The organism is Sphingomonas sp. PSPC2-2, assembly GCF_049897725.1.
GTDB lineage: Bacteria > Pseudomonadota > Alphaproteobacteria > Sphingomonadales > Sphingomonadaceae > Sphingomonas.
In genome coordinates this window covers 1-55,203 of record NZ_JAFCWU010000007.1, presented here as the reverse complement: position 1 = coordinate 55,203, position 55,203 = coordinate 1, and the positions used below count along the sequence as shown (strand labels likewise).

The following is a 55,203-nucleotide window of genomic DNA, read 5'->3' as shown; positions in this document are numbered from 1 at the left end:
CACTTCGGCCTGGCTGGGGGAGGGGCGTCCGGCGCGTTTGCCGACATCGATCAAGGTCGTACCGGCGCGGACGTGGTCGAGCATCGCACCGGAGGCGAGATCGTCGAACAGCACGGCATCGGCCTGTTGCAGCCGCGACAGGCCCTTCAGCGTCAGCAATTCGGGATCGCCGGGGCCGGCGCCGACAAAGGAAACAAAGCCGGTCATTGTGCGGTAGCGATCATATGAAAATAGCTGCCGGTGACGCGGCCGCGCCGCGAGCCGGTTTCGGCGACCGCTGCGCCGTCAGCGTCGGTGACATAAGCGAGCGGTGCGTCGGTCTGTTCGACGACCGTCGAGTAATGAAATTCATGGCCGCGCAGCCGCGTGCCCGCCGCCAGCGCTCCCACCGGCGCGACCAGTTCGGCAAGGCGATAGCCCAGATGCATGCGGCGCTGGGCATGGCTGGTGACCAGCCCGAGCAGACCGGCCATGCGATGCGCTGCGCCGTCTTTGTCGATCAGCGCCGCGCCCAGCACCATATAGCCGCCGCATTCGCCGTGGACCGGGCGCGTCTCCGCATGGTGGCGAAGGCCACCCAGAAAGGTTGTGGCGGCGGCGATCGGCCCTGCGTGGAGTTCGGGATAGCCGCCGGGCAACCACACCATGTCGGCGGTGGCATCCGGTGCTTGATTGGCGAGCGGCGAGAAAGGCAGGATTTCCGCGCCGCCGCGTCGCCACCCCTCCAGCACGTGCGGATAGACGAAGGAGAAGGCGGCATCGCGCGCGATCGCGATGCGTTGGGCTGGCGGCGCGGGCAGGAGCGAACGGTCGGGCGTGTGCGCCCGTTTCTGCGCGGCGGCGGCGCAAATCGCGTCGAGATCGGCATGGTCGCGCAGGAAGGCGGCATAATCGGCGATCGCGGCATCGAGCGCGGGATGTTCGATCGCCTGGACGAGCCCCAGATGCCGCTCGGGCAAGGTCAAGTCGCCACGGCGCGGCAAGGCCCCCAGCACCGCAATTCCCACCGCTTCCAGTCCGCGCCGTACCAGCCGTTCGTGGCGCGGGCTGGCGACGCGGTTGAGGATGACCCCGGCGAGCGGGACAGTGGGGTCGAGCAGCTTGAAACCAAGCGCGATCGCTGCCGCAGACTGCGCCTGGCCCGACACATCAATCACCAGCACGACGGGCCAGCCCATGCGGCGCGCAATGTCGGCGCTTGCCCCGTTGCCAGTGGCACCGGGTTGGGCGACGCCATCATAAAGCCCCATCGAGCCTTCGGCGAGGACGAGATCCGCGCCCGCTGCTTCGCCTGCGATCGTATCGAGCAAACCACCCGTCATCGCCCAACTGTCGAGGTTGAACGACGCGCGCCCGCACGCCGCGCGGTGAAAGGCCGGATCGATATAATCGGGTCCGCTCTTGAACGGCTGCACCACCAGCCCGCGTGCGCTGAGCGCGCGGAGCAGCCCGAGCATGACCGTTGTCTTGCCCGTGCCCGATGCCGGGGCGGCGATCATGAGGCCCGGCACGCTCATTCGGCAGACTCCGCAAAACGCGAGGCTGCATCCTGCGGCCGGAAGCGCCGGTCATAGCCTTGGGCGTAAAGGCTGCTTTCGGCGAAATCCTCGGCTGCCAGCACGCGGCCGACCAGAATCAGCGCGGTGCGCTCCATGCTGCCCGCGACCGCATCCGTGATCGTCGCCAGCGTGGCGTGCACGATACGCTGATCGGGCCAGCTCGCCCGCCAGACCACTGCCACCGGACAATCCGCGCCGTAGGCCGGGGTAAGATCGGCGACGACGCGATCGAGCGCGTGGATCGACAGATGGATCGCCAGTGTTGCCCCGGTGACTGCGAAATGGGCGAGGCTTTCCGCAGGGGGCATCGTACTGGCGCGTCCCGGCGTGCGCGTCAGCACGACCGACTGGGCGAGCGCGGGCAAGGTCAGTTCCGCCTCCAGCGCGGCAGCGGCGGCGGCAAAGGCGGGCACGCCGGGGGTGACCGTGACGGGAATGCCCAGCGCGCGCAGGCGACGCAGTTGCTCGCCCATCGCCGACCATAGCGACAGATCCCCCGAATGCAGCCGCGCGACATCGTGCCCCAGCGCATGGGCGGTGGCGATTTCGGCGATGATCGCGTCCAGGTCCATCGGCGCGGTGTTGATGATCCGCGCCCCCGGCGGGCAGTGGCGCAGCACCGCTTCGGGGATAAGCGACCCTGCATACAGGCAGACCGGGCTGGCGGCGATCAGATCGCGGCCGCGCAGCGTCAACAGATCGGGCGCGCCGGGGCCAGCCCCGATGAAATGAACGGTCATGACTGGGGTCCTTCAGCGATCGCGCAGGTGGCCATGCGATCGGGCGAAACATGGCGCGGGCCGAGCAGGCGTGCACCGACACCAGCGGCACAGAGCGCACTCGCTTCGGCGACACTGCCGCAGGCGTGCGCGGCCAGGCTGGGGGTGGAGCGGGTGGGCGTGATGACGCCGGACAGGGCATCCGACGACACGGCTCGTAACGGCAAACCCAAGGCTTCGGCCAGCGGCGACAGCTCGGCGACCTTGCCCTGCGCCGTGGCAAGATGCGTTACCGCCGGATGGCCTTGTTGCGCCAGCGTGAGGGCGGCACGGAGCGATTCCAACGGTGCCCCGGCGCGAAAGCCGAACCCGGCGACGATCACAGGATGACACTCCATTGCACGACGGGATACTGCGACCGCCACCCGCGCCGACCGCCGAGCGGCGCTGCCTGAGCGAGCTCAATCCGCAGGAGGGCACCGCCTTTCACCTGCTGCCAGGTGGCGAGCAGTGCCTCCGATTCCAGCGTCACGGCATTGGCCACCAGCCGCGTGCCGACTGGCAGCTGTGCCCACAGCGCCTCCAGCAGCGTGTGTGAGAGGCCGCCACCGATGAACACCACATCGGGGCTCGCGCCTTCGGGCAGAGCAGACGGCGCGGTTCCGATCAGCACCTCCAGCCGATCGACACCCAGCGCCCAGGCATTGGCGCGGGCGCGTTCGGCGCGGGGCGCATCCGCCTCGATCGCCAGCGCGCGGTTGGCCGGGTGCGCCAGCAGCCATTCGATCGCGATCGAGCCCGATCCAGCCCCGATGTCCCAGAGCGTTTCCCCCGGGCGCGGGGCCAGCGCCGACAGCGTCAGCGCCCGGATCGGGCGCTTGGTGATTTGGCCATCATGATCGAACAGGGTGTCGGGCAGGCCCGATGCACGCGGCACGACGGCCCCCGAACCCGCGCATTCGACTGCGACTGCGACCGGATGGGCGATATCGACAACATCGAGCGTATCGGCTTGCGCCGGACGGATGCGCTCGTCCGGTCCACCCAGTCCCTCCAGTACGTGCAGCCGCGACGCGCCAAAGCCGAGATCCCGCAGATAGGTGGCGAGAGCCGCCACCGCTGCGCCATCGCGCACCAGCACCAGAAGCCGCGCACCGGGAGCGAGGTGCGGACGCGTCCTTTCCAATGGCGCGGCGTGGAGGCCGAGGCAGACAGTGTCCTGCAATGCCCAGCCCAGGCGCGCGGCGGCGAGGTTGAACGTGGAGGGCGTTGGATGCGCCACCCATTCATCGCGCGACAGGTGACGCGTGACGCTGCTGCCCGCCCCGAACCAAAACGGATCGCCCGACGCCAGCATCACCACCTTTCGACCGCGATGCGTCAGCAACAGCGCAATGCCGTCGGCAAAGGGCACTGGCCATTCGATCACGGGGCAGGTAATCGCCGGGAATAGCGACAGATGCCGAGCCGATCCGATGACCAGCTCGGCCTCGGCCAAAGCCGTCTGGCTGGCGGGCGAAAGGCTATCCGGGCCTGCCGCCCCGACGCCCACAATCGTCAACCACGGCTGTTGCCGAAGCTGCGGAGCCGTTTCAGCCATGCGCAAGGTCCTTTTGCTGGGCGGAACGACCGAGGCGAGCGCGCTCGCGGCGCTGCTGGCGGCCGGCGGCGTTGCGGCCACGCTCAGCTACGCTGGCCGGACGCAATCCCCCCGTCCGCAACCCGTGCCGGTCCGTATCGGCGGTTTTGGCGGGATTGGAGGGCTGGCGGGATATCTGCGCGAGCACCGGATAACGCATCTGGTCGATGGGACACATCCCTTCGCAGCGACGATGAGCACCAACGCCATCGCCGCTGCGCGTCTGGCGGGAGTTGCCCATATCGCCCTGACCCGGCCCGCCTGGGTGCCCACCGAAGAGGATCGCTGGAGCCACGTCGCCGATATTGCCGGTGCGGTGGCGGCGCTGACGGTGCCGCCGCGTCGCATCTTGCTGGCGCTGGGGCGGATGCATGTGGACGCCTTTGTCGCCCAGCCACAGCACCGTTATCTGCTGCGCTTCGTCGATGTCCCGGATCAGCCACCGCCGCTGCCGCACTACAGCTTGATCGTGGATCGAGGACCGTTCACCGTCGACGGCGACGTCGCTGTGCTGCGCGATCACGCGATCGATCTGGTGGTGTGCAAAAATGCAGGCGGAAGCGGGGCGGAGGCCAAGTTGATCGCCGCCCGGCGTCTCGGTGTGCCGGTGCTGATGATCGACCGCCCGGCCATGCCCGAGCGGCACCAAATGTGCGATCCCGCAGCGGTGCTGGATTGGCTGCTTCATGACACGTCTGCCGAACGCGGCGTGTAGAGAAACACGCCGCTGGAGCGTTGGATCGTCCGCGTCTGGCTCGATCCTACGATCACCATTGTCCGCATGTCGGCCATCTCGGCGCGCGCCTGCCCCAAGGGCACGATTTGCAGATGTTCCTCGGGGGTCGAGACGGCGCGGGCGAACAGGACCGGGCGATCGTCGCCACATGCCGCGCGCAACACCGCGAGGACGCGGGCAAACCCCTCGGGCCGCGCCTTTGAGCGCGGGTTGTAAAAGGCCATGGCGAAATCCGCCTCTGCCGCCAGCCGCAGGCGTTTCTCGATCATCGTCCACGGCTTGAGATTGTCCGACAGGTTGATCGCACAGAAATCGTGGCCGAGCGGGGCACCGGCACGCGCGCTGGCGGCGAGCATCGCGGTGATCCCCGGCAGCACCCGGATATCGAGGTCGCGCCATGCGGGCAGCCCCGCCTCGACCGCCTCGAACACGGCTGCTGCCATGGCGAACACGCCGGGGTCGCCCGACGAAACCACCACCACACGCCGACCCTGCGCCGTCAATGTCAACGCGTGCGCTGCCCGGTCCAGCTCGACGCGATTGTCGGAGGGGTGCAGCGTCAACCCCGCGCGCGGCGCGACCCGTGCGACATAGGGAACGTAGCCGATCACGTCGCTCGCGCTGGACAACGCGTCCGACACTTCCGGGGTGATCTGCGCCGCGTCGCCAGGGCCCAGGCCAGCGATGGCGAGCCAACCGGCGCTCATGGTCTGCGTCCCTGTCCGTGGATCAGCAGAATTGCGAAATAGGGCGTGACGCTGTCAGCCTCGACCAGTCGCGTTACTTTCTGTCCTGGCATAGCGGCATGTTCGACCAACCACGCCGCATCCTCGCGCTCCGCAGCGGCGACCGCGCGGCGCAGCTTGGCCAGATGGCGTCCGATTTTCATCACGACCAGCGCGTCGGTGTCGCGAATCCGGCGGACGAGTTCCGTTTCCGGCAAGGTGGCCATCGCGACCGTCAACACGTCGTCGCCCCAGGTGATCGGCATGGCGGTTGCGTTCCACGCCCCGGCCATACCGGTAATGCCCGGCACCACCTCCACCGGCACCACGCCCGACAGGCGCGCATGCAGGTGCATGAACGACCCGTAGAAAAACGGGTCGCCCTCGCACAGGACCACCACGTCCGCGCCCGTTTGCGCCAGCGCGGTCAGCCGCGCGCTGCAGTCGGCGTAGAAAGCGGCAAGGCAGGCATTGTAGCGCGGGTCGCTCAGCGGGATTTCGATCGTTACCGGATATTCCATCGCCAGCTCGATCGCGTCGGCGCGCAGCATTCCCTCGACGATGCGCCGCGCCTGTCCGGGGCGTCCGGCCTTGCGAAAATAGGCGATATGGGTGGCACCGCGCACCAGCCGATCGGCCCGCACGCTCAGCAAATCGGGCGCACCGGGGCCCAGCCCGACGCCGTAAATGGTGCCCACCCGCGCGCTCATTCGGCGCGGCTCGCGAGTGCGTTGACTGCGGCAACGGTGATCGCACTGCCGCCCAGCCGCCCTGCCACGACGCAGCATGGCACAGGCTGTACGTCCCACAAGGCCGCCTTGGATTCCACCGCGCCGACAAAGCCGACCGGGCCCCCGATGATCGCGGCGGGACGCGGACAGTCCGGGTCCTCCAGCATATTGAGCAAATGGAACAAGGCGGTCGGGGCATTGCCGATCGCCACCACCGCCCCCGCGAGATGCGGCCGCCACAACTCCAGCGCCGCCGCCGACCTCGTATTGCCCATCGCCCGCGCCAGATCCGGTACGTGCAGATCGTGCAGCGTACACAAGACCGGGTTGGAGGCGGGCAAGCGCACGCGCGTAATCCCCTCGCTCACCATGCGCGCGTCGCACAGGATCGGTGCGCCCTCCGCCAGCGCGGTGCGCGCTGCGGCGGCGAAGCTAACGGAAAACCGGATATGCGGGGCCAGTTCCACCAGGCCCGAGGCGTGGATCATACGCACCGCCACCGGTTCTTCCTCGGCGGTAAACCGGGCAAGGTCCGCCTCGGCGCGGATCGTGGCGAAGGACTGGCGATAGATTGCCGCGCCGTCGGTTTCATAGTGGTACGGCATCAATTGCTTCCGAATTGGGCGAGCAGCGCGGCGCGGCTGAGCGCCGTGCGCACCGCCGGAGCCCCGGCGCGCGCGTTGAGGGAAAGGTCGTAAAGGCCATCGCGCCCGGTCACTGTGACGTCGGCGGCGCGTTGTGATGCGCAGCCCTTGGCGCAGCCCGACACATGCAGTCGCCCGGCGATCGACGGCGCCAGGCGAGCGGCCAGACTGCGGGTTTCGACGCTTGCTTGCGGGCAATATGGCGCACCGGGACAGGCATCCGCGCGCAGCAGGAAGTCGGACGGGTCGGCCAGCATTCCGTGCGGCGGCGATGGCGTGCGGTCGCCCTCGACCAGAATCAGCCGCCACGGCGTGATCCGCACCGCGGCGACGGTCGACCCGGGCGTGACAAGATCGGCAAGCACCGCCGCTGCGATCTGGCCGAAGGGCAACGCCCATGCCATGCCGCGCTGCCACGTGCCCGGCTGAAGTGGAGCGAGCGATGACGAGGGGGGCAGTGCGCCCGTCGCCCAATCCGGCAGGGCCGCTTCGTGGCGGGCCATGCGTCCGGCGACCGCACCACCGCTGTCCATGAACCACCGCGCCAGCGCGATCAACGCGGTGGCCTCGTCCCCGCGTGCCACCGCAACCCCGGTCGCCCGGCCATCGGCGCGCAGGATCAACGCCCCGTCGGCTGCGCGCTCGACCCGGAAATCGCCGGTCTCCGTCCCCAGCACGCGCGTGGCTCCGGCATCGACGACGAAACCGACCTTGGCCGGCAGATCGGGTGCGGTGTGCAAATGTTCGACAAGGTCGCAGGCGATGCGGTGGGTGTCGTCGCCCTCCTGCCACTGAGGCGCGACGAGGATCATCCGCCGCTTCTCGCCTTCTGCATCGGCATCGACCAGATCCAGTGCGATCAACGCCTGCAAAAGCGGCTGCCAGCCATCCTCCGACACGCCGCGAAGCTGCAGATTGGCGCGCGATGTGAGGTCGATCACGCCGCTACCATAAGCGATCGCCGCCGCGCACAGCCCGCGCACCTGGTGGGCTGTCAACCGGCCAAGCCGGGGCTTCACCCGCACCAGCAGTCCATCGCCCGAGCGCATCGGTCGCCACGCATCGGGGCACCAGCCCTTTACGATGAAGGGGCTCATGCGACCCCCTGCAACTGCGCGAGGATCGAATTGCGGCGCGTCGGCCACAGCCCGGCGGCATGGAGCGCGGCAAAGCGCGCCTCCATCGCCGCCAGCGCGCCCGGATTGTCGCGCTCCAGAAACGCCCGCACCTCGGCTTGGCCGAGCGTGGCATCGTAATAGAGGTCGAACAGTTGTGGCGGCACGCTGGCGGAGAGGTGCGCGAACGTGCCCAGATGGTCCAGCGTCGCCGCCAATTCCGCCCCGCCGCGAAACCCGTGGCGCATCATCCCCGCCACCCAGCCCGGATGCGCCGCGCGCGCGCGGACCACCCGCGCCAGTTCCTCGGTCAGCGTGCGCGCTGCGGGCCGAGCCGGATCGCGATGGTCGAGATGGTAGAGCGCGACGGGTGCGGCCACGATCGCCCTTGCGGCGGCGAACCCCGCTTCATGCGCCGCATAGTCGGCGGCCAGCAGCAGGTCGGTTTCGGGCAAATCCTGGAGATGGACGAACGCATCCGTCTCCGCGACCCGATCGCGCAAGCCCTGGGCGTCGGGCCCCGCCTGTCCCTCCGGCAAATCGAGCGGATAGGCAGATGCCGCAAGCCAGGCTTCGCCAGCCGCGCGTCGCGCGTCGTCGGTATATAGATCGATCGTCTCGCCAAGCCCAACGCCATAAGCGCCGGGCCGCGGCCCATAGACTCGCGCCGTCGCGATCCGGCCTGCAAAGGGATTCCAGTCGGGGGGTTCTTCGCGTGCGGCGAGCGCGCGCACCGCTTGTCCGAAGAGCACCGGCAGCGTGGGGAAGGCATCGCGGAACAGCCCGGACACGCGCAAGGTCACGTCGATCCGTGGATGGTCGAGCAGCGCGAGCGGCAGGATTTCGATTCCGCTGACTCGCTCCGAGGCGGTGTCCCAGACCGGCTTTGCCCCAAGCAGATGCAGCGCCATCGCAAATTCTTCGCCTGCGGTGCGCATGGTTGCCGATCCCCACAGATCGACGATCAGGGCGCGCGGATAGTCGCCATGATCCTGCAAATGGCGGCGGATTAATTCCTCCGCCAGCACCACGCCCTGTTCGTGCGCCGAACGCGACGGGATTGCGCGCGGGTCGATCGTGTAGAGGTTGCGTCCGGTCGGCAGCACGTCGCTGCGCCCGCGATAGGGAGAGCCCGACGGCCCGGCCGCCACGCGCCGCCCGGCCAGCGCTGCGAGCAGGCCGGCGCTTTCCGCCGCCCCCTGCGCTCCACGGCCGAACACGTGCAGGCCATCGGTGAACTGGCTTTCCTTCACGTCGCAGACGAAGCGGTCGATGCGTGTGATCGCGTCGCTCAAGCGGGTCGCGCGATCCAGGCCAAGCTCGGCCTCCAGTCCCAGCGCTTCGGCCTCGGCGCGAATATCGGCCTGCAATCGGTCGCGGCGCGCCGGATCGAGCCCGTCGGCATTGGAAAATTCGTCGAGCAGCGCCTCGATCCGCCCAAGCCCGGCCCCCGTACCTGACGGGGCCAAGGGTGGCGGGACGTGGCCGATGGTGACGGCACCGATGCGGCGCTTGGCTTGTGCTGCCTCGCCGGGGTCGTTGACGATGAACGGGTAGATGAAGGGCAACGGCCCAAGCAGAGCTTCGGGCCAGCAGCCTTGCGACAGCGCGACCGATTTGCCCGGCAACCATTCCAGCGTGCCATGTGCCCCCACATGGACGATCGCGTCGGTGCCGATCGCGCGCAGCCATAGATAGAAAGCGACATAGCCATGGCGCGGGCATCGGGTGAGGTCGTGATATTCCTGATCGCGCCCGGTGCTGGCACCACGTTCTGGCTGCAGTGCCACCAGTGTGCGCCCGGCGCGCACCGCCGCAAACCGGAACATCCCGTCCAAGAGTGCTGGATCGTCTTCGGGTTCACCCCACGATGCGGCAAGATCGTGTCGCAAGGCCTCGGGCAATGCCGCCAGCGCGCGGCGATAGTCAGCCAGCGGCCAGGTCAAAGTGTCGGAGCGAAGCCCCTCGGCGAGGTCGTCGCGCGTCTCTGCGTCATATCCCGCGCTTGCCAGATCGGCCAAAATCGCCTCGGCCGATGCCAGCGCATCCAGTCCGACGGCATGGGCCATCTGATAGGTCTTGCCGGGATAGGTGGACAGGACCAGCGCCACTTGCCGTTCGCCGACGGCTTTGGCCGCCAACCTAGTCCAACCAGCGACCCGGTCCGCGATCGCGGTGATCCGCTCGGGCTCGGCCCGATGCGCGGTCCGGGCAAATTCGAGCAGCGGATCGCGCGTGCCCGCTTCCTTGAAACTGGCGACCCCGGCGAATAGCCGACCGTCAATCTCGGGCAATACGACATGCATGGCGAGATCGGCAGGTGACAGGCCGCGCGTGCCGTCTGCCCAGGCGGCGCGTCCCGAGGTTGCCAGCGCCACTTGAAACACCGGTACCCCCGCCGCGTCGAGCGGTGTTTCCCCAGCCTCGCCCCGCGCCGAAAATGCGGTCGCGTTGAGGATTGCGACGGGCGATAGTGTGCCGATCCACGCCGCGATCCGGTCGCGCGTTTGCGGGTGCTTCAGCGACGGTCCGAACAGCGACAGAGTCGCAAAACCGCGCTGCTCGAACGTGCCATGCAGCGCGGCAAAGGGGTCAAGGTCCTGCGCCGCGAGATAAGCGCGGTAGAAGACGAGCAAGATCAGCGGTCGATCGGGATCACGCGCAAAAGTGGCCGGATCGACCACCCCGCAATCGGGATGCCATCCGCCCGCCAGCGGCAACGATCGGGGCGTGACCGTATCGTCCCAACACAATCCTGCGGCGCGCGCCAGCAGCGTCAACGCGGCTCCGCTCGCTTCGGGCCCGCCTTCGTCGCACAAGCGCGCCAGCGCGCGCAGCGTCTGCGCGGACAGGGTGGAGACGGCGTCCAGCCGTGCGTCGGCGCGACCATCGGCGGGCAACACCGCCAGTGCAATCCCCCGTGCCCGCGCAAGCAGTTCGACCTGCTGCAACCCGTAACTCCAATAGGGCATGCCGCCGATGAGCCGGATGAGGATCGCTTTGGCACCGCTCAGCGTGCGCTCGACATAGGTGTCGACCGACAGCGGATGGCCGAGCGCTGCGAGATTGGCCAACCGGAGCGAAGGCAGCGTTTGCCCGGATCTTCGCGCGGAGTGCCATGCGCCCGCGAACGCACCAAGGTCGCTGTCCGAAAAGGACAGGATGACCAGGTCAGCCGGGGTCTGCCCCAGATCCTGCGGGATCGCGGCTTCCTCCAGACCGTGGCTTTCGCGGAAGAGGACGTGCACGGGCTGGCCTCAGCCGACCAGCGCCGTATGCAACGCCTCACCATCGATATGGTCGCGCTCGGCAATGACGACCAGCGTGGTGCGCCGCGCTTCACCCGGCCGCCACGGACGGTCATAATGGTAGCGCACGCGCGTGCCGACCGCCTGGACCAGCAGCCGCATCGGCTTGTCCGCCACCGCAGCATATCCCTTCACGCGCAAGATCTGGTGCTGCTGCGCGATGCGCACGATCCGGGCAGCCAGATCGGCGGGATCGGCGATTTCGCCGATGTCGAGCACGATGCTGTCGAAATCGTCATGCTCGTGATCGTCGTCGCCATCGTGATGCGACGGACGCGCCGCGATATCGTCTTCGGCGGCCGCGCCAAGCCCCAGAATTACGCGCGGATCGACCACGCCGTCGGTCAGCTCGAGGATCGGCACCGGTCGCGGTGCCTCGGCGGCGATAATCGCGCGTGCCGCTGCCACGCCTTCGGGACCCGCCAGATCGATCTTGGTGAGCAGGACGATATCGGCACAGGCCAATTGGTCCCCAAACACTTCGGACAACGGGGTTTCATGGTCGATGCCGGGGTCGGCGGCGCGTTGCGCCTCCAGCGCTGCGAGATCGGGTGCGAAGCGGCCTGCCGCCACCGCCTCGGCATCGGCCAGCGCGACGACGCCATCGACGGTGATGCGGCTGCGGATCGCGGGCCAGTCGAACGCCTTCAACAAGGGTTTGGGCAGGGCGAGGCCGGAGGTCTCGATCAGGATATGATCGGGCCGAGGGTCGAGTGCCAGCAAGCGTTCGACGGTCGGAATGAAATCGTCGGCGACGGTGCAGCAGATGCAGCCATTGGCCAGTTCGACGATGTTTTCCGCAGGGCAATCCGGAATGGCGCAGCCCTGTAGAATATCTCCGTCGATGCCGAGCGTGCCGAATTCATTGACGACGACCGCGAGCCGCCGGCCGCCAGCGTTGCGGATCAGGTGCGTGATCACGGTGGTTTTTCCGGCCCCGAGGAAGCCGGTGACGATGGTGACGGGGATCTTGGAAAGATCGGACATGGTACATCTCCCCGCGCCAGGACGAACACAGGACGGGGCTTGCCGGCGCATGACCGGTCGGCGTGCGACCCGGACCGACGCGAGAGCGCCCATGGCCGCACGACCGTGCAGCCCCAGCCGCACAGTTTCGTCGCCCAGACGGAGAAGTACCGTGCCAAGACCATCCCCTGGATCTGGGCAAGAGCGACCGGTGCACTGGCAGGTCTCCTGGCTCACGGGTCACCGTTTGATACGCACCTTCCCAGATCCCCACTTGCGTGGCGTTCCAGTGGCTGCTCCCGCAAAGGGGAGACCTGCGCATCGCACTATCCGCTTACAGTTGCAGGGACAGCTGTGGATTTGGGAGCACGCTCCCGCACCACATTCCCATTCAAGCCCCTCGCGGGGCACCGGTGCGATCATGAACCCCCGGATTTCTCCGGAGAATTCGAGCACCGCTTAACCGAGTTCGCAGGCAATGCCAATGCGGCATGTTGGCCGGGTTCAGCCGGGCAGGCGGACCTCGATCTCGTCGAAGCGTTTCCAGCGATAGATGCCGAAGCTGACGATCCAGCACAGCACGAAGAGGCCGATGATGGCAAACCCGAGCGTGTTGAATTGCTCGCCCAGCCGTGCCGCCGTCTCCCACGGCCAGCCCGCCAACCCCAGCTTTCCGCCGATCAGCGCCAGCGCCTCGATGCCGCCGATCACGATCGCGACGACTGCCGACATCAGCGTGATGGTGATGTTGTAATAGAGTTTGCGGATCGGTTTGACGAAGGCCCATTCATACGCCCCCAACATGACGACCCCGTCAGCGGTATCGATCAGCGCCATGCCCACGGCAAAGAGCAGCGGCAGCACGAGGATGGTGCCGATCGCGGTGCCATCGGCGGCCTGCTGTCCGGACAGCCCGAGGATCGCGACCTCGGTCGCCGTGTCGAAGCCCAGCCCGAACAGGAAACCGAGCGGGGCCATGTGCCACGGTCGGTTGACTAAGCGGAACATCGGTCGAAACACCCGCGCCAAGATGCCGCGCCCGGCCAGCAGCAAGTCGATATCCTCATCGACATAGGCACCGCCCGCGCGGACATGGGCAAAGGTCTTCCACACCGCGCGCAGGATGATGAGATTGGTCGCCGCGATGGCGAACAGGAACCCCGCCGACACGATGGTGGCGACGGTGCCGCCAATCTGCTTTAGCACCGCCATGCCGGCGAGTGCGCTCGCCGTCAGCGCGACGGCCACCGACGCGATTGCGATGATCCCGGAATGGCCGATCGCAAACCAGAAGCCCGTGCTGACCGGGCGCTGGCCATCCTGCATCAGCTTGCGGGTGACGTTGTCGATGGCGGCGATATGATCGGCATCGACCGCGTGGCGCAGCCCCAGACCCCAGGCGAGCAGGGCGGTGCCCAGCATCAGCGGGCGTTCGTGAAACAGCGTGAACGCCCAAATCCACGCGCCGATATTCGCCAGGATCAAGATCGTGAACAACCAGCCGATGCGGCGGCGCAGACCATCCTGGCGGGGCGGGGACGAAGCCGACGGTGCGTGCGTCATAACCAACAGACCCTTCTCAACCGCTTGGGTCCCGACGCGCGGTCGCCCTTCAGACGCGCGCCGCCGCTACCGTCATTTCCTGTTGCATGGCAAGAGCCTGCCCAAAATCGCGAAGAGCCGGATCACGCCCCCTTGGGTCGCGCGATCTCGAACAGCGCAGGCCAGTTCTTGCCCGTGACGTAGAGCTTCCGCGCCGCGCGATCATACGCGATGCCGTTGGCAACCGAATCGGGGTCGGTCAGTTGCACCTGCGCGAGGAGCGGGGACAGGTCGATGAAGCCGAGCACCTTGCCGCTGACCGGATCGATCCGCGCGATATAGTGCGTCATCCAGATATTGGCGAGCAGCTCGCCATCGACATATTCGAGCTCGTTAATCTGGTCGAGCAAGCGGCCGTTGATCGTCACCGTCACGCGCCGGACGACCTTCTGAGTGGTCGGATCGAGAAAGCGCAACACCGGCGTGCCGTCCGACAGGATCAGCGCGTGCCCGTCATCGGTCATCGCCCAGCCTTCGCCGCTATAGCGGAATCCGCCGGAGCGCTTGAGACCCGGGAGCGACCAGCGAAACCCTTGGCCGCCATGCCAGGTGACGCTGAACAGTTGCTGTTTCCATGCAACGATGCCTTCACCAAACAGGCTCGGCGGCAATTTCGTCCGTGCCAGGACGCGGCCGCTTGCCAAGTCGACGCGGCGAATGTCCGATTGTCCCTCCCGCCCGGTGCTTTCGTACAGCACGCCGTGGTCGATCAGCAGACCTTCGGTAAAGGCGCTGGTGTCATGCGGGTAGCGGTTGAGGATCTGCGCCGTGGTGACGGGCGGCGGGGGTGCCGGTGGCGGAGCCGCGCCTTGCACGGCGAGGAGCGCGGCGAAGAGCAGGGTGCGGATCATAAAGCGCGAACCAATGTAACGGCGGTGGCGATCCATGGCGGATCGGTGACGACTTGCTGGCGGGCACCGGGGCCGAGCGGGAGAAGGTGGAGCTTCCCGTCCTCGCGCCCGATCAGGCGTGCGAACAGGAAACGGCCTGCCGGGCGCGGAACGAGAACGTCGCGGTTGAGCGCCTGGGCGAAATCTGCCGGTGGAATACGCACGCACCAGATGGTGTCGCCAGCACGATAGTCCCCCACGCCGGCCTGGACCGACACCGCGACATGCTCGGGTGCGGGGGCCGGGGGGACGACGGTCGCCGGGCGCTTGGGGGCATGCGCTCCGGTCGTATCGAGGATTGCGGCCACGGCGATGTCGGCGCGGTCGGGCAAGGTGACCAGATCGGCTGCGCGCACCCCCAATGCTGCGGCGATCCGGTTCAGCCAACCGACCGAGACGGTGCGCGTGCCGGTTTCCAGGCGACCGATCGTCTGCGCGGTGGTTGGCGGTATACACGCGCGCGCGACATCGTCGAGCGTCATGCCCTTGGCGCGCCGGACTTCGCGGATAGCGGTGATCATGCCAGCCTTCTAACCAAATTGGTTTTTTGCTGTCCTACATCCGTGGCCTCATGGCAACGCTTTTCGCGGAAGCGATGTGAGAGGAAACGGCGATGCGGGAACTGGTGGAGCGAGCGATCGAGGAATGCGGTGTGGTGCGCGGCGCGGCGACACCGCGCACGCATCGGCCTCGGCGCAGCGTCAGTGTGCATGTCGGCGAATCGCCGCTCAGCTGGCTGCGGGCGCATGGCAAGATCGATGCGCGGCAGTTCGAGGCGGGGGAGCGCTTGCGCGCGGACTATGAAATGGCGGCGCTCGCCCCGCGGGTGACGATGCAGTGGGCGGCACGGGTGGATGGCGGCGCTAGCGGGCTCGATCCGACACTGGCGCAGATAGCTGCAAAACGGCGCTTCGATGCGGCGATGGCCGGGCTTGGTGGCGGCTTGCGCGACGTCGCGTGGCGCGTGGTGTGTGCGGGCGAAGGGCTGCCCATCGCCGAGCGCGCACTCGGGTGGCCGCAGCGGGCCGGGCGAATCGTACTGACACTGGCGCTTGATCGCCTGGGCGATCATTATGGGTTGCGATGAGGTGGATCGTTGGGGGAAGAGGATGCCGATCAAGCGCGAAATGATGGTGCGGCGCGATGCGCTGACGCAGGTGGCGGTCAACGAGACGCTGGCCCCCGAGCCGGGCGAGGGTGAAATCCTGCTGCAGATCGAGGCGTTCGCGGTGACCGCCAACACCGTGACCTATGGCGTGGTCGGCGCGCAGATCGGATATTGGAATTTCTTCCCCGCGCCCGAAGGCTGGGGGATCGTGCCGGCCTGGGGCTATGCCCGCGTGGTCGCGTCGCGCGTCGCGGACATTGCGGTGGGCGAGCGGGTTTATGGCTTCCTGCCGATGGCGTCGCATCTGATCGTGCAACCGGGCAAGATTTCGGCCGGGCTGTTTCGCGACATGGCGGCGCATCGCCAGCCGATGAGCGCGGTCTACAACCAGTATCGGCGGCTCCAGGCTGACCCGGCGCACGATGCGGCGCGGGAGGATTTGCGGATGCTGTTCGAGCCCTTGTTCCTGACCAGCTTCCTGATCGAGGACACACTGCGCCGCGCGGGTTGGTACGGCACCGACACCGTCGTGCTGACCAGTGCGTCGAGCAAGACCGCGCTGGGCACAGCCTATGTGCTGCGCGAAGGCAGCCCGCAAATCCGCCGGATCGGTTTGACCAGCGCCGCGCATGTCGGCTTTGTCGAAAAGACCGGGCTGTACGATGCGGTGCTGGCTTATGACGCGATCAATGGTCTGGGGAGCCTCGCCGAGGCTGTCCTCATCGATTTTGCCGGAAATGCGGCGCTGTTGCAGGCAGCCTACGCTGCGCTGCCGGACCGGGTGGCGCAATGCCTGCGCGTGGGCGTGACGCATCATGACGCAGGTGGCGAAACCGCGCTGCTGCCGGACCCGAAGCCGGTATGGTTCTTTGCACCCAATGCCGCGACCGCGCTGATTGGCGAGATCGGGCAGGAAGGGTTCAATGCAGCCGTCGCGGCGCAATGGACTGGCTTTGTCGCCGTCGCGGCGGGGCTGATTCACGTCGAGCATGGCCAGGGCATCGAGGCGTTGCAACGTATCTGGCGCACGCAGGTGGCGGGGCAGGCCGCGCCGGATACCGGGTTCGTCGTGCGGCTGTAGCTATCGTCGCGCGGGCCGCCCCGCTAAGGCCACAGACATGCACATCGATTTCATCAAATGTCATGGTTCGGGGAATGACTTCCCCCTGGTGGACGCGCGCGCGCTGACGCTGGACGACGACAGCTGGGCACGGATCGCGGTGGCGCTGGCGGATCGGAACGGCAGCGTCGGCGGCGACGGGCTGTTGCTGTTGACGGCGGGGGATGCGCTCCACGCGATGGGCTTTCGCATGTTCAATTCCGACGGCAGCGAAGCCGAGACGTGTTTGAACGGCGTGCGCTGCGTGGCGCGTCTTGGGTTCGAGGCGCTCGGCATCGAGCGCGCGGCGATGCGGTTGCAGACATCGACGGTCGAGGTGTGGCGCGATCCTGACCTCGCACCGGGCGTGGCGACGATCCGCGAAGTGGCCGGGCCGGTCAATCTCGACGTGACGCAGTGGCCGATGACGGTGGGCGCGGAGCGGATTGTCGATGCGCCGATCCCAGCGCTTGGCAGCGCACGCGTCTTTACTGCGGTGGCGATCCCCAATCCGCATCTGGTGAGCTTCGTCGATTCGGTCGACGAGGCCGAACTGGTTGCGCTGGGCGAGCGGTGCGAAGCGGCACCCGCCTGGCTGCCCAACCGCGCGAACGTCTCCTTTGTCGAGCTACGCGGCGAGGATGCGCTGTTCGTGCGCACGTTCGAACGCGGGGTGGGGCTGACCGACAGTTGCGGCAGCGCGATGGCGGCGTCGACCTATGCCGCGTGCCTGACCGGAAAGTGTGCATTCGGTCGCAACATCACGGTGTTCAATCGTGGCGGACTCGTTCGCGCCGAGGCGAGTGCCGATGGTATGGTGCGGTTGTCCGGCAATGCGACCTTCGAATGGGCAGGATCGGTCGATGTCGATCTGGCGACACGGACAGCGGGCCCGGTCACGGTGACGCACCGTAGCGATGACGAGGTTGCGGCATGGCGTGGCGTGATCGCGGCCATCGCCTAGGCGGTTCCTTGTCGCAACCAAAGTCGCGGTGCATCGTTGTCGCGCCGTAACATCCAAGGAGTTCCCCCGATGAGCCGTTTTTTTCGTAGTGCGCCGATGCTGGCGGCACTGATCGCTGGGTCGTGCCTGGCGACTGCGGCCCCGGCGCTGGCGCAGAGCCCAGCCGACGACCAGCGCTTCCAGCAAGCGCAGCAGCGCTTCGATAACGAGCTTGCGGTGTTCCGCCAGGAATTCGACCGCTACCAGCGTGCCCGCGCGCGCGGCTATGCCCCGCCGCCGCGGCCATATTACGATCCGCGTGGCGATGACCGCGACGAAGGCGGTTATGACCCCGCACGTTATTATCGAGACGATCCGCGTTATCAGGAGCGCGTGCTGAGTTCCGACGACCGCGTCTACCGCGGCAGCGACGGGCAGCTCTATTGCAAGCGCAACGACGGCACGACCGGCTTGATCGCCGGCGCGGTTGGCGGCGGTGTGCTCGGCAACCTGATCGCGGGCGGGCATTCGCGCGGAGTCGGCACGCTGCTTGGCGCGATTGCCGGCGGCGTGGTCGGCAAGACGGTCGACCAGAACAATACGCAGTTGCGCTGCCGCTAACGTAACCGGCTGCTGGTGCCGGGCTGCTGCAGGATCAATGGCGACCGAAGGTCGCGATCATCCGCAAGCCCAGCACCAGCGTATCCCGATCGCCGCCCTCGGTGCAGGCGCGCCGGATATATTGCAGATCGGGCTGAATCGTCAGGAACGGTGCCAGACGATCCTGATAGGTGATCTCGATCCCGTTTTCGGCCGATGCGGCGCGTTCGCCGGTATCGGCCACATTGGCCCGATAGCCGCTCGACAGCAGCCCGTGGGCGAGGCCGAACGACAAACGGCCTTCGGGGCGGCCGGGAACGACACCCCGGATATGGGCCCCGATCTGAAACCCGCCGCGGAACGGTGTGGTCTTCCCCTCCGAAAGCCCGGCGCGCAGGAACAAGGACAGCGCGTGCGCATCCCCGCCCGCGATATGCTGATCGACCAGCAGATAGGCCCCCATTGCAGCGCGGTGGACCGGGTTGCCATCGACATCGATCACGCGAATGTCGTCCTGCCGCCGGGTGTAGCGCCATAGCCCGACCGCCAGTTTTCCGCCGCGCGTGGTTCCCGCCTCGGCGATGAGCAGCGCGCCGTCATGCATGGTCAGGTCAACGCCATATTGATCGCCGAGCACGCCCGCGCGCGCGTTGACCACGGCAGCGCGCGCATAGCCTGACGTACCGATCGTAACATTCAGCCGGGCCATCAACGCGGTCGAGGGAAAGATCGACGGACCATTAGGGCCAGTCGCGGCCAGTTCCGACCCCACGCCAAAGGCGGGAGCCATCAGGATCGCCGCCCCGTCATTCTGGTAGAAATCGGCGTTGAGATCGGCCAGCCCGACCAACAGCGCGGCGCGGCCTCCGGCGAAGGCCTGCTCGATCCACGCTTCGTAGAGTTTGATCCGGCCATCAGGCACTTCGATATTGTCGATCCCCTGCAGTGTGCCAGCAGCATCGTTGATGGCGCGGCCGTGATTGCTCAGCAGATGTACCCGGGCCTTCGCGCCGCGCCATCCGACCAGACGCGAGAGATCCGCGTCGGCGGTAAGTTCGAGATTGTCCAGAATGTCGGTCTGGCGCGCCTCGCCGCCGGCCGCGACGCCGATAAGATCGATGACATAGCGGCCGTCAAAGGTGATCGGACGCGGTTCGGGGGCAGCGGCGGCGCGGTCAGGCGCGTCCGATTGCGCAAAGGCCGGGCGACCGCAGAGTATCGTCAGAGCAACAACGGAAGCAGAGAGCCAGCGCATCGATCATTTCCCAGACGAGCCCACGCCCGTTTTCAAAATATAGTCTATTATAGGATGGCTGAGGGGACTTGTGGGGGACGCGAACTACTCGCGAGCGACCGGGCGACATGTTCGGTGACGCAATGCTTCGCTTCCACGGACGTTGATCATCGAGTCCATTTGAAGGGGTTGGCCAAAATGACATCCAATAATTTTAGCGGCGGCCTGGCCAAGATGTCGCTCGCTCGCGCGATCCGGATCGCGGGGGTCGCGCTGCTCAGTCTGATGGTGGTGAGCGGTGGCAGCGGGATTGCCGCCGCCTGGTTACAGTCGGCCGCGTTGGAGCGGCAAAACGAGGCGGGTGCGCTGCTTGCCAATCATGAACTGGCTGACATGATGCACGACGCGATCCGCAGCGACGTCCTCGCCGCGTTCGAATCGACCACGCCCCATAGCGGCATCAAGATGGACGATGTCGTGAAGGACTTTGACGAACATCTGAAAGCGCTGCGCGACGGGATCGCCGCCGACGGCAGTTACACCGGCTCCGCCGACGTTGCGGCCGTCACGACCAAATTGGTCGCGCCGATGGAGGCTTATGCGACCTCCGCGACGCAGATCATCGCTCGGATCAAGACCGATCCGACGGGGGCCCGGGCGGATCTTCCGGGATTTTTCGATCAGTTCCGCACTCTTGAGGTTTCGATGGGGAAGGCGTCGGACGCGATTACGGCAAATGCCAAGCAAGCGTCCGATTCCGGCAAGATCGTAGGGATCGTGGCAATGGTCGCGTTGATCCTGATTGTCCTGCTGGGCATCGCCGGGACCTCGGCGCTCGTAATGGCGGCTATCCGCCATGTTATCCGCCCGATTGCGGGCCTTGCCGACACGATGCGCGAACTCGGCGCGGGCAATCTGGGCGTCGCGGTGGTCGGGGCGGATCGCGCTGACGAACTGGGCGATATGGCGCAGGCGATGCTGGCGTTTCGCGACCAGTTGCAAGCTGCCGAAGCCTCGAAGCAGGCGCAGGCGCAATTGATCGTCGATAGTCTGGGATCCGGCCTGACTTCGCTTGCCGAAGGGGATCTGACCGTTGCGGTGACCGCTAACCTGCAGGCACCGTTCACCGCGTTAAAGGACAATTTCAACAGCGCGGTCAGCGGATTGAACGCGCTGATCGCGGCGGTGACGCAGAGCGCGTCGGCGATCAGCACCGGATCGGGCGAAATCGCACAGGCGAGCGAGGATCTCGCCCGGCGCACCGAAGGCAATGCCGCCAGCCTGGAGCAGACCACGGCGGCGATCGCGCAGATCGAACAACGGCTAAAAGCAACCGCCGCCGCCGCCGCGCGCACCGTGCAGCGCGCAGACGGAGCGATCGCCACCGTCGCCGGCGGGCGCGGCATCGCCGATGAGGCGGTGCAGGCGATGAACCGAGTGAGCGAAAGCGCCAAGGGCATCGACAGCGTGATCGAGGGGCTCGACAAGATCGCGTTTCAGACGCGCGTGCTCGCCATGAACGCGGCCGTCGAGGCGGGGCGGGCGGGCGAGGCCGGGCGCGGCTTTGCGGTGGTGGCGGATCTCGTTTCGGCGCTGGCCATTCGGGCAGAGCAGGAAGCAGGGCGTGCGCGCGACCAGTTGACCGCAACGCAGACCGACATCGTCGCCGCGGTCGAGCGCGTCCACAGGGTCGACGGCGCGCTCTCGACGATTTCCGGGGATGTCGGCGAGGTTCATATGCTCTTGGGCGAGATGGCAAGCGACAACACGGCGCAGTCGACCATGATCTCGGAAATCAGTGCGGCGATTGGGACGATGGACCAGGCAACACAACAGAATGCAGCGATGGTCGAAGAAACCTCGGCGGCCGCGCGCAATTTGACCTCCGAAGTCGCCTCGCTGGCGAATCAGGCTGCGCAGTTCACGATCGGGGACGCGGGGTCACCGCCGCAGATGCGGAGCTATGCAAAGGCGGCGCGCAAAGCGCCAGCCGGTCGATCGCGCACCTTGCCGGTCGTGGCGATAGTGACCAAGAGCGGCGCAGGTGACGATTGGGCGACGTTTTGAGGCGGCACGCTCCGCGATAACCAAATAGGCACAAAACGGCTTGACATCGCGGCGCTGTTTTGGTACATAAAGAGAACGATGAAGAATTGCGAGTCGGCCCCTCGGGGTCGGCCAACGGGCCGGGGCGGCAACGCCTTTCGGCCCGTTTTGCTGTGCGGAGGGCCGAATGGACGGGATTACGGCAGGGAACAATCGCGTACTGCAAGTCCGCCGGTTGCGCTCGGGCGGGTTCGACAAGGCCAAGCGCAAGCGCTTCCTCGATACGCTGGCGGCGACGTGCAACGTAACGTCGGCGGTGCGGGCGGCGGGCGTGGCTCAGTCGAGCTGCTATCGCGCGCGGATGCGCGATGCCGCCTTCGCGGCGGCGTGGGAGGAGGCGATCGCCACCGGCTATCAACGGCTGGAGGAGGCGCTGCTCGATTATGCGCTGGCGCGCGTTGTCGGTGAGACGCCCGACCCCGCCGCCGCCGATCCCGAGGCGGTGGCGCAAAGCCCGATCACGGCGCTTGCCGAGCGCACCATTTCGGCCAGCGATCTGCACTTCGCGGTCGGCTTGCTCAATCGGCAACGCGCTGCCGCCGAGGGAAAGATTACGCTCGGGCGCGGGGTGAAAATGGCGTCCCCGGCCGAAACCGACGCCGCGCTGCGGCGCAAGCTCGATCAGCTCGCACGGCGGATGGGGTCGAAATGAGCGAGCGATATTCCGGCGCGCAAGCGCGGGCGCTGATGCTGGAGCTGGCGCGCTTGCCGGCGGGCGTGCGCGAAACAGTGCTGCGCGACCTGACCGCCGCGCAGCGGGCCGAACTCAATTGGAGCTGGGAGCGCTGGACGCAGGACGGGCAGGAGCCGCCCGCCGGCCCGTGGCGGGTGTGGCTGATCCGCGCCGGGCGCGGTTTCGGCAAGACGCGGGCGGGTGCGGAATGGGTGAGCGAGATCGCGCGCACAATGCCGGGCACGCGGATCGCGCTGGTCGGCGCGACGATCGAGGATGTGCGGCGCGTGATGATCGAGGGCGAAAGCGGGTTGATCGCGGTGGCGCGGCCGGGCGAATCGGTCGGCTATCGATCGCGCGGCACCGAAGTCGAGTTTGCCTCCAAGGCCCGCGCGACGATCTTTTCGGCGAGCGCGCCGGAGAAATTGCGCGGGCCCGAACATGCCGCCGCCTGGTGCGACGAACTCGCCAAATGGCGCAATGGCGATGCGACCTGGGACAATCTGATGCTGGGGATGCGGATGGGCGACGCCCCGCAAGTGGTGGTGACGACAACGCCGCGCCCGACTCCGTTGCTGCGCCGGATCATGGCGCTGGAGGGCTTGGCGCAAAGCGGTGGGAGCTCCCACAAGAACGTGTTCCTACCCGAGAGCTTTCTGGCGGCAATCGAGCGGGCCTATGGCGGCACGCGGCTGGGGCGGCAGGAGATTGCGGGCGAGCTGCTTGCCGATGTCGAAGGGGCTTTGTGGACACACGCTCAGTTCGATGCGGCGCGGGTGGGGGTTGCCCCGGCATTGGTGCGCACGGTGGTCGCGGTCGATCCCCCGGCCGGGACCGACTCCGGGCGCGGCGGCGATGCGTGCGGGATCGTCGCGGTCGGGCTCGGGCGTGACGGGCGCGGTTATGTGCTGGAGGATGCAAGCGTGACGGGATTATCCCCCGAAGGCTGGGCGCAGGCGGTGGCGGGGTGCGCCGCGCGGCACCGCGCCGACCGCGTGATCGCCGAGAAGAATCAGGGCGGGCGGATGGTGCAGAGCGTATTGCTGGCAGCGGACGCCAGCCTGCCGCTGAAGCTGGTCCATGCCAGCGACGGCAAGGTCGCGCGCGCCGAGCCGGTGGCGTTGCTGTACGAGCGCGGGGCTGTCTCGCATGTCGGGGTGATGCCCGAGCTGGAGCGGGAGTTATGCGGGTTGGTGGTGGGTGGCGGCTATCAAGGGCCGAGCCGCTCCCCTGACCGCGCCGACGCCTTGGTCTGGGCGCTGGGCGAGCTGCTGCTCAAACGGCGCGGCGGCGGGCGGGTGCGGGGGTTGTAAGGTAGGACGGTTTCACCGGCATGGCGTCCGTTCGTCGTGCGCGCTAACGCCGTCCCCTACGACAGGAAGGACGAACGTCATGGTGCCCCGCGAAAGGATCGACAGTGCGCGCATTCCCGGCGGCGATGAAATGACGCTGTACCGGCGCGGCGACGATTTCATGATCGTGGTCGATCGCAACGAATTGATGAGCACGCGGATGAACGGCTCGGAAGAGGCGCTGGGCACGATGGCGTGTGCGCGGATCGCGGGAGTGGCGGCACCGCGCGTGCTGATCGGCGGGTACGGCATGGGCTTTACGTTGCGCGCGGTGCTGGGCGTGGTCGGCCCCAAGGCCGAGGTGACGGTGGCCGAACTGGTGCCCGAAATCCTCGCCTGGGCGCGCGGGCCAATGGCGGCGGTGGCGAAAGGGTGCCTCGACGATCCGCGCGTGCGCGTGGTCGAGGCCGATGTCGCCGAGGCGATCGCTGTGGCACCGGGTGGTTATGACGCGATCCTGCTCGATGTCGATAACGGGCCGGACGGGCTGGTGCGCGCCGAGAACAACCGGCTTTATGCGCCGCGCGGGCTGGCGGTGGCGCGCGCGGCGTTGCGGCCGGGCGGGGTGCTGGCGGTGTGGTCGGCGGCACCAGATGCGCGCTTCGTCACGCGGTTGAAGAGCGCGGGCTTTGTCGTCGAGGAAGTGGCGGTGAAGGCGCGGCAGAACGGCAAGGGCCCGCGCCATGTGATCTGGTTCGCGAGGCTGGCGGGGTAGGCATCTCGCCTCCCCTCCCTGGAAGGAGCGTTGGGTGAACAGCGCCCCGCGCTGTTCAGGTCATGCCGGGGGCATGACCGACCCAACGCTGGATTGAGGGGTGGGTTGGCTGATGGCGGGGGGTACGCCCGCTTACGGGCCGACCCACCCCCGGCCCCTCCCTTTCAGGGAGGGGAGGCAGGAAGCGCGCGTCGTTTCTCTACGAGAAGGAAGAGAGCATGAAATGGTTCGGCTGGAAGGCAGCCGGGCGCGAGGAATCGCGTCCGGCGCTGGAGTTTCGGCGTGCGCGCTTTGCCGAGGGGGCGGCGATCGGAGCGCTCCCGCAAAGTTATGCGGAACGGGTGCGGGCGCTGTATCTGCGCAATGCGATTGCGCAGCGCGCGGTGCGGCTGGTTGCCGATGGTGTGGGCGACGCACCGCTGACGGGGACGCCCGAAACCATCGCGCTGGTACAGGCACGATCGGGCGGGCAGGCGCTGACCGCGACGCTGGCGGCGCATCTGCTGCTGCACGGCAATGCCTATGTGCAGATGCTGACCGACGCGGCGGGCGATGTGGTCGAGCTGTTCGCGCTGCGCCCCGAGCGGGTGACGGTCGAGCCGGATGCGGGCGGGTGGCCGATCGCCTATCGCTATAGCGTGGGCGATCGATCGGTGCGGCTATCGGCGGAGGAGCCCCGGCCCGAAATCGTGCAGATCAAGGCGTTCCATCCGCTCGACGATCATTATGGCCTGGGGTGTCTCGGCGGGGCGGCGAGCGCGATCGCGCTGCACAATGCAGCGGCGGCATGGAATGCCGGGCTGCTCGACAATGCCGCGCGACCGTCTGGCGCGCTGATCTACGATCCGGGCGATGGCTCGACCTTGTCGCGCGAGCAATTCGCCCGGTTGCGCGAGGAAATGGAGGCGAGCTTTGCCGGCGCGCGCAATGCTGGGCGGCCGATGCTGCTGGAAGGCGGCCTTACATGGCAGGCGCTGAGCCTGACGCCCGCCGACATGGACTTTGTCGGCATGAAAGCGGCGGCGGCGCGCGAGATCGCCACCGCTTTCGGGGTGCCGCCGATGCTGCTCGGCCTGCCGGGCGACGCGACCTATGCCAATTACAAGGAGGCCAATCGCGCATTGTGGCGATCGACGATCCTGCCGCTGGCGGGAACGATCCTGGCCGGGCTGACGCAGGGGCTGCGCGGATGGGTGCCCGAGGCGGCGCTGTCGGTCGATCTCGACCGGGTGACCGCGCTGGCCGAGGACCGCGAACGCTTGTGGAGCCAGGTGGGCGCGGCGGATTTCCTGTCGCGTGACGAGAAACGCGCGATGGTGGGGTTGGGGCCCGGCGCGGTGGAGGTGGCGCCGTGAGCGGCGCGGTGCTGGCGCAGTTAATGGCGCAAGGCGCCGGCGAAGGCGCGGATTTGACCACGCTGCGCGCCATTGCCGAGGAAGCGGGCGAACTGGCGGCGTCGCGCGCGATGGCGCGACTGGGGCTGGACGATGCGGCGGCGGCCAAGGACATGGCCGAATTGCGCGAATTGCTGGGGGCATGGCGCGATGCCAAAAGATCGGTGTGGAAAGCGGCGCTCGCCTGGGTGGCGCGGATTGCGGGCGCGCTGTTGCTGACGGGGCTGGCGGCGAAATTCGGCTTTTGGGATTGGGTTAAGTGACGGGGGCGCGCTCCTCCCCTCCCTGGAAGGGAGGGGGCGGGGGTGGGTTGGCCCGTGGCGGCGTCGATCCCCTCCCCACACCGACCCACCCCCAGCCCCTCCCTTCCAGGGAGGGGAGGACGGAGGGAGGCTTGCGCTTCGCTGGCTACGCCGCAATCTTCGACCGGGTCGATCGCGGTGGCGACGTGATCCGCGCGGGCGCGTTCGGGGCGGACGTACCGGTGGTGCCGTTATTGTGGCAGCATCGCGGGCGCGCAATCGGCACAATCGAGCGGATCGCGCCCGACCAGCGCGGGCTGCGTGTGATCGGGCGGATCGACGATGCGCGCGTGGCGGGGTTGGTTCGGGGCGGGGCGCTGAACGGATTGTCGATCGGCTTTCGCGCGCGCGGTGCGGTGCGGGGGCGGGTGCGCGAGCTGACTGCGGTCGACCTGGTCGAAGTCAGCCTGGTCGCGCAGCCGATGCAGCCGCTGGCCCGGGTGCATATGGTGGAGGAGCGTGCTACGATGCCGCCTCCAGACTTGGTTCCCGATCCTCGGCAGCCGCGCGCGGACGAGGAGAGCGATCATGGCTGACGGCACCATCAAGCGACTGACCGACAAGGGTTTCGGCTTCATCGCCGATGCGAGCGGCAAGGACCTGTTCTTCCACATGTCGAGCGTCGAGGGCGTCCGCTATGAGGATCTGCGCGAAGGCGAGACGGTCACGTTCGACGTCGGCCAGGGCCCCAAGGGTCCGCGCGCCGAGAATGTGAAGCAGGCGTGATCGGCTAACCGATCCCCCATTTGATGCGGCGTAGGTGCTGCATCCGAAATGCCAGAGGGCGTCGCGATTGCGGCGCCCTTTTTCGTTTCCGAACCGAACTTTCAACGAGGAGAATGACATGGGTGACATGACCGTGGACGCGCTTGAGGCGAGCTTCGAGGGCGAAGGAACGGTGGGTGTGGTCGCGCGCCCGCTATTGGCGGGCGCGCGCGAGCCAGGCGGAGCGGCGTTCGACAGTTTCCTCCGCTCGGGTGCGAGCGTCGAGATGAAGGCGTTTACCGCCGTGAGCGGCGATGCCGGGGGCTATGCCGTGCCGCGCGAGATCGATGCGGTGATCGATGCGACGCTCAGTTCGATTTCGCCGATCCGCAGTGTCGCGAATGTGGTGACGGTCGGCTCGGCCGGGTATCGCAAGCTGGTGACGACGGGGGGCACGCCCTCGGGCTGGGCAGCGGAGACCGATGCGCGCGGGACGACGGCGACGCCGGTGTTCACCGAAATCGCGCCGCCGATGGGGGAACTCTACGCCAATCCGTCGGCGAGCCAGGCGATGCTCGACGATGCGGCGTTCGATGTCGAGGCGTGGCTGGCGAGCGAAATCGCGATGGAATTCGCCAAGGCCGAGGGTGCGGCGTACGTCAACGGATCGGGCGTCAACCGGCCCAAGGGCTTTTTGCAGGCCCCGACCGCGAGCACGGCGGATGCGGCGCGTGCGTTCGGGACGCTGCAATATCTGGCGAGCGGTGCTGCGGGCGATTTCGCGGCCAACCCGCAGGACCGGTTGATCGATTTGGTGCAGGCGCTGCGCGGGCCGTATCGGCAGGGCGCGGTGTTCGTGATGAATGCGAGCACGCTGGCGCGGATCCGCAAGTTCAAGACCAATGACGGCGCGTTTCTGTGGGCGCCGAGCCTGACCGCGGGGACGCCGGCGACGTTGCTCGGCTATCCGGTGATCGAGGCGGAGGACATGCCCGATATTGCCGCCAACAGTCTGTCGATCGCGTTCGGCAATTTCAAGGCGGGCTATCTGATCGCCGAGCGCCGCGAGACGGTGATTCTGCGCGATCCTTATACCAACAAGCCGTTCGTCAATTTCTATGCGACCAAGCGCGTCGGCGGCTGCGTGTCCAATTCCGAGGCGATCAAGCTGCTGAAGTTCGCGGTGAGCTGACGTCGTGGGGTGAGGGCGCGCGGTCGGTGTGCGTCCTCACCCTTCCCACTGCCTGCGGCAGCGGGCCCCTTCCCTCTCCCGGCGGGAGAGGGACTTGGAGGAACAACGATGATCGAGACGGATGGGCCGGGCGCGGTGACGCTCGGCGAGGAGGACCGTGCGCTGGCGGTGGCGGCGGTCAAGGCGGTGCTGCGCGTGGCGAGCGATGACGAGGATGCGCTGATCGCGGCCTTTGCCGAGACCGCCTTGGGGCTGGCCGAGCAGTTTCTGGGGATGGTGCTGATCGCGCGGGCGCTGCGCGTGCCGGTGGCGGTGCGGGGGGCGTGGCAGGCGCTTGGCGTGGCACCGGTTTCGGCGATTACGGGCGTGGAGACGGCGGCGGGGGTGGCGCTGCCGAGCGACGGCTTTGCGATCGATATCGATGCGGCGGGCGAGGGCTGGGTGCGGATCGTGCAGGCGGCGGGGGTGACCTCGGTCATGGTGCTGGCGCGCGCTGGCCTGGCCGAGGGCTGGGCGGGGTTGCCCGCGCCGATCCGGCAAGGCGTGGTGCTGCTGGCGGCGCATCTGTTCGAGCAGCGCGAGGCCAGCGTCGCCCCGCCGAGCGCGATCACCGCTTTGTGGCGGCCGTTCCGGCGGATCGCGCTGCGCCCAACGGCGCACGCATGTTGAGCGCGCTGGAGGCGCAGGGGCGCGTGCTCGCGGAATGCGCGGCGGAGCGGGCGCGGGCGCGCGTGGCGGAGGCGCTGCGCGCAGACCTGCCGGGGGTGGCGGTGACGGTGGAGGGCGAGGCGGTGGTGCTGAGCGGGCGGATTTCGCCCGACGATGCGCGGCTGCGCTGGATCGGGAGTCTGCTGCCATGAGCGCGGAGAGCGTGGTGCAAGCGGCGGTGCTGGCGGCGCTGCGCGGGGTCGCCGGGTTGAACGGCGTTTATCTGGGGCCGCCCGTCAAGGCGACGGTGCCCTTTGCCGAATTGGGCGACCTGCTCGGCGGCGACTGGAGCGTCAAGGACCGCATGGGGCGCGAGCTGCGGCTGTTGGTGACCGTGCGCGATGCGGGCGAACGCCCGGCGCGCGTGCAGGCGTTGGCCGAGGCGGTCGGCGCGGCGATCGAGGCGGTGCCGCGCGATCTGGCCGGGTGGCGCGTGGCGAGCGTGGTGCTGGTGCGATCGCGGCTTGCTGCTGCTGCTGCGGGCGGGCGGTGGAATGCCAGCGTCGAATATCGCGTGCGGGTTTTGGCGGCCTGACGTCCCTCTCCCAGCGGGAGAGGGAGGGAGCGGCGCAGCCGCGGAAGGGTGAGGGGGACCGGTTCTGGCGGTTAGTGCTTGCGGCGGCGTTGATGGGTTCGCGCGGAGGCGCGGAGGACGCGGAGAGGGTTCGCGTGGGGCGTGGTTGTGCCCGGCAAGGATGCGACGAAGGTTAGGCTAGGCGGGGCCCCTCTGCGTCCTCTGCGCCTCCGCGCGAACCACCTTCTGGACCCTCACCCTTCCCACTGCCTGCGGCAGCGGGTCCCATCCCTCTCCCGGTGGGAGAGGGCGTTTTTTTGAGGAGAATATCATGGGTGCGGAACGGGGTAGTGCCTTTTTGTTGAAGGTGGGGAATGGGGCGTCGCCGCTCGTTTATGCGACGGTGGCGGGGCTGCGGACGACGCAGATGAGCGTCAATGGCGAGATGGTCGCGATCACCTCCAAGGATTCGGGCGGGTGGCGCGAATTGCTGTCGGGGGCGGGGGTGCGCTCGGTCAGCGTGTCGGGGGCGGGGATCTTTACCGGCTCCGCCGCCGAGACGCGGATCAAGGGCAATGCGCTGGCCGGCACGATCGACGATTACCGTTTGAGCTTCGAAAGCGGCGAGACGCTGTCGGGGCGCTTCCTGGTGACCAAGCTCGACTATGCCGGGGATTATAATGGCGAGCGCAGCTACACGCTGAGCCTGGAGAGTTCCGGGCCGGTGGTGTCGGCGTGAGCGCGGCCAATCCCGAGCGCGGCGAGGCGGCGCTGCGCGTCGGCGGCGCGACGGTCGTGCTGCGCCCGAGCTTTGCCGCTTTGGTCGCGGCCGAGGGCGAATTGGGGCCGCTCTTCGCCTTGGTTGAGCGTGCGGCGGCGGGGGGCTTGTCGCTGGGCGAGATGGTCGGCCTGTTCTGGCATTGCCTGCACGATGCACCCGCAGGGCTGACGCGCGCGCAATTGGGCGAGGCGGTGGTGCTGGGCGGGCTGTCGCGCGCGACGCCGGTGCTGCGCGTGCTGCTCGGGCAGATTCTGGCGGGGCGGTGATGGAGCGGTTCGCGCAGGGTGCGACGCGGCTGGCGGGCTTTGCCGGCGTGGTGCTGGGCTGGGCGCCCGACATCTTCTGGCGCGCGACCCCGGCGGAATTGGCGGCGGTGGTGGCGGTGCTGCGCGGCGGTGATGGCGAGATCACCCCGCCCGATGGCGCGACGATCGCGCGGATGCAGGAGGCCTTTCCCGATGGATGAGGAAATCGAACGGCTGGTGGTGGGCGTGCGCGCCGATACCGTAGGGTTTGCGCGCGATGTCGATGCGATGCGCGCGAGCCTGGACGGGCCGCTGACCAGCGGGGTGGGTCGCGCCGGGCGCGCGATCGAGAGCGCCCTGGGCAAGGCGATCCGGAGCGGGAGCCTCAGCTTTGAGGATTTGCGCAAGGTCGCGCTGTCGGTGCTGTCGGACATTACGGCGTCGGCGCTGCGCAGCGGGTTGAGCGCGATTCTGGGCGGTGGGTCGAGCGGGTCTTCGGGGGCTGGCGGGTTGCTGGCGACGCTGGGGAGCCTGGTCGGCGCGCCGGGGCGGGCGACGGGTGGGCCGGTGTCGCCGGCGCGGCCCTATCTGGTTGGGGAGCGCGGGCCTGAGCTGTTCGTGCCGACCACCAGCGGGAGCGTGGTTGCGGCAGGCGTTGGCGGTGGCGCGCGCGATGTGCGCGTGGCGATCACGGTGCAGGGCGGGAACGATGCGCCGCAAGCGCTGGCGGCGTCGAGCCGGCAGGTGGCGCGGGCGGTGCGGGCGGCTTTGATGGAGTGAGGGGCTGCATTGGCGGTGGCGATGTTGGGAGAGCGGATTGGAGCGGCGGTTCTTTTGACTGCCCCTCTCCCCGGCCAGCATCAGGTGAACCGTGCCCCGCACGGTTCAGGTCATCCCGGGGGGATGACCGACCTGATGCTCCCCTGAAGGGGAGAGGAAGAAGATGGCATATTGGTTGGCGAGCGAGCGCACGGTTCAGGTCGAGGGCGTGGTGTCGCGGTTTGATCCGCGGTTCTGGACGGTCAATTTTCCGCGGCCGATGATGGCGGGGGTGACGACCAGCGCGGGAGATGCGCTGCGCGTTGATGCCGTCTTCTATACGTCTGGGGATCTGGCCGGGCTGATCTGGGAGGCGGAGGACCGCTTCGATCATCCGTTGCTGCGCTATGAGACGGCGCGCGATTTTCGCGGGTGTCGGCTCGGGTTTCGCTGGCGCTCGGCGGGGGTTTTGCCGCTCGATGCGGTCAATGGCCCGGTGCTGACGATCGAGGGGCGCGACGCCGCAGGCGCAGCGCGCGCCTGGTATGTGCGGTTGTGGAATTATGCGACGGGGTTGCCCGAGGATGCGACGGTGTCGCTCGACTTTGCGAGCGTGGCGGGCGGGTTCGTGCTGCCCGATGAGGCCGATCCGGTGTGGGCGGGCGATGTCGACCGGATGTTCGTGTCGCTGGTGCCGCCGGGTTTCGATGGCGGGAATGCGCCGCTGGCGGCCCCGGTCGAGGCGTGGGTCGAGCTGACGCAGATCGTGTGCGACGGGCCGGGGGCGGTGCTGGCGATTGGCGATGTGGTGGTGCCTGAGCACAGCCTTCAGATCGCGAGCGGCTATGACGACAGTTACAACCTTACGCCCGCGCGGTTGCTGCGCAACGCGCTGTTGCTCGGCTATCGCGGGAGCATCGTCCACTATCTGGGGATGAGCCATTATCTGCGGCTCGAAGCCAATTCGGGCGGCTTTTATGCGAGCCTTGCGGGTGGGGCGCTCAATGCGGCTGCGGCGGCGTGGCAGCGCGACTTTGCCGAGCGGGCGAAGGCGCTGGGCTATGACGTGATCTGGTCGCTCAGCTACGAACTGTTCGACGCGCATTGCTGGGGCGACTGGAAGCAGCGGGCGTGGGATGGCAGCCCGGCGCTGACCGGGTGGGCGCCGCCATCGACCTTGCTGTCGCCCGCGCATGACGGGGCGATGGGCTATTTGCGCGCGGTCGCGGTGGCGATGATCGAGATTGCGGTGGCCGCGGGACTTGCGCCCAAATTCCAGGTGGGTGAGCCGTGGTGGTGGATCATGCCCGATGGGCGGCCCTGCCTGTATGACGCTGCAGCGCGGCAGCATTTCGGGGCGGGTGCGGTCGAGATTGCGCGCGTCCAGGCGGTGAGCACTGCTGCCGAGCGGGCCCTGCTCGATGCAGCGGGGGCGCTGCTGGCGGCCTCGACCGCGGCTTTGGTCGCTGCGGTGCGCGCGGTGGCGCCGACGGTCGAGACGCATGTGCTGGTCTATTTGCCGACGGTGCTGGCGGGCGATGCGCCCGAGGTGCAGCGCGCCAATGTGCCGGTCGGCTGGGCGCATCCCGCCTTCGACGTGCTGCAACTGGAAGATTATGATTTCGTCGTGGCGGGCAATGTCGCGGGCACCGCGCGTGCGGTGGACGCCGCCACCGCCCGGCTTGGCTATGCGGTCGCGGATACGCACTATTTTTCGGGGTTCGTGCTGCGGCCCGATCAGACGGCGCAGTGGCGCGAGATCGAGGCTGCGGCGCTGGCGGCGCAAGCGCGCGGTGTGGCGGCGGCGTTCGTCTGGGCGCTGCCGCAATTGCTGCGCGACGGGTTCGTTCATTTCCAAGAGGCGGAGGATGCGGTGCAGGCTTTCGACGATGTGCTGTTCCCGCTCGCACTGGGGCGCGAGGCCGAGGTCAGCCCGGAATTCTCGACCGCGATCGTCACCAGCGCGGGCGGGCATGAGGCGCGCAATGCAAGCTGGGCGGAGGCGCGGACGCGCTACGATGTCGGGCCGGGGGTGCGATCCGAAGCCGATATCGCGACCTTGCTCGGCTTCTTTCGCGCGCGGATGGGGCCGGCGCGCGGGTTCCGGTTGCGCGACCCGTTCGATGCCAGTTCGGGGACCGCGACGCCGGGCGCGCGCGACCAGGTGCTGGGGACGGGCGATGGCGTCACGGTGCGCTTCGCGTTGGTCAAGCGCTATGGCGACGCGGTGCGGCGGATCACGCGGCCCGTTGGAGGGAGCGTGCGCGTCGGGGTCGGCGGGGTCGAGACGGCGGCCTTCTCGGTTGTCGCGGGCGGCTATGTCGAGCTCGATGGTGCGCCGGCCACGGGCGTGGCGGTGACCGCGGGTTTCCTGTTCGATGTGCCGGTACGGTTCGCCGAGGACCGGTTGAGCGTCAACCGCGCAACCTTCCTGGCAGGCGCGGCGACGGCGGTGCCGCTGATCGAAGTGCGCGAGGATTTGGCATGAGCTTCCTCGAAGGTACGCTCACCACGATCGCCCTGTGCTGGCGGATCGAGCGGCGCGACGGGGTGACGATCGGGCTGACTGACCATGATCGCGATTTGGTCATCAGCGGGCTGGCACATCGCGCCGCGCCGGGAATGACGCCGTCGGCGATCAAGCGCAGCGCCGGACTCGAGGCCGATACGATGGACATTACCGGTGCGCTGACCAGCGCGGCGATTGCCGAAGGTGATCTGTTGGCGGGGCGTTGGGATGGGGCGCGGGTGGCGTTGTTCGCGGTTGACTGGACCGGCAGCGGCGCGACGCAAGTGGCGCTGGGCGAAGGGACGATCGGCGCGGTTGAGACCGATCGCGGGGCCTTTACCGCCGAATTGCGCGGGGTGAGTGCGGCGCTCGAGCGGCCCGTGGTCGAGGCGACCTCGCCCGAATGCCGGGCCGAGCTGGGCGACAAACGCTGCCGCGTGGCGATGGCGGGGCGGCGGCGGATAGTGCGGGTGACGGGCGCGGCGGGGCAGGTGGTGACGGTGGATGCGGTCGAGCCTAGCGACAATGGCTATGGCGCGGGGCTGCTGCGCTGGATCGGCGGGGCGAATGGCGGGCTTGAGAGCGCGATCGCGCGATCTGCGGGGTGGACGGTGACGCTGCGGAGCGCACCCGCGCTGCCGGTGGTGGCGGGCGATTTGGTGGAGTTGATCGAGGGGTGCGATAAGAGCCTGGCGACGTGCGCCGCCCGGTTTACCAATGCGGTGAATTTTCGCGGCGAGCCGTATCTGCCGGGGATCGACCTGCTCACCCGTTATCCGGGCGCATGAGCGCGGCCGAACGCGCCATTGCGGCGGCGCGCGGTGCGATCGGCGCGCGTTTCCGCTTGCACGGGCGCGACCCGGCGTTCGGGCTCGATTGTGTCGGGCTGGCTGGGTTGGCCGCGCGCGCGGCGGGTTTCCGGGGCGAAATTCCTAGCGGCTATGCGCTGCGTGGCGGGAGCGCGGCGGCAATCGCGGCGGCGTTCTCGGCGGCGGGGCTTGTCGCCAGCGACGCGCCCGGTCCGGGTGACCTTGCCCTGTTCAAAACCGGACCGGGGCAATTTCATCTGGCGGTGCTGGTGCCGGGCGGGATCGTCCACGCCGACGCGATGCTGCGGCGCGTGGTCGAGCGACCGGGGTCGCCGCCGTGGCCAATGCTGGGATGCTGGCGGGTGGAGAAGTAAGCGATGGCGACTCTGATTCTTTCGACCGTCGGCGGGATCGTGGGCGGACCGATCGGCAGCGCGATCGGCGCGGTGATCGGCAACGTCTTTGACCGCGAGGTGCTGCTCAAGCCAAAGGCCCGGGAGGGGCCGCGACTGACCGAGCTGCAGCTGCAGACATCGAGCTATGGCACGCCGCTGCAACGCGTCTTCGGGACGATGCGGGTGGGTGGTTGCGTGATCTGGTCGACCGATCTGATCGAGAGCAGAACCAGCAGCGGCGGCGGCAAGGGACAGCCGAGCACGACAAATTACAGTTATTCGGCGTCGTTCGCGGTGGCGTTGTCGGGACGGGCGATCCAGGGAGTCGGGCGGATCTGGGCCGATGGCAAATTGCTGCGCGGCGTGGGCGGGGATTTCAAGAGCGCGACCGGTTTTCGCCTGCATCTGGGCGACGAAGGGCAAGCGGTCGATCCGCTGATTGCATCTGCGGAAGGGGCGGGGCTGACGCCTGCGCATCGTGGGCTTGCCTATGCGGTGTTCGAGCATTTCGAACTGGCCGATTATGGCAATCGTATCCCCTCGCTGACCTTCGAGGTGATTGGCGACGCGGTACCCGTGGCGGTCGGCAGGATCGCCCAGGAGCTGACGGACGATATGATCGATGGAGCCGCGGCAACGCAAGCGGTCACCGGCTTTGCGGCTTATGGCGACAGCGTCCGCAGTGTGGTCGAGACGCTGGCGGTGGCGGGGGGCGCGTGGTTCGCGCCCGAGGCGATGGGCCTGCGGATGCGGGCGGGGCTTGCCGCCGACCATGCCATCGCCGATGGCGAAGTCGTTGCCGCCGGGGCCGCGCGCGGCAAGCACGGCCGAGCGATGGCGGCGTTGGAGACGGTGCCGCACCATGTAACCCTGGCGCATTACGACCCGGCGCGCGATTATCAGACCGGGATACAGCAGGCGCGGCGACCGGGGGCCGGGGTCCGCGAAGAACGTGTCGACATGCCGGCCGCGATCACCGCAGACACCGCCAAGACGATGGCCGAGGCTGTGCTGTCGCGGGCAGAGGCCGCCCGCGAGCGGCGCACGCTAACGCTCGGCTGGGACGCGTTAGCGGTGGCACCCGGGGCGTGTGTGACGATTGCGGGGGTGGCGGGGGTCTGGCGAGTCACGGGGTGGGCGCTGGAACATATGGTGCTGTCGCTGGAATGCGTGCGACTCGCCACGGGAACCCTGGCCGTTTCGGCGAGTGCGGGGCGGGTGCTGCACGCGCCCGACGTCGCGACGGGCACGACGGTGCTGGCCGCGTTCGAAGCGCCGCCGGAGGACGCGGTCCTCTCGGTTCCGCGCGTGACGATAATCGCAGCGGGAACCCAGCCGGGCTGGCGCAGGGCGACCTTGCTTTACAGCACCGACGGAGGTGCGCGGTGGATGGCGGCCGGTGCTACGAATGTGCCGGGGATTCTTGGGCAGGTCGTGACGCCACCTGGGGCGGCGGGCGCTGCGATCGTCGATCACGCAAATGTGATTGAGGTCGAACTCATCCATGCAGGCATGACACTGGTTGGAGCCGATGCTGGGGCGCTCGATGCTGGGCTGAATACAGCCCTGGTGGGGAACGAGCTGTTGCAATTCGGCGAAGCCACGCAGCTTACCGCGACACGGTGGCGACTGGCGGTGCTGCTCCGCGGGCGGCGCGCGACCGAGAGTGCGATCGGCACGCAGCGCGCGGGCGATCGCTTCGTGCTGGTCGAGCCGGACGCAAGCGCAACGCTCGACCTGCCTGGGACCGCGCAGGGAGGAGACCTGCGCATCATGGCGTCTGGACCCGGGGACGTGGAGGGGCCGGTAGAAGTCGCGCTCACGCTTGCAGGAACCTCGATCTTGCCGCTTTCGCCAACGCATCTGACGTGGTCCGAAGTGGGGAATGGGGATGTCACGGTGCAGTGGGTGCGGCGCAGCAGGGCGGGCCTGCGCTGGGTCGACGGCGTCGATGCGCCGCTGGCAGAAGAGCGCGAGGTCTATCAAATTGCGCTCCTCTATCCCGACGGACGGGGGGCCACGGTCGAAACCACGGAGCCGACCTTGGTGATTCGGCACGTCGATCGCATTGTCGGCCTGTCGATCGCGGTCACCCAGGTTGGCGCACATGGCCAATCCTACCCCCTTCACGGCATGATCCCCGCTTGGGCGGGCTAAGAAAGGACCGTCAATGAACGACCAAACGACCGTGCGGCTGAGCCTGCCTTTGCTCCAGGTGGGGCAGGCGCAGAAGGAATTGTCGCATAACGAAGCGCTGACCCTACTGGACTTTGCGGTCCAGCCAGTGGTCGAGGCGGTAGGCGTGGGGTCCCCGCCGGTTAGCCCAGACACGGGTGCATGCTGGATCGTGGGTCCATCGCCGACCGGGGCATGGAGCGGGAGTCCAAACGCGATCGCCGGGTGGACCAACGCTGGCTGGCGTTTCCTCGCCGCCCGCGATGGCATGAATGCGTGGAGCAGGGGCGATTCCGCATTCGCCCGCTTCGATGGATCGCGTTGGCGCATCGGGGAAGTTACGGGCGCGTGCTTGTTGGTTGCGGGACGTCAGGTCGTCGGGGAGCAACAATCGGCGATCTCTGCCGCTACCGGTGGGACGACCATCGACGCCGAGGCGCGGGCAACGCTTGCCGCCGTGCTTGCTGCAATGCGGTCGCACGGCCTGATCGCTTCGTGAGCGATTGCAGAATCAGAGGCTTACCCCGTCACGCTGTTGCTTTTGTACAACAGCCGCATCTATTTGTGCGCTTGCGTGGAAACATTCCTTTGGGTAGGGAGTTTGCGCTGTCCGAGTGACAACCAGAAGAAGGGGTTTTTTTATGCGGAAGCTTGCCGTTGCTATGGCGCTTGCCTCCACCGCGATCGTCGCCACACCTGCCCTCGCCCGCGACAAGTCGTGGTACGTCGGCGTCGAGGGTGGCGCGATGATTGTGGAGGACGTTAAGTTCGACATCAATTCGATCAAGGGTGCCAGCACCGCTGACCACCGTTATGGCTATGACGTCGATGGCGTCATTGGTTACGACCTCGGCATTTTCCGCATCGAAACCGAAGTCGGTTACAAGAGCGCAGATGTAAATGGGTATCGCTCGACCGTAACGACGCCAGGCGGTTTTCCGGCCGGTAGCTACGGCGGCGCTGGCGGTCGTAGCTCAGCCTTGAGCTTCATGGTCAACGGCCTGCTCGATTTCGGTGATGCCGATGAAGTCCAGGGCTTCGTTGGCGGCGGCGTCGGCGTCGCACGCGTCAAGGAAGGCGTTGCGCTCGGCGCGTCGCGCTTCCTGAACGACAGCGATACCGTCTTCGCTTATCAGGGCATCGCGGGTATCCGCGCGCCGCTGACCAAGAATGTCGACGTCTCGCTGAAGTATCGTTTCTTCACTGCCGACAACGTCAAGCTGGTCGACATCGCGGGCAGCTCGTACGCGAGCAAGTTCCGCACGCACAGCCTGCTGGGTGGTCTGACCTACAACTTCGGTGAGCCTGCTGCACCGCCGCCGCCGCCTGCTCCCGCACCGGCACCGGCTCCGGCTCCCGAGCCCCCCGCACCGCCGCCCGCACCGGTCGCAGTGCCGTGCTCGCCCGGTCCGTTCATCGTGTTCTTCGAATGGGACAAGTCGGACGTTACGCCTGAAGCCGCAGCAATCCTGGACGGTGCGGTTGCACAGTATCAGAACTGCGGTAGCGCAAAGGTCATGCTGGCCGGCTTCACCGATCGCTCGGGTACGCCGAAGTACAACTTGGCCCTGTCGCAGCGCCGCAACGATGCGGTTCGTGCGTACATGACCGCCCACTCGATCCCCGATGGTGTGATCTCGACCGAGGCGTTCGGTGAAGATCCTGCTCACCTTCGCGTTCAGACTGCCGATGGCGTTCGTGAAGTGCAGAACCGTCGTGTGGAAGTCACCTACGGTCCGGGTTCGGGCAACTAAGCCTTTACCTGAAGACGAAAATTGTGGGGAGGTCAGCGTAAGCTGGCCTCCCCATTTTTTTGTGATATCGACAATTCCGGCATGCGAGCGCATGGCGGCGATGTTGCGACACCATGACGATACCGTCAGGGAATCGTTCTCATTCGACGTTCCATTCGCGCTGTCGCATGCACAATGGCTTAGGGAAACATCATGCGAATTACGATGGTTGGCTCGGGTTATGTCGGGCTTGTCTCCGGCGCTTGCTTCTCCGACTTCGGCCATGACGTAATTTGCGTCGATAAGGATGCGAGCAAGATCGCGGCGCTCGAAGCGGGCAAGATGCCGATCTTCGAACCTGGTCTCGACACATTGGTGGCCACCAACGTCGCTGCAGGCCGTCTCAAATTTTCGACCGACCTCAAAGCGGCGGTTTCAGGGGCAGATGCTGTGTTCATCGCGGTAGGGACGCCGTCGCGCCGTGGCGACGGCCATGCCGATCTCAGCTATGTCTTCGCGGCGACGCGCGAGATTGCTGCGGCGATTGACGGTCCGCTGGTGGTTGTCACCAAATCGACCGTTCCAGTAGGCACGGGTGACAAGGTCGAGGAGATTTTGACCGAACTGGCCGGCGACTTTCCGATCGCCGTCGTTTCCAATCCGGAGTTCCTGCGCGAGGGCGCGGCGATCGGCGACTTCAAACGCCCCGATCGGATCGTTATCGGCACGGATGACGCGCGCGCCCAGCAGGTCATGCGTGATATCTACCGCCCGCTCTATTTGAACGAGAGCCCGATCCTGTTCACCGGGCGGCGCACGTCGGAACTGATCAAATATGCGGCAAATGCGTTTCTCGCGACCAAGATCACCTTCATCAACGAGATCGCAGACTTGTGTGAAGCCGTCGGTGCGAACGTTCAGGATGTGGCGCGGGGCATCGGCCTCGATAACCGGATCGGCTCCAAATTTTTGCACGCGGGTCCCGGCTATGGTGGCTCGTGTTTCCCGAAGGACACGCTCGCCCTGCTCAAGACGGCCGAGGATTATGAGACGCCGGTACGCATTGTCGAGGCGGTCGTGCAGGTCAACGACGCGCGCAAGCGCGCAATGGGTCGTAAAGTGATTGCCGCGTTGGGCGGCGAGGCGAAGGGCAAGACCGTTGCGGTGCTGGGGCTCACCTTCAAACCAAACACCGACGATATGCGCGATGCGCCGAGCTTGGCAATCGTCCAAAGCCTGATGGATGCGGGGGCAAAGGTGCGGGCGCATGATCCCGAAGGCATGGAGATTGCTAGGACCATGATGCCCGACGTGGTGTATTGCACCGATGCCTACGAAGCTGCGGCGGGTTCCGATGCGGTGGTGATCGTGACCGAATGGGACATCTACCGTGCACTGGACCTGAAGCGGTTGGCGGCGACGATGGCGGGTGCGGTGATGGTTGATCTGCGCAATGTCTATCCGCCGCGTGACGTCGAAAGAGCTGGCTTCAGTTACAGCTCGATCGGGCGGTAAGGGCGGCGGGTCCGGCGGCGCAAGGCCGCTCGCGGCCCGGCCTGCGGGGGGTCGCTACACGCAGCGGCGTGGCGCGGGGCCACGCCGCTGCCGAGAATTCAGGCAGGGATCTTGTCGGCCTTGGCGGCATGATACCGCTCGATCGCTTCGGTCACGATCCGGCGTGCTTCGTCGCGATCGCCCCAGGTGCCGATGCGCACCCACTTCTTCTTTTCCAGATCCTTATAGTGCGTGAAGAAGTGTTCGATCTGTTCGAACACGATCTCGGGCATGTCGCCGCGTTCGTTGACGTTCGAATAATAAGGGAAGGTCGAATCGACCGGCACGCAGACCAGCTTTTCGTCGCCGCCGGCTTCGTCTTCCAGATTGAGCACGGCGATCGGGCGGGCCCGCACGACACAGCCCGGGATGAAGGGCGAACGCGCGATGACCAGCGCGTCGAGCGGATCGCCGTCGGGGGAAAGCGTGTGCGGCACGAAGCCGTAATTAGCCGGATAGCGCATCGGCGTGTGCAGGATGCGATCGACGAACAGCGCGCCGCTCGCCTTGTCGAACTCATACTTTACCGGCTCGCCGCCGGTTGGCACTTCGATGATCACGTTCAGGTCATCGGGCGGGCTCTTGCCGACCGGAATCATGTCGATACGCATGCTAAATCCTTAAACTGATGCAGGTCTGTAGTGCAGCCGTTTACCGGGCTGTCAGCAACCGATCCAAACCACCCTCTCCGGTGCCGATTTTCTCCAGGTGCGGATAGCGCAGCCCGCCATGATAGTCGATGCTGACCGGCGCGACGCTGTCATTGGATTTGATCAGCAGCACGATCGGGTCGGTGCCGCCCTTTGCGGCGGTCACGGCGGCCTTCAGCGCGGTATCCGAGAAAATGGTGCCGTTCACCGCCGCGATGGTGTTGCCGATCGTCAACCCAGCTTTGAACGCGGGCGTGTCCCAACCCACGCCGGTGATGGCACCGTCTTTGTTGAGCGTGAGGCCCAATGAGTAGGTCAGATCGGTGCTCTTGCGCGTCGCCTCGGCGTTCTTGAAAGCGAGCGAGGGCGTGTCGGTATAGACAAGCTTGTAGCCATTGGCTTCGAAGCCCTTGAGCGGCGCGGGCTCGCCAGTCTCGGTCAGTCGCTTGTTGAGCAGGCTGGCCCAGTCATAAGGCTGGATCGCGTTGAGCGTCGCGACGACATCGTCGAAGGTGTAGGTCACCTCGCCATAGTCGCCGTCGTTGAGGCCGAAGAACTTCGCTGCGAAGTCGTCGATCGACTTGGTACCGCCCGATTGCTGGCGCAGGATCGAGTCGACCTCCATCCACACCAGCAGCCCCTCATTGTAATAATCTTCCGAGCGCTGATAGCTGACCCAGCCCTTCGGGCGGCGCTGCGAAATCGTCGGGTCGTTGGTGGTATCGACCAGGTCGCGCCAGTTGCGTGCTGGGCGGTTGTCGAGGCTGGCGAGGATCGAAGCATAGCCGTCAAGCGTGTCCTGCTTTGACACCAGCCCCGAGCGTGCCTGGAAGACATAGCCCCAGAATTGCGTCTGGCCTTCATAGACCCAGAGCAGGCTGCCACGCATCGGCGTGCGGTAATCCGGGGTCCAAAGGTCGGCTCCGCGCCGGAATTTCCCATCCCAGCTATGATTATATTCGTGCGGCAACAGGTTGCGCGAGCCCGGACCATCCTTCCACTTGGTGAAATAGCCAAGCTTCACCCCGTCTTCGGACGAGCGGTGATGTTCGAGCCCGATTCCGCCCATCACGTCGGAGATCGACAGCAGGAATTCGTAGGTGTCGTAATGCTGCGCGCCGTAGACCTTGACCGCTTGCTCGACGAGCTTCTTGTGCGCATCGATCTGTTCGGGTGTCGCGGCCAATTCTGCGGCATTGTCGGCATAGACGTCGAGATTGACGCGCGGGCTGAGCGGCCACTGCTTGTAATAGCGCCCCGCCAACACGGGCGAGTCGACCAGGATTTCGTAATTGGTCTTCTCATAGCTGTAGGTCGAGCCGGTCGCCTTCGACGGCAGGCCCGACGACGCGGTCCAGCCGGCCGGGTATTTCACGGTCGCCTTTACCGGAATCTGCCGGGTGAAATAGCCCGCCGGGTAGAGGCTCATCGAATTCCATTGCAGCCGCAGCATGTTGGGCGACATCACTACCGCCCCCTGGTCTCCAGCGGTGGCGGAGAGAAATTGCAGATCGATGTCGAGCGCCTTGGCACCGGCGGGCACGTCGATGTGGAAGGCGTAAACATCGACCGGGTCGCGCGTCCACGCCAGCTCCTTGCCGCCGGCGCGGATGTGCAGCCCGGCCAGCTTGTCGAGCTGGCCCGTCGGCGAATGGTTGCCGGGCAGCCATTTCGGGAAGAGCAGCACCATGTGACCCGCCGAAACGCCGCTGATCGTTTCACGCGTCGTGAAGATGCCGCGGCGCGTGTCGGTCGCGTCAATGTCGAGCGTGATCGTGCCGGGGAAGCGAATGTCCTGCGCGGGTGGGATCGTGTCGACATACGGCACCGGCTGCGGCTTGGAATTTTCCGCCAATACCGGGGCGGCGGTGGCGAGCAACAGGGTAGTGAGCGCGGCACGACGGATCATTCGGGATTCTTTCGTGTGAGGAGTGCTGTGACGGTGATCTAAGCGGCTCATGCGGTCGGCGTCCAGCCTAGGACGTGCTGCTGCTGCCGAGCACGTTGATGGTGAAGGCGAGCACACCGATGTTGAAGACGAACGCCGCCAGGCAATGGCCGAGCGTGACGCGGCGGATCTGGCGCGAGGAGATTTCGACGTCGGATGTCTGGAAGGTCATGCCGAGCGTGAAGCTGAAATATAAAAAATCCCAATAATCGGGCTCGGCGCAATTGGGGATCTCCAGGCCGCCGGCATCCTTGCCGTCACCGTCGCAATCCGAATAGAACAGATGCGCATAATGCAGCGCATAGACCGAATTGGAAAACAGCCACGCCAGCACCAGCGTCACGATGACGAGCACGGTCGCGACAAGATTGGCTTTCTCCTGCATTTCCTTGGCGACCGAGGTGAGGATGACGACCATCGTCAGCCCGGTCAGCACCAGCAACCCTGCGCGATTGGCGTCATTCGCGGCGGCGGCCTTGCGCATCTGATCGGCCTTGCCCTTGCGCAGCAAGGTCGAGATCGCGATCAGAAACACCGCCGCTGCGACATCGAACGCCCCCATTGTGCCGCGCCCCCAGCCAAAGGCGGGAATGGCGACGAACAGCCCGGCCACGAACAGAATCGTGAACAGGATGAAGCGGGGCGGGGCGATTCTCTTGCCGAGGTTCAGGGTCATCGGCGCGGTGCTACCGCGCTTTTGACCCAGCGCAAATCACATATGCATGGCGCGATTAAACATGACCCCGGCGATGAACAGCAAGTACACGCCAAACACGCGCTTGAGCGGTTCGGCCGGCAGAGCATGTGCCGACGCGACGCCAAGCGGTGCGGTGAGGATCGACATCGAGGTGATGATCGCCGCCCCCAGGAAATTGACATAGCCGATCGATCCGATCGGAAGGCCGGGTTTGCCCAGGCCGATCAACATCCAGCCGATCGTGCCGGGCACTGCGATGATGAAGCCGAAGCCCGCCGCCGTCGCGATCGCCTTGTGGATCGATCGGCCGCACAGCGTCATCACGATCACCGCGACCGTGCCGCCGCCAATGCCGAGCAGCGAGGAAAAGATGCCAAGGCTTCCGGCGATACCCGCGCGCACCACCCCGGTCGGCATCGTATCGCTGACTTGACGGCGCGCGAGCTTGGGCACGAGGAAGTTGATCGACATCAGCGTGATGCCAACCGCAAAGATGATCGAGAGCGCCTGTCCAGTCAGCACGCGCGCCAGCATCACGCCGATGCCGACCCCGCCGACGATCCACGGGGCCCAGCTTTTGAGAATCTCGAAATCGACCGCCCCGCGTTTGGCGTGCGATAGCGTCGAGCGTAGCGCGGTAATCACGATCGTGGCGAAGGATGTGCCGATCGCGACATGGGTATATTCGGCGTGGCTACCGCCGAGCAGTGGCAACAGCGCGATCATCGCCGGCACGACGACGAAACCGCCCCCGATGCCGAACAATCCGGCGGCAAAACCGGCAAACAGACCAGCGGCGAGCAGGGCAATGATCGCGGGCCCCCATGCGATCAGCAAGCTCATGCGGGGAAGGGGATGGTGTGGGACGCGAAAGCGGCGGGACTTTGGGAAGCAGACGGACGCATAGCTACCTTTCCGAAACGAGCCGGGTGGAGTCCTGCGGATGCTGAAATGGGAACTGTGGCCGTTCCCGTTGCGGCAATGCTGCGATGCAGCGAAGGCCCTGTCAAGCGCTGTCATGGGCGCTATGCACAAGCATCTGGCGCTTGGTGCGCGGCTCGCTTAGAGAGCGAGCCTTTATGGCACGCATCGAAACCCCCAAACGCATCCGCGGCACGCAGGACATCTTCGGCGACGATCAACGACGCTTCGCGCGCGTGGTCGATACCTTTGACCGGGTGCGGCGACTTTATTGTTTCCAGCGCGTTGAACTGCCCGTGTTTGAATCGACGGCGGTATTCGCGCGCTCGCTGGGCGAGACGACGGACGTGGTGTCGAAGGAGATGTACACCTTCGAGGATCGCGGCGGTGATTCGCTGACGCTCAGGCCCGAATTTACCGCTGGCATAGCGCGCGCCTATCTGACCGAGGGCTGGCAGCAATATGCGCCGCTCAAGATCGCGACGCACGGGCCGGTGTTCCGCTATGAGCGCCCGCAAAAGGGGCGCTATCGGCAGTTCCACCAGATCGACGCCGAGGTGATCGGCGCGGCGGAACCGGCGGCGGATGTCGAACTGCTCGTGCTGGCGGACCAGTTGCTGCGGGAGCTAGGCATCACCGAGGGCGTGACGCTGCAGCTCAACACGCTGGGCGATGCCGAGACGCGCGATGCGTGGCGCGCGGCGTTGGTCGCGCATTTCGAGGCGCATCGGGATGTGCTGAGCGAGGACAGCCTGGCGCGGCTGGAGAAGAACCCGCTGCGCATCCTGGATTCGAAGGATCCGCGCGACCGGCCGGTGGCGGATTCGGCACCCGATATCGATGCCTATCTCACGCCCGAAGCGCGCGCGTTTTTCGAGGCTGTGACGGCGGGGCTGGACGCGGCGGGCGTGGCCTGGACGCGCAATGCGCGGCTGGTGCGCGGGCTCGATTATTACCGGCACACCGCGTTCGAGTTCGTTACGGATCGGCTGGGCGCGCAGGGCACCGTGCTGGCGGGCGGGCGCTACGATGGGTTGATCGGCTCGCTTGGCGGGCCGGAGACGGCAGGCGTTGGCTGGGCGGCGGGGATCGAGCGGCTGGCGATGTTGCTGGAGGAACCGGCTACGGATGTCGCGGATGTTACGGTTATCCCCGACCAACCAGATGCTGAAAGTGAGGCGATAGCAGTGACCTCAGCTTTACGGCGAGCAGGGGTACGAGCCGAACTGGCTTATCGTGGAAACGCAAAACGTCGGTTTGAGTTAGCAGTCAAAAACGGCTCGCTCGGACGGGTCGTAGTTTCAAAGGCGACCGATACGGGCCTGCCGGATCGACGTGGTATTGCCGTTCGAGTCAATCAACCTGACAGCTACGCAGCCGCCGACAAAGATGTGGTCGAAGCCGCGCTCTTGGCTCTATCGGAAAGCTATAATGTCGTTCGCCATGAGCGAGCAGCGCAAGGCTATGCGGTAGACGCCGTGTTGAAGGCGATGACAACGGAATGACCTCCATCTCCCCAGACCGCATCCGCCAGATTGAGGCGCGGCGCGACGAGCTTTCGGCGCTGATGGCGACAGGGGATTTGCCGTCGGACCGCTTCGTCCAGGTGTCGAAGGAATATGCCGAACTCGAACCCGTCGCGCGCGCGGCGGGTGAGGTGCGGCGGTTGCGCGCCGAGCTCGACGTGCTGGCCGGCATGGAAGATGACGGCGATCCCGAGATCAAGACGATGGCGCGCGAGGAGATCGATACGATCCGCGAGCGCCTGCCGCTTGCCGAGCGCGCGCTGGCGCTGTCGCTGCTGCCGCGCGATGCCGCCGATGAACGTGCGGCGATGCTCGAAATCCGCGCCGGGACCGGTGGGGACGAGGCTGCGCTGTTCGCCGCCGACCTGTTCCGCATGTATCAGCGCTACGCCGAAAGCCAGGGCTGGCGGGTCGAGCTGATCTCGACTTCCTCGTCTGAAAGCGGCGGCTTCAAGGAAGCGATCGCCTCGGTCGAGGGCAAGGGCGTGTTCGCCAAGTTGAAGTTCGAAAGCGGCGTCCACCGTGTCCAGCGCGTGCCCGCGACCGAGGCGCAGGGGCGCATCCACACTTCCGCCGCGACCGTTGCGGTGCTGCCCGAGGCCGAGGAGGTCGACGTCAAGATCGAGGACAAGGATCTGCGCATCGACATTTATCGCTCGTCCGGGCCGGGCGGGCAATCGGTCAACACCACCGATTCGGCGGTGCGCATCGTCCATATCCCGACGGGCCTGACCGTTATCCAGCAGGACGAGAAGAGCCAGCACAAGAACAAGGCCAAGGCGATGCGCGTGCTGCGCACCCGTTTGTATGAGGCCGAGCGCGATCGTTTGCATCAGGAGCGCGCGGGTGCGCGCAAATCGATGGTCGGGTCGGGCGATCGTTCGGAGCGGATTCGGACGTATAACTTCCCGCAAGGGCGCGTGACCGACCACCGCATCAATTTGACATTGCACCGGTTGCCCGAGATTCTGGCGGGCGAGATGGATGAGCTGATCGGTGCACTGATCGCACAGGACGAGGCCGAGCGGCTGGCGAGCCTTGACTCTTAAACTCCCCTCCCGCGTGCGGGAGGGGCTGGGGGAGGGCAGTGCTACAAGCGCGCGGTACGAATTATGACAGCCCCTCCCCCAACCCCTCCCGCAAGCGGGAGGGGAGTTAGAGGCGCGCTCGCTTCGGCAACCACCGCGCTTACTCCTGTCTCGGCGACCCCGCGGCTCGATGCCGAATTGCTGATGGCGCACGCGTTGGGCATTTCGCGCGAAACGCTGTTGCTGCAGCGGCTCGATTCCCCCACGCCGCACAGCTTTGGCCCGCTGCTCGCGCGGCGGCTCGCGCATGAGCCGATCGCCTATATTACCGGCAGTCGTGCCTTCTGGACGATCGAGCTGGCGGTCGGCCCCGGCGTACTGGTGCCCCGCGCCGATAGCGAGACGCTGATCGAGGCGGCGGTCGATCATTTCGGCACGGCTGGCCCCAAGACCATTCTTGATCTGGGGACCGGACCCGGCACCTTGTTGCTGGCGGCGCTCGACCAATGGCCTGCGGCCACCGGATTGGGCGTCGATGCGTCGCCCGAGGCGCTGGCTTATGCCGAGCGCAACCGGCTTGCGCTTGGGCTGGCGGCCCGCGCAACCTTGCGGCGCGGCGATTGGGGCGAGGGCGTGACCGAGGTGTTCGACCTGATCTTTTCGAATCCGCCCTATATCGGCACGCAGGAGCACCTTCCGGCTGAGGTTCGCGACCATGAACCGGGCGCTGCCCTGTTCGCGGGCTCGGACGGGTTCGACGACTATCGCCGCATCGCCCCGCAACTACCCGGCTTGCTTGCGCCGGGTGGGGCCGCGATCCTTGAGATTGGGGCTACGCAGGCTTCCGCCGTCACTGCGCTGCTGGAAGCGCAGGGGTTTGCCGTGGCGCTGCGCCATGATCTCGGTGGGCGTCCGCGCGCGTTGATCGCAACGCACTCGTCCGAATTGGTCACGCGACGGTCATAATATTCCGCTTGGCGATTGGCTTTGCAGTCGCTATTGAACGGCGCAGGGGCTCGCGTTTTCATCGCAACTGGTTGAAAACGGGCTGTAGCCTGCATCCTTAGTCATGCAGTCGCTGTCGTCCGGCGACCGTGGCGGGCGCGCGTTGCCGATGGTCGGCGGCGGTGCCGGGGGCATTTGCATCCAGATTTGTTGGAGCACGGCCGGGTTGGTTTCCAAGCACAGGACAACAAGAACTTGATCAATAATCGTCAGGCCGGCCGCCGTCGCGGCCGTGGCGGGCAGCAGCAGCGCTCGTCGGGTGGCAATCCGGGTCGCCAGGATACCGGCAATCGCATCGACAATCGCGCGCGCGGCAATGCCGCCCAATTGCTCGAGAAGTATAAGACGCTTGCGCGCGACGCGCAGATGCAGGGTGACCGCGTCAACGTCGAATATTATCTGCAATTTGCCGATCATTACTTTCGTGTGCTGGCCGAGACCCGCGCGCGCTTCGAGGAAAATGGCGGCGCGCCGTCGACTCGCCGCATTCAGGGCGCGACCCTCGATGAAGACGAGCCCGATTATGAAGATGAGGGCGAGCGCGTTCCGGAGCAGCCGCGCGGCGATCAGCAGCGTGGCGGCCAGAACGGCAACGGCCAGCAAAACGGGTATCGCCAGGACGGCAATCGTCAGGATGGGCGTCAGGACGGCAATCGCTCCTACAACCAGAATGGCGGCCATCAGCAAAACGGCAACCAGAACACCGCACCCCAAAACGGCGCATCCGAAGCGCGCGGCGCGGGCCAGGGTTATGACGACCGTGGCCGTGGCCGGGCAAATGGCAACGCCCAGGGCAGCGAAGGCGGTTATGAGCGGCAGACCGATGCTCCGCGCGAAGAACGCGGCGAACGCCGTCCACGCGGCGACCGCTACGAGCGTGAGGATCGCGTAGCGCGGACTCCCGAGGCGAGCGAAGAAGCGGTGTCGGTCGAAACGATCGTGCCCTTTGAAGGCGCACCCGCCGTCGAAGGCGTGGTCGCGGTCGAGGCGGTTGCAGCGGCACCGCGTCGCGGCCGTGGTCGTCCCCGGCGCGAGCCCGTTGCGGTTGCCGTCGTGGAAGATGCTGGCGAGGATAGCGGTTTCACCGCCGATCGCCTGCCGCCGTCGCTCAACCTCTCTGCAGTCGTCGAGCCTGACAGCGATGGCGAACTGATCGAGAAGCCGCGCCGCCGTCGCGGCCGCCCACCCGGCAGCACGACCAGCACGCCAAGCGAGTAATCCGCCGCTCCGTTTAGCGGGCCTGACTATGGGATTGTAACGCCGTTGTTATATCCATAGCCTAGGCCCGCGATAACGGGAGAGCGATGACATGCGCATGTGGCTGGCGACGACGATGCTCTGCTTGCCCGGCGTGGCGAACGCGCAAAGCGCTGCCCCCGACCCGGTCGCGAGCAGCGCGCAGGGGGACCTGTCGGTCACCATCTACAATAACGATCTGGCGCTGATCCAGGATACCCGCCAGCTCGCCCTGCCGCGCGGTCGATCGCGCCAGGAGTTCGCGGATGTCTCGGCGCAGATCCGCCCCGAGACGGTGACGCTCACCGCCGCCGGTGCCGGGATCATCGAGCAGAATTTCGATTACGACCTGCTGTCGCCCCAAACCTTGATGAACAAATCGGTTGGCCAAAGCGTGACGCTGGTGCGCACCAACCCCGCCACCGGTGCGGAAACGCGCGAGGCGGCGCGCGTGCTCGCGAATAACGGCGGCACCATCGTCCAGGTCGGCGACCGCATCGAGGTTCTCGATCGTAACACTGGTCGCGTGGTATTCCCCTCTCTCCCCGCCAATTTGCGCGCGCGGCCGACTTTGTCGGTGACGCTCGACAGCGCGAATGCGGGCACGCGCCCGGCCACGCTCAACTATCTTTCGCGCGGGCTGGGGTGGAAGGCGGACTATGTCGCCTTGTTCGATGAGAAAGCCGGCAAGCTCGACGTGCAGGGCTGGATCACGCTGACCAACACCACCGGCACGACCTTCAATGCGGCCAAGACGCTGCTGGTCGCGGGCGCGGTCGGCACGGCGGATGGCGGCAATCGCCCGAGCTTTTACGGTGGTCGCGGCACGCCCGGCCCACGCGGCAACCAGCCCGGCACCGAGACGGCGCGCCGTGAGCAACTCGGCGATTTCTACCTCTATCCGCTCGCCGAGCGCACCACGATCGCCAATGCGCAGACCAAGCAGGTCAGCTTTCTCGACGTGGCAGGCGCGCCTGCCGCCAAGAGCTATTTCTATCGCAACCCCTGGCTGCAAAAGCTTGACGAGGCGGTCAGCGTCGACACGGTGTTGAAGTTCAGTTCGTCGCGCGAGGGCGGCCTCGGCGATGCGCTGCCCGCCGGCACGGTGCGCGTCTATATGCGCGATGCGCGCGGTGCGCCGCAATTCATCGGCGAAAGCGAAATCCCGCACACGCCGATGGGATCGAAGCTCGCGCTCAAGACCGGCGAAGCGTTCGACGTGAAAATCCTGCCGACGGTCGAAAAGCGCGAGCGGATTTCGGATGAGCGCTGGCGTACGACGATGCGCTACACCCTCACCAATGCGCGCGCGCAGGGCGTGACAGTCGAACTCGCCCAGGCCGGGCTCGAGCGCTGGTGGCACGACACGAAGATCACCGACGAGAGTCAGCCGAGTACGCGCGCCGATGCCGATGAGGCGGTGTGGCAAGTCGCCGTGCCCGCCAACGGAACGGCAAGCGTCACCGCGACCTTCGACACGCGGTTCTGAGCGCGGTGCGGCGCGTGCTGCGCTGGGGGATGGCACTGCTGGTCGGCGCGCTGGCGAGCGCGGCGCCCGCGCAGACTCTGTCGCCCGCGCCCGACCGCGTTGCCGTGACAATCTACCGCGCGCCCCTGCGTGCGCCCGATCAGGCGATCGATCGCGCCTGGCTACAAGGCTATGCACTGATCACCGAGCAGCGCCGCGTGACCATCCCGGCGGGGCGGACGACGCTGCGCTTTGAAGGCGTGGCGGCGGGGATTTTGCCGGAAAGCGCGATCGTCACCGGCCTGCCGCAGGGCGTGCGCGAGAAGAATCTCGATGCCGATCTGCTCTCACCGCGCACCCTTTACGCGGGCAGCTTCGGCCGTCCGGTGACGATCCGGCGGACGATCGCCAAGCGCATCGTCGAGGAAGCGGCGATCGTCCGCTCGGGGCCGGACGGTGCCGCGATCCTGCAGACGCGCGACGGTTTCCTCGCGGCGGATTGCGGGCCATCCCAGGATGCGCTGGTCTATAACCGCGTGCCCCCTACGCTTGCTGCCAAGCCGACGCTGTCGGTTGAGCTAGATTCTCCAACTGCGGTGAGTGTCACCGTGACGCTCTCCTATCTCGCCTGGGGGTTTGACTGGCAGGCCAATTATGTCGCGACGTTGCGCCCCGACGGCCAAAGCGCGGATTTGCTGGCGTGGGTGACGCTCGCCAGCAGCGACACCACCAGCTTCGCCGATGCCGAGACGATGGTGGTCGCGGGTGCGGTCAAGCGCGAAGGTAGCGCGCCCAATCCGACTTGGAATGTCGCCGACGAATCGCTCACCTTCCGCTGTTTTGCGCAGCCGATCGTCCCAGCACCGGCGGCAGTGTTTGCGCCTCCGCCGCTGCCTGCACCCGCGCCGATGGCATTTGAGGCGGATATCGTCGTCACGGGCACGCGCTTGCGGCGCGCGATGGTCCAGCAGGAGGATCTCGGCGACCTGAAACTCTACCGCGTGCCCGATCGCACCACCGTCGCCGCGCTCGCGCAAAAGCAGGTCGCCTTGCTGGATCGCGCGGCGGTGCCGGTCAGCATCGTCTATGTCTCCACGGTCGATAGCGGCGGCGATGCCGACGCGCCGCGAATCACGCTGCGCCTGCGCAACCGCACCGATCAGGGGCTGGGCGTGCCGCTTCCGGCGGGGCCTGTCGCCTTATTCCAGCCGCGCGGCGACACCGCGCTGTTGATCGGGGAGGGCGCGATTGCCGATAAGGCAGTGGGCGAGGAGGTCGAAGCCGGTGTCGCCGATGCCACCCAAGTGACGATCGAAAGCGCGCATCCCGACAGCGGCAAGGATTGGGAGGCCTATCGCCTGACCGCGCGCAACGCCAACCCCTATCCCGTCCGCTTCGAAGCGCGCTTCGCCGGCGAGGATTTGCCCCGCATGTCGCGCATGACCGAGACGCTCACGCGCAAGGACGGCAAAGCGGTGTGGTCGGTGGAGATCCCCGCCAACGGCACGCGCAGCTTCGGCTATCGCATCAAGGATAGCGATTAGAGTTGGGTGATCTTTCACCAGTTCCGTTCGTTTCGAGCGAAGTCGAGAAACCTGGCACAGCGATTGCTACTGTTTCTCGACTTAGCTCGAAACGAACGGGGCGAAGTGAAATCATCGCGCTCAGGCGTCCGACGGTTGGCCCTCGGCTCAGTCCCGCCGATCGACCGACTCATCGTGACCCGAGCCCGAGCTGAGGAAGATCAGCCCCATCAGCACCGCACTCAGCATGATCGATCCGCCCGCGCCGCCGATCACCGCGAGGATCGCCACCCACCCCATTGGCCCATAAAAATGCTGCAGCACCACGATCGCCGCGACGATGAACACCGCTGCCAGCACCGCCATCCAGCCGAGGATGCAGCGAAAGCGCGCCCAGGCGAAGGCCGCATAAGCAGGATCATCGAGGCCGGAAGGAGTCGTCATTGCTTCCCATAGATCGCGAAACGTGAAATCCTCAAGCGCCTGAGAGACTCGGATGACGAGCGCAGTAGGAGAGAGCCGATGACGATCGCAGCAATCCTGGGCAATAAGGGCCGTGAAGTGATTTCGATCACCGCGCAGCACAGCGTCGGCGACGCGGTGGCGGTGCTGGCGACGCGCCGCGTCGGCGCGGTGCCGGTGATGGAGGGCAACAGCGTCGTCGGCATCTTTTCCGAACGCGACGTGATTCATGCGATCCACGCGCATGGCGCAGACGCGATGGCGCGCAGCGTCGGCGATACGATGACCGCACCGCCGATCACCGTGACCCCGTCCGAGGCGGTGATCGGTGCGCTGTCGCTGATGACACGGCGGCGGATCCGCCATTTGCCCGTGGTCGAGGGCGATACGGTGATCGGCTTCGTCTCGATCGGCGATTTGGTCAAATATCGCATCGACCGGATCGAGGCCGATGCCGAGGCGATGCGCAGTTATATTCAGTCGGCCTAGGCGGTTGCGAGCGGAGTGGGCTGTTTGCGCACCACCGCGATCATTTCGCGCACCACGCCGCGCGCGAACAGCGCGAGCCATCCGCCATAAGCGCCCGCGCCCACCGCCACCAATATGGCAAGGCGCGGGAAGGCTTGCATCGCGGGCAGAGCCTCGTCGACCAGCGTCACCACCAGTGCCATCGCCAGCGCGGCGAGCAACGCTGGCGCGATTGCGTCGGCGATGGCGCGCGGCGAGGTGCCGATGACGGGCAGTGATCGCCACAGGCTGACGCCGAGATAGACCGGATAAGCGCAGATCCACGCCGTCGCCAGGCCGGTCGCCCCCCAACGCACGCCGATCACAAACGCGATCGTCAGCACCAGCGCGCCAACCGCACCATTGCGCACGCCGATCCCGGGCCGTCCACACGCGTCGCACGCTGGCTGCAACAACACCTGCAGCGTCATGAACGGCATGGCCAGCGCGAGCAAATGCACGACGGGCGCGGCTTCGCGCCATTTCTCGCCCAATACCGTCAGCACCAGCGGCTCGGCGGTCGCGGCAAGGCCGAAATAGAAGGGGAGCGCCGCGATCATGATGATTCGTACCGATCGCGCAAAGGCGGCGGCGACCAGCGCGCGATCATGCTGGATTCGCGCATAGGCCGAAAAGGCGACTTCGTTGAGCGGCGGCACGAATTTCGAGACGAACACCTGCGTGAGGAACAGGCTCTCGGTGTAGATGCCGAGCGTGTGCGGGGTGAAGTGGCGCCCGGCGATGAACACGTCGGCCTGGCTTTGGGCGAACCAGAAGAGCTGGCCAACCGCCATTACGCCGCCATATCGCGCGAGCTTGCCCGCTCCGCGAAAATCGAAGCTTGGCCATACCAGCGACTTGGCGACGATCGTCATGCCGATCGCTCGAACGCTGAAGAGAACCAACGGGGCGAGCACCAGCGTCCATACACCGAGCCCGGCCATCGCCCCGGCCAAGGCTGTGCTCGCGCTGGCGATCGATGCAAGAATATTGACCCGCGCCTGCAGCTTGAATTCGAGCGTGCGCGACAGCAGCGCATAGGGCAGCGCGATGAAGGGCGTCGTCAGATAGAGCAGCGCTTGTACCTGCAGCAGGTGCGCGACGATCGGCTGCCGATAATAAGCGGCGGCGGCGGGGGCGAGGAGGAAGACCTGCGCCGCCGCCAGTACGCCGTTGAGCAGCAGCAACATGCCGAACAGCTGGCGAATGTCGCGCGGCGTGATTTCGGCCTTCTGGATCAACCCGCTCGCCAGCCCATAGCCGTTGAGCATGTTGAGGAGGACCAGCACCACCCCTGTCATCGCAAACAGACCATAATCGTGCGGGTCTAGGATCCGAATCACGAGAAAGGTGGAAGCCCATTGCACGATCTGCGCGAGAATCTGGCTGCCCGACCGCCAGATCACGGCGCTACGCACCTGATTCGACAGCGATTCGGCCGGGGGATTCGAAGAGTCGGCAAGGGCGTCCATTCCGACGCCCTTATCCCGGAAGCCGTTAAGGACCGCTAAACCCGCAGATTTCCGCGGTTTTGCAGGGCAGTGAAAGAAAATTGCAAAAAAGGGTTTGACGGGCTGGAGAGTCGCATCTAGAGACCACTCCACCGCAGCGGTGGCCCACACGGTCCGCTTCTACGGTCACCAAATTTTCGGCGCTCGGCTCGCCCCTTGAAAGAAAGGGTTGAGCAAGGCGTCGGTATTTTGCGCTCTTTGACATTGTTGGTTTAAGATGAAGGGACATGTGGGCGGCGGCTTCACGGTTTTTCGGGTCCTCTAGGCTCGATTGATCGTTCAAAGCTAAGTCGCTCTTACAAGTCCTTCACGTTTCCATACGTAAGAATTTGTGCAGAGCAGCTCCTAGAGATGCCGGTTTTGTCGTGGAATTCCACTGCGATGATGCCGGTCATAAACTTGAGAGTTTGATCATGGCTCAGAATGAACGCTGGCGGCATGCCTAACACATGCAAGTCGAACGAAGGCTTCGGCCTTAGTGG

56 protein-coding genes, 1 rRNA gene and 1 riboswitch (1 of these 58 only partly in view) are annotated in these 55,203 nt (G+C 66.6%); of the genes, 36 read left to right on the top strand and 21 right to left on the bottom strand.

The features are described 5' to 3' along the window. The 5 genes in view from cobA to ACP7BY_RS13510 are tightly spaced (each overlapping or abutting the next) and all read right to left on the bottom strand, a layout consistent with a single transcriptional unit that may run on beyond the window. Positions 1–207: the beginning of a uroporphyrinogen-III C-methyltransferase gene (cobA, locus tag ACP7BY_RS13530; protein WP_033966160.1), read on the bottom strand. Its footprint begins 516 nt before the window's first position; the window shows 207 of its 723 coding nt (coding positions 1–207); its start codon is at positions 205–207; its stop codon lies beyond the left edge, outside the window. After that, positions 204–1,517 (bottom strand): cobyrinate a,c-diamide synthase, encoded by a 1,314-nt coding sequence (locus tag ACP7BY_RS13525; RefSeq protein WP_033966168.1) that lies wholly within the window; start codon positions 1,515–1,517, stop codon positions 204–206. Before ACP7BY_RS13525 ends, cobA begins: the two co-directional genes overlap by 4 nt. After that, the gene (gene cobM, locus ACP7BY_RS13520) at positions 1,514–2,299 is read right to left on the bottom strand and encodes a precorrin-4 C(11)-methyltransferase (RefSeq protein WP_137902433.1); all 786 of its coding nucleotides are present in this window, start codon (positions 2,297–2,299) and stop codon (positions 1,514–1,516) included. The genes ACP7BY_RS13525 and cobM overlap by 4 nt, the downstream gene beginning before the upstream one ends. Next, the gene (locus tag ACP7BY_RS13515; RefSeq protein ID WP_033966159.1) at positions 2,296–2,661 is read right to left on the bottom strand and encodes a cobalamin biosynthesis protein; all 366 of its coding nucleotides are present in this window, start codon (positions 2,659–2,661) and stop codon (positions 2,296–2,298) included. The genes cobM and ACP7BY_RS13515 overlap by 4 nt, the downstream gene beginning before the upstream one ends. Continuing rightward, a complete protein-coding gene (locus ACP7BY_RS13510; protein WP_033966158.1) occupies positions 2,658–3,878 on the bottom strand; it encodes a bifunctional cobalt-precorrin-7 (C(5))-methyltransferase/cobalt-precorrin-6B (C(15))-methyltransferase in 1,221 nt (406 codons plus the stop codon). The genes ACP7BY_RS13515 and ACP7BY_RS13510 overlap by 4 nt, the downstream gene beginning before the upstream one ends. On the opposite strand from ACP7BY_RS13510, the gene ACP7BY_RS13505 reads away from it, so the two are divergent. Beyond that, positions 3,877–4,632, top strand: a complete 756-nt coding sequence (locus tag ACP7BY_RS13505) for a cobalt-precorrin-6A reductase (RefSeq protein ID WP_137902432.1) — start codon at positions 3,877–3,879, stop codon at positions 4,630–4,632. The two genes, ACP7BY_RS13510 and ACP7BY_RS13505, sit on opposite strands and share 2 nt — an antisense overlap. Here ACP7BY_RS13505 and cobJ read toward each other — a convergent pair. The 9 genes from cobJ to ACP7BY_RS13460 form a co-directional block, all read right to left on the bottom strand. Further along, positions 4,602–5,360: a precorrin-3B C(17)-methyltransferase gene (gene cobJ / locus ACP7BY_RS13500; protein WP_033966157.1), complete on the bottom strand. Its 759-nt coding sequence runs from the start codon at positions 5,358–5,360 to the stop codon at positions 4,602–4,604. The genes ACP7BY_RS13505 and cobJ overlap by 31 nt on opposite strands. Continuing rightward, complete coding sequence (gene cobI / locus ACP7BY_RS13495) at positions 5,357–6,088, bottom strand: precorrin-2 C(20)-methyltransferase (protein ID WP_033966156.1); 732 nt, start codon at positions 6,086–6,088, stop codon at positions 5,357–5,359. Before cobI ends, cobJ begins: the two co-directional genes overlap by 4 nt. Next, positions 6,085–6,714 (bottom strand): precorrin-8X methylmutase, encoded by a 630-nt coding sequence (locus ACP7BY_RS13490; protein ID WP_033966155.1) that lies wholly within the window; start codon positions 6,712–6,714, stop codon positions 6,085–6,087. The genes cobI and ACP7BY_RS13490 overlap by 4 nt, the downstream gene beginning before the upstream one ends. Further along, positions 6,714–7,850, bottom strand: a complete 1,137-nt coding sequence (locus ACP7BY_RS13485; protein ID WP_137902431.1) for a cobalamin biosynthesis protein CobG — start codon at positions 7,848–7,850, stop codon at positions 6,714–6,716. Before ACP7BY_RS13485 ends, ACP7BY_RS13490 begins: the two co-directional genes overlap by 1 nt. Then, positions 7,847–11,116, bottom strand: coding sequence for a cobaltochelatase subunit CobN (cobN, locus tag ACP7BY_RS13480; RefSeq protein WP_137902430.1), 3,270 nt, complete (start codon positions 11,114–11,116; stop codon positions 7,847–7,849). Before cobN ends, ACP7BY_RS13485 begins: the two co-directional genes overlap by 4 nt. A 9-nt stretch (positions 11,117–11,125) precedes the next feature. Continuing rightward, positions 11,126–12,163: a cobalamin biosynthesis protein CobW gene (cobW, locus tag ACP7BY_RS13475; protein WP_033966154.1), complete on the bottom strand. Its 1,038-nt coding sequence runs from the start codon at positions 12,161–12,163 to the stop codon at positions 11,126–11,128. Between the two features lie 180 nt (positions 12,164–12,343). Next, positions 12,344–12,572: riboswitch (cobalamin riboswitch) on the bottom strand. Positions 12,573–12,646: 74 nt separating this feature from the next. Continuing rightward, on the bottom strand, positions 12,647–13,705 hold the full coding sequence (locus ACP7BY_RS13470) for a HoxN/HupN/NixA family nickel/cobalt transporter (RefSeq protein ID WP_052192457.1): 1,059 nt from the start codon (positions 13,703–13,705) through the stop codon (positions 12,647–12,649). Positions 13,706–13,827: 122 nt separating this feature from the next. Further along, positions 13,828–14,595, bottom strand: coding sequence for a glutaminyl-peptide cyclotransferase (locus ACP7BY_RS13465; RefSeq protein WP_033966153.1), 768 nt, complete (start codon positions 14,593–14,595; stop codon positions 13,828–13,830). After that, the gene (locus ACP7BY_RS13460) at positions 14,592–15,155 is read right to left on the bottom strand and encodes a helix-turn-helix domain-containing protein (protein WP_033966152.1); all 564 of its coding nucleotides are present in this window, start codon (positions 15,153–15,155) and stop codon (positions 14,592–14,594) included. Before ACP7BY_RS13460 ends, ACP7BY_RS13465 begins: the two co-directional genes overlap by 4 nt. Positions 15,156–15,247: 92 nt before the next feature. Here ACP7BY_RS13460 and ACP7BY_RS13455 point away from each other — a divergent pair, with 92 nt between their 5' ends. From ACP7BY_RS13455 to ACP7BY_RS13440, 4 genes are all read left to right on the top strand, one after another. Continuing rightward, the gene (locus ACP7BY_RS13455; RefSeq protein WP_033966151.1) at positions 15,248–15,721 is read left to right on the top strand and encodes a DUF6456 domain-containing protein; all 474 of its coding nucleotides are present in this window, start codon (positions 15,248–15,250) and stop codon (positions 15,719–15,721) included. Positions 15,722–15,743: 22 nt separating this feature from the next. After that, positions 15,744–16,823 carry a DUF2855 family protein gene (locus ACP7BY_RS13450; RefSeq protein WP_137902429.1) on the top strand — a complete coding sequence of 360 codons (1,080 nt, stop codon included), beginning with the start codon at positions 15,744–15,746 and terminating at the stop codon, positions 16,821–16,823. A gap of 37 nt (positions 16,824–16,860) precedes the next feature. Continuing rightward, positions 16,861–17,805 (top strand): diaminopimelate epimerase, encoded by a 945-nt coding sequence (gene dapF / locus ACP7BY_RS13445; RefSeq protein ID WP_033966150.1) that lies wholly within the window; start codon positions 16,861–16,863, stop codon positions 17,803–17,805. 69 nt (positions 17,806–17,874) lie between these two features. Next, positions 17,875–18,405 (top strand): glycine zipper 2TM domain-containing protein, encoded by a 531-nt coding sequence (locus tag ACP7BY_RS13440; RefSeq protein WP_137902428.1) that lies wholly within the window; start codon positions 17,875–17,877, stop codon positions 18,403–18,405. Between the two features lie 34 nt (positions 18,406–18,439). On the opposite strand, the gene ACP7BY_RS13435 is transcribed toward ACP7BY_RS13440, so the two are convergent. Continuing rightward, positions 18,440–19,639 carry a carbohydrate porin gene (locus tag ACP7BY_RS13435; protein ID WP_033966149.1) on the bottom strand — a complete coding sequence of 400 codons (1,200 nt, stop codon included), beginning with the start codon at positions 19,637–19,639 and terminating at the stop codon, positions 18,440–18,442. Between the two features lie 177 nt (positions 19,640–19,816). Here ACP7BY_RS13435 and ACP7BY_RS13430 point away from each other — a divergent pair, with 177 nt between their 5' ends. The 23 genes from ACP7BY_RS13430 (at position 19,817) to ACP7BY_RS13320 (ending at position 40,200) form a co-directional block, all read left to right on the top strand. Further along, positions 19,817–21,685 carry a methyl-accepting chemotaxis protein gene (locus ACP7BY_RS13430; protein ID WP_231565251.1) on the top strand — a complete coding sequence of 623 codons (1,869 nt, stop codon included), beginning with the start codon at positions 19,817–19,819 and terminating at the stop codon, positions 21,683–21,685. Between the two features lie 166 nt (positions 21,686–21,851). Next, positions 21,852–22,376, top strand: coding sequence for a hypothetical protein (locus ACP7BY_RS13425; RefSeq protein ID WP_052192456.1), 525 nt, complete (start codon positions 21,852–21,854; stop codon positions 22,374–22,376). Then, positions 22,373–23,710, top strand: coding sequence for a DNA-packaging protein (locus tag ACP7BY_RS13420; protein WP_137902427.1), 1,338 nt, complete (start codon positions 22,373–22,375; stop codon positions 23,708–23,710). Before ACP7BY_RS13425 ends, ACP7BY_RS13420 begins: the two co-directional genes overlap by 4 nt. Before the next feature lie 79 nt (positions 23,711–23,789). Beyond that, on the top strand, positions 23,790–24,464 hold the full coding sequence (locus ACP7BY_RS13415) for a spermidine synthase (RefSeq protein ID WP_137902426.1): 675 nt from the start codon (positions 23,790–23,792) through the stop codon (positions 24,462–24,464). 218 nt (positions 24,465–24,682) lie between these two features. After that, positions 24,683–25,819: a phage portal protein gene (locus ACP7BY_RS13410; protein WP_033967422.1), complete on the top strand. Its 1,137-nt coding sequence runs from the start codon at positions 24,683–24,685 to the stop codon at positions 25,817–25,819. After that, positions 25,816–26,121: a DUF6127 family protein gene (locus tag ACP7BY_RS13405; protein ID WP_231565373.1), complete on the top strand. Its 306-nt coding sequence runs from the start codon at positions 25,816–25,818 to the stop codon at positions 26,119–26,121. The genes ACP7BY_RS13410 and ACP7BY_RS13405 overlap by 4 nt, the downstream gene beginning before the upstream one ends. 131 nt (positions 26,122–26,252) lie before the next feature. Beyond that, positions 26,253–26,696 carry an HK97 family phage prohead protease gene (locus tag ACP7BY_RS13400; RefSeq protein ID WP_033967314.1) on the top strand — a complete coding sequence of 148 codons (444 nt, stop codon included), beginning with the start codon at positions 26,253–26,255 and terminating at the stop codon, positions 26,694–26,696. Beyond that, positions 26,689–26,886, top strand: coding sequence for a cold-shock protein (locus tag ACP7BY_RS13395; RefSeq protein ID WP_033967313.1), 198 nt, complete (start codon positions 26,689–26,691; stop codon positions 26,884–26,886). The genes ACP7BY_RS13400 and ACP7BY_RS13395 overlap by 8 nt, the downstream gene beginning before the upstream one ends. A 118-nt stretch (positions 26,887–27,004) precedes the next feature. Then, positions 27,005–28,057, top strand: a complete 1,053-nt coding sequence (locus ACP7BY_RS13390; RefSeq protein ID WP_137903377.1) for a phage major capsid protein — start codon at positions 27,005–27,007, stop codon at positions 28,055–28,057. 108 nt (positions 28,058–28,165) lie between these two features. Beyond that, positions 28,166–28,726 carry a head-tail connector protein gene (locus ACP7BY_RS13385; protein WP_137903376.1) on the top strand — a complete coding sequence of 187 codons (561 nt, stop codon included), beginning with the start codon at positions 28,166–28,168 and terminating at the stop codon, positions 28,724–28,726. Then, positions 28,720–28,917, top strand: a complete 198-nt coding sequence (locus tag ACP7BY_RS13380; RefSeq protein ID WP_137903375.1) for a hypothetical protein — start codon at positions 28,720–28,722, stop codon at positions 28,915–28,917. The genes ACP7BY_RS13385 and ACP7BY_RS13380 overlap by 7 nt, the downstream gene beginning before the upstream one ends. Next, on the top strand, positions 28,914–29,300 hold the full coding sequence (gp17, locus tag ACP7BY_RS13375) for a tail completion protein gp17 (RefSeq protein ID WP_137903374.1): 387 nt from the start codon (positions 28,914–28,916) through the stop codon (positions 29,298–29,300). Before ACP7BY_RS13380 ends, gp17 begins: the two co-directional genes overlap by 4 nt. Before the next feature lie 310 nt (positions 29,301–29,610). Next, entirely contained in the window at positions 29,611–30,018 is a 408-nt protein-coding gene (locus ACP7BY_RS13370) for a phage major tail protein, TP901-1 family (RefSeq protein WP_209515896.1), read from the top strand. Beyond that, positions 30,015–30,326, top strand: coding sequence for a gene transfer agent family protein (locus tag ACP7BY_RS13365; protein ID WP_010406305.1), 312 nt, complete (start codon positions 30,015–30,017; stop codon positions 30,324–30,326). Before ACP7BY_RS13370 ends, ACP7BY_RS13365 begins: the two co-directional genes overlap by 4 nt. Further along, the gene (locus ACP7BY_RS13360) at positions 30,326–30,526 is read left to right on the top strand and encodes a phage tail assembly chaperone (protein ID WP_137903310.1); all 201 of its coding nucleotides are present in this window, start codon (positions 30,326–30,328) and stop codon (positions 30,524–30,526) included. Before ACP7BY_RS13365 ends, ACP7BY_RS13360 begins: the two co-directional genes overlap by 1 nt. After that, positions 30,519–31,085, top strand: a complete 567-nt coding sequence (locus tag ACP7BY_RS13355; RefSeq protein ID WP_137903309.1) for a tail tape measure protein — start codon at positions 30,519–30,521, stop codon at positions 31,083–31,085. Before ACP7BY_RS13360 ends, ACP7BY_RS13355 begins: the two co-directional genes overlap by 8 nt. Positions 31,086–31,248: 163 nt before the next feature. After that, the gene (locus ACP7BY_RS13350; protein WP_137903308.1) at positions 31,249–33,552 is read left to right on the top strand and encodes a DUF2460 domain-containing protein; all 2,304 of its coding nucleotides are present in this window, start codon (positions 31,249–31,251) and stop codon (positions 33,550–33,552) included. Next, positions 33,549–34,361: a DUF2163 domain-containing protein gene (locus tag ACP7BY_RS13345; RefSeq protein WP_137903307.1), complete on the top strand. Its 813-nt coding sequence runs from the start codon at positions 33,549–33,551 to the stop codon at positions 34,359–34,361. The genes ACP7BY_RS13350 and ACP7BY_RS13345 overlap by 4 nt, the downstream gene beginning before the upstream one ends. After that, complete coding sequence (locus ACP7BY_RS13340) at positions 34,358–34,756, top strand: peptidoglycan endopeptidase (RefSeq protein WP_126846132.1); 399 nt, start codon at positions 34,358–34,360, stop codon at positions 34,754–34,756. The genes ACP7BY_RS13345 and ACP7BY_RS13340 overlap by 4 nt, the downstream gene beginning before the upstream one ends. Before the next feature lie 3 nt (positions 34,757–34,759). Next, on the top strand, positions 34,760–36,934 hold the full coding sequence (locus ACP7BY_RS13335) for a phage tail protein (RefSeq protein ID WP_137903306.1): 2,175 nt from the start codon (positions 34,760–34,762) through the stop codon (positions 36,932–36,934). Positions 36,935–36,947: 13 nt separating this feature from the next. Further along, entirely contained in the window at positions 36,948–37,451 is a 504-nt protein-coding gene (locus ACP7BY_RS13330) for a DUF2793 domain-containing protein (protein WP_033966896.1), read from the top strand. A 142-nt stretch (positions 37,452–37,593) separates the two neighbouring features. Continuing rightward, on the top strand, positions 37,594–38,706 hold the full coding sequence (locus ACP7BY_RS13325) for an OmpA family protein (protein WP_033966895.1): 1,113 nt from the start codon (positions 37,594–37,596) through the stop codon (positions 38,704–38,706). A gap of 192 nt (positions 38,707–38,898) precedes the next feature. Further along, positions 38,899–40,200: a UDP-glucose dehydrogenase family protein gene (locus tag ACP7BY_RS13320; protein WP_033966893.1), complete on the top strand. Its 1,302-nt coding sequence runs from the start codon at positions 38,899–38,901 to the stop codon at positions 40,198–40,200. Between the two features lie 98 nt (positions 40,201–40,298). Here the strand turns inward: ACP7BY_RS13320 and ppa are convergent, their stop codons facing one another. The 4 genes from ppa to ACP7BY_RS13300 all read right to left on the bottom strand — a co-directional run bounded on the left by ppa (position 40,299) and on the right by ACP7BY_RS13300 (position 44,377). Further along, the gene (gene ppa / locus ACP7BY_RS13315; RefSeq protein ID WP_033966891.1) at positions 40,299–40,850 is read right to left on the bottom strand and encodes an inorganic diphosphatase; all 552 of its coding nucleotides are present in this window, start codon (positions 40,848–40,850) and stop codon (positions 40,299–40,301) included. A gap of 40 nt (positions 40,851–40,890) precedes the next feature. Next, a complete protein-coding gene (locus ACP7BY_RS13310) occupies positions 40,891–42,798 on the bottom strand; it encodes a M61 family metallopeptidase (RefSeq protein ID WP_137903305.1) in 1,908 nt (635 codons plus the stop codon). Between the two features lie 67 nt (positions 42,799–42,865). Further along, positions 42,866–43,513: a DUF1345 domain-containing protein gene (locus tag ACP7BY_RS13305; protein ID WP_033966886.1), complete on the bottom strand. Its 648-nt coding sequence runs from the start codon at positions 43,511–43,513 to the stop codon at positions 42,866–42,868. A 36-nt stretch (positions 43,514–43,549) separates the two neighbouring features. Beyond that, positions 43,550–44,377, bottom strand: a complete 828-nt coding sequence (locus ACP7BY_RS13300) for a sulfite exporter TauE/SafE family protein (protein ID WP_137903304.1) — start codon at positions 44,375–44,377, stop codon at positions 43,550–43,552. 236 nt (positions 44,378–44,613) lie between these two features. Between ACP7BY_RS13300 and hisS the strand changes: the two genes are divergently transcribed. From hisS to ACP7BY_RS13270, 6 genes are all read left to right on the top strand, one after another. After that, complete coding sequence (gene hisS / locus ACP7BY_RS13295; RefSeq protein WP_033966884.1) at positions 44,614–45,960, top strand: histidine--tRNA ligase; 1,347 nt, start codon at positions 44,614–44,616, stop codon at positions 45,958–45,960. Continuing rightward, entirely contained in the window at positions 45,957–47,030 is a 1,074-nt protein-coding gene (prfA, locus tag ACP7BY_RS13290; protein ID WP_033966881.1) for a peptide chain release factor 1, read from the top strand. Before hisS ends, prfA begins: the two co-directional genes overlap by 4 nt. A gap of 63 nt (positions 47,031–47,093) precedes the next feature. Next, positions 47,094–47,975, top strand: coding sequence for a peptide chain release factor N(5)-glutamine methyltransferase (prmC, locus tag ACP7BY_RS13285; protein WP_137903303.1), 882 nt, complete (start codon positions 47,094–47,096; stop codon positions 47,973–47,975). 234 nt (positions 47,976–48,209) lie between these two features. Next, positions 48,210–49,232 (top strand): DUF4167 domain-containing protein, encoded by a 1,023-nt coding sequence (locus tag ACP7BY_RS13280; protein ID WP_126846144.1) that lies wholly within the window; start codon positions 48,210–48,212, stop codon positions 49,230–49,232. Between the two features lie 91 nt (positions 49,233–49,323). Then, positions 49,324–50,739 carry a DUF4139 domain-containing protein gene (locus ACP7BY_RS13275; RefSeq protein ID WP_137903302.1) on the top strand — a complete coding sequence of 472 codons (1,416 nt, stop codon included), beginning with the start codon at positions 49,324–49,326 and terminating at the stop codon, positions 50,737–50,739. Continuing rightward, positions 50,673–52,262: a DUF4139 domain-containing protein gene (locus tag ACP7BY_RS13270; protein WP_137903301.1), complete on the top strand. Its 1,590-nt coding sequence runs from the start codon at positions 50,673–50,675 to the stop codon at positions 52,260–52,262. The genes ACP7BY_RS13275 and ACP7BY_RS13270 overlap by 67 nt, the downstream gene beginning before the upstream one ends. Before the next feature lie 147 nt (positions 52,263–52,409). On the opposite strand, the gene ACP7BY_RS13265 is transcribed toward ACP7BY_RS13270, so the two are convergent. Next, positions 52,410–52,685 carry a hypothetical protein gene (locus ACP7BY_RS13265; protein WP_033966132.1) on the bottom strand — a complete coding sequence of 92 codons (276 nt, stop codon included), beginning with the start codon at positions 52,683–52,685 and terminating at the stop codon, positions 52,410–52,412. Positions 52,686–52,763: 78 nt separating this feature from the next. Here ACP7BY_RS13265 and ACP7BY_RS13260 point away from each other — a divergent pair, with 78 nt between their 5' ends. Beyond that, a complete protein-coding gene (locus ACP7BY_RS13260) occupies positions 52,764–53,192 on the top strand; it encodes a CBS domain-containing protein (protein ID WP_033966133.1) in 429 nt (142 codons plus the stop codon). On the opposite strand, the gene ACP7BY_RS13255 is transcribed toward ACP7BY_RS13260, so the two are convergent. Continuing rightward, entirely contained in the window at positions 53,189–54,682 is a 1,494-nt protein-coding gene (locus ACP7BY_RS13255; RefSeq protein ID WP_137903300.1) for a lipopolysaccharide biosynthesis protein, read from the bottom strand. The genes ACP7BY_RS13260 and ACP7BY_RS13255 overlap by 4 nt on opposite strands. 434 nt (positions 54,683–55,116) lie before the next feature. Between ACP7BY_RS13255 and ACP7BY_RS13250 the strand changes: the two genes are divergently transcribed. Continuing rightward, positions 55,117–55,203: ribosomal RNA gene (locus ACP7BY_RS13250) — 16S ribosomal RNA — on the top strand; the annotation flags it as partial.

Bases quoted from the DNA above. Each gene is read 5' to 3' on its own strand.
- ACP7BY_RS13525 (WP_033966168.1), bottom strand. From the start codon at position 1,517: ATGAGCGTGCCGGGCCTCATGATCGCCGCCCCGGCATCGGGCACGGGC.
- cobM (WP_137902433.1), bottom strand. From the start codon at position 2,299: ATGACCGTTCATTTCATCGGGGCTGGCCCCGGCGCGCCCGATCTGTTG.
- ACP7BY_RS13505 (WP_137902432.1), top strand. From the start codon at position 3,877: ATGCGCAAGGTCCTTTTGCTGGGCGGAACGACCGAGGCGAGCGCGCTC.
- ACP7BY_RS13510 (WP_033966158.1), bottom strand. From the start codon at position 3,878: ATGGCTGAAACGGCTCCGCAGCTTCGGCAACAGCCGTGGTTGACGATT.
- cobJ (WP_033966157.1), bottom strand. From the start codon at position 5,360: ATGAGCGCCGGTTGGCTCGCCATCGCTGGCCTGGGCCCTGGCGACGCG.
- cobI (WP_033966156.1), bottom strand. From the start codon at position 6,088: ATGAGCGCGCGGGTGGGCACCATTTACGGCGTCGGGCTGGGCCCCGGT.
- ACP7BY_RS13490 (WP_033966155.1), bottom strand. From the start codon at position 6,714: ATGCCGTACCACTATGAAACCGACGGCGCGGCAATCTATCGCCAGTCC.
- ACP7BY_RS13485 (WP_137902431.1), bottom strand. From the start codon at position 7,850: ATGAGCCCCTTCATCGTAAAGGGCTGGTGCCCCGATGCGTGGCGACCG.
- cobW (WP_033966154.1), bottom strand. From the start codon at position 12,163: ATGTCCGATCTTTCCAAGATCCCCGTCACCATCGTCACCGGCTTCCTC.
- ACP7BY_RS13470 (WP_052192457.1), bottom strand. From the start codon at position 13,705: ATGACGCACGCACCGTCGGCTTCGTCCCCGCCCCGCCAGGATGGTCTG.
- ACP7BY_RS13465 (WP_033966153.1), bottom strand. From the start codon at position 14,595: ATGATCCGCACCCTGCTCTTCGCCGCGCTCCTCGCCGTGCAAGGCGCG.
- ACP7BY_RS13460 (WP_033966152.1), bottom strand. From the start codon at position 15,155: ATGATCACCGCTATCCGCGAAGTCCGGCGCGCCAAGGGCATGACGCTC.
- ACP7BY_RS13455 (WP_033966151.1), top strand. From the start codon at position 15,248: ATGCGGGAACTGGTGGAGCGAGCGATCGAGGAATGCGGTGTGGTGCGC.
- ACP7BY_RS13450 (WP_137902429.1), top strand. From the start codon at position 15,744: ATGCCGATCAAGCGCGAAATGATGGTGCGGCGCGATGCGCTGACGCAG.
- dapF (WP_033966150.1), top strand. From the start codon at position 16,861: ATGCACATCGATTTCATCAAATGTCATGGTTCGGGGAATGACTTCCCC.
- ACP7BY_RS13440 (WP_137902428.1), top strand. From the start codon at position 17,875: ATGAGCCGTTTTTTTCGTAGTGCGCCGATGCTGGCGGCACTGATCGCT.
- ACP7BY_RS13435 (WP_033966149.1), bottom strand. From the start codon at position 19,639: ATGCGCTGGCTCTCTGCTTCCGTTGTTGCTCTGACGATACTCTGCGGT.
- ACP7BY_RS13430 (WP_231565251.1), top strand. From the start codon at position 19,817: ATGACATCCAATAATTTTAGCGGCGGCCTGGCCAAGATGTCGCTCGCT.
- ACP7BY_RS13425 (WP_052192456.1), top strand. From the start codon at position 21,852: ATGGACGGGATTACGGCAGGGAACAATCGCGTACTGCAAGTCCGCCGG.
- ACP7BY_RS13420 (WP_137902427.1), top strand. From the start codon at position 22,373: ATGAGCGAGCGATATTCCGGCGCGCAAGCGCGGGCGCTGATGCTGGAG.
- ACP7BY_RS13415 (WP_137902426.1), top strand. From the start codon at position 23,790: ATGGTGCCCCGCGAAAGGATCGACAGTGCGCGCATTCCCGGCGGCGAT.
- ACP7BY_RS13410 (WP_033967422.1), top strand. From the start codon at position 24,683: ATGAAATGGTTCGGCTGGAAGGCAGCCGGGCGCGAGGAATCGCGTCCG.
- ACP7BY_RS13395 (WP_033967313.1), top strand. From the start codon at position 26,689: ATGGCTGACGGCACCATCAAGCGACTGACCGACAAGGGTTTCGGCTTC.
- ACP7BY_RS13390 (WP_137903377.1), top strand. From the start codon at position 27,005: ATGGGTGACATGACCGTGGACGCGCTTGAGGCGAGCTTCGAGGGCGAA.
- ACP7BY_RS13385 (WP_137903376.1), top strand. From the start codon at position 28,166: ATGATCGAGACGGATGGGCCGGGCGCGGTGACGCTCGGCGAGGAGGAC.
- ACP7BY_RS13380 (WP_137903375.1), top strand. From the start codon at position 28,720: ATGTTGAGCGCGCTGGAGGCGCAGGGGCGCGTGCTCGCGGAATGCGCG.
- gp17 (WP_137903374.1), top strand. From the start codon at position 28,914: ATGAGCGCGGAGAGCGTGGTGCAAGCGGCGGTGCTGGCGGCGCTGCGC.
- ACP7BY_RS13370 (WP_209515896.1), top strand. From the start codon at position 29,611: ATGGGTGCGGAACGGGGTAGTGCCTTTTTGTTGAAGGTGGGGAATGGG.
- ACP7BY_RS13360 (WP_137903310.1), top strand. From the start codon at position 30,326: ATGGAGCGGTTCGCGCAGGGTGCGACGCGGCTGGCGGGCTTTGCCGGC.
- ACP7BY_RS13355 (WP_137903309.1), top strand. From the start codon at position 30,519: ATGGATGAGGAAATCGAACGGCTGGTGGTGGGCGTGCGCGCCGATACC.
- ACP7BY_RS13350 (WP_137903308.1), top strand. From the start codon at position 31,249: ATGGCATATTGGTTGGCGAGCGAGCGCACGGTTCAGGTCGAGGGCGTG.
- ACP7BY_RS13345 (WP_137903307.1), top strand. From the start codon at position 33,549: ATGAGCTTCCTCGAAGGTACGCTCACCACGATCGCCCTGTGCTGGCGG.
- ACP7BY_RS13340 (WP_126846132.1), top strand. From the start codon at position 34,358: ATGAGCGCGGCCGAACGCGCCATTGCGGCGGCGCGCGGTGCGATCGGC.
- ACP7BY_RS13335 (WP_137903306.1), top strand. From the start codon at position 34,760: ATGGCGACTCTGATTCTTTCGACCGTCGGCGGGATCGTGGGCGGACCG.
- ACP7BY_RS13330 (WP_033966896.1), top strand. From the start codon at position 36,948: ATGAACGACCAAACGACCGTGCGGCTGAGCCTGCCTTTGCTCCAGGTG.
- ACP7BY_RS13325 (WP_033966895.1), top strand. From the start codon at position 37,594: ATGCGGAAGCTTGCCGTTGCTATGGCGCTTGCCTCCACCGCGATCGTC.
- ACP7BY_RS13320 (WP_033966893.1), top strand. From the start codon at position 38,899: ATGCGAATTACGATGGTTGGCTCGGGTTATGTCGGGCTTGTCTCCGGC.
- ppa (WP_033966891.1), bottom strand. From the start codon at position 40,850: ATGCGTATCGACATGATTCCGGTCGGCAAGAGCCCGCCCGATGACCTG.
- ACP7BY_RS13310 (WP_137903305.1), bottom strand. From the start codon at position 42,798: ATGATCCGTCGTGCCGCGCTCACTACCCTGTTGCTCGCCACCGCCGCC.
- ACP7BY_RS13305 (WP_033966886.1), bottom strand. From the start codon at position 43,513: ATGACCCTGAACCTCGGCAAGAGAATCGCCCCGCCCCGCTTCATCCTG.
- ACP7BY_RS13300 (WP_137903304.1), bottom strand. From the start codon at position 44,377: ATGAGCTTGCTGATCGCATGGGGGCCCGCGATCATTGCCCTGCTCGCC.
- hisS (WP_033966884.1), top strand. From the start codon at position 44,614: ATGGCACGCATCGAAACCCCCAAACGCATCCGCGGCACGCAGGACATC.
- prfA (WP_033966881.1), top strand. From the start codon at position 45,957: ATGACCTCCATCTCCCCAGACCGCATCCGCCAGATTGAGGCGCGGCGC.
- prmC (WP_137903303.1), top strand. From the start codon at position 47,094: ATGACAGCCCCTCCCCCAACCCCTCCCGCAAGCGGGAGGGGAGTTAGA.
- ACP7BY_RS13275 (WP_137903302.1), top strand. From the start codon at position 49,324: ATGCGCATGTGGCTGGCGACGACGATGCTCTGCTTGCCCGGCGTGGCG.
- ACP7BY_RS13265 (WP_033966132.1), bottom strand. From the start codon at position 52,685: ATGACGACTCCTTCCGGCCTCGATGATCCTGCTTATGCGGCCTTCGCC.
- ACP7BY_RS13260 (WP_033966133.1), top strand. From the start codon at position 52,764: ATGACGATCGCAGCAATCCTGGGCAATAAGGGCCGTGAAGTGATTTCG.
- ACP7BY_RS13255 (WP_137903300.1), bottom strand. From the start codon at position 54,682: ATGGACGCCCTTGCCGACTCTTCGAATCCCCCGGCCGAATCGCTGTCG.